Here is a 56742-nt window from a genome sequence, read left to right as displayed (position 1 = left end):
GGCTGGGCGGGGTCCATGGCGTTGTACGAGTTGGCAGTATTTGACCCAAGCGACCCAGTATTGAACCCCATGTGGCGTCAGGGGATGTTTGTGCTCCCCTTTATGGCCCGTCTGGGGGTGACCGCTTCCTGGGGAGGCTGGAGCGTAACCGGCGAAACAGGAGTTGAACCCGGCTTCTGGTCCTTTGAAGGAGTGGCCATAGCCCATATCGTCCTGTCCGGTTTGCTATTCTTGGCGGCAGTTTGGCACTGGGTATACTGGGATTTGGACCTCTTCTTCGACCCTCGCACCGGTGAACCGGCCCTAGACCTACCTAAAATCTTCGGTATTCACCTGTTCTTGGCGGGTTTACTCTGCTTCGGATTTGGCGCCTTCCACCTCACCGGTTTGTGGGGGCCTGGTATGTGGGTGTCCGATCCCTACGGTTTAACGGGACATGTGGAACCAGTAGCACCAGAATGGGGACCAGCAGGCTTTAACCCCTTTAACCCAGGTGGCGTGGTGGCCCACCACATAGCCGCTGGGATCGTGGGGATTATCGCCGGCCTGTTCCACCTGAGCGTACGTCCCCCTGAAAGACTCTACAAGGCCCTCAGAATGGGGAACATCGAAACAGTACTCTCCAGCAGTATCGCCGCCGTCTTCTTCGCCGCCTTCGTTGTAGCCGGGACTATGTGGTACGGCAGCGCTACAACCCCAATAGAGCTGTTTGGGCCAACCCGTTATCAGTGGGATCAGGGATACTTCCAACAAGAAATCCAACGGCGGGTGGAGGAAAAATTGGCTCAGGGAGCAAGTCTTTCCGAGGCCTGGTCTTCTATCCCCGAGAAACTAGCCTTCTATGACTATATCGGCAATAGCCCCGCCAAAGGAGGTCTCTTCCGCACCGGCCCCATGAATAAAGGGGATGGAATAGCCCAAGCCTGGCTAGGACACCCTGTGTTCAAAGATAAGGAAGGACGCGAATTGACAGTGCGTCGTATGCCCAACTTCTTTGAAACCTTCCCCGTGGTTCTAGTAGACAAAGACGGCATTGTCCGAGCCGACATCCCCTTCCGTCGTGCTGAATCCCAGTTGAGCATCGAGCAAACAGGGGTTACTGTTACCTTCTACGGCGGCGAGTTGGACGGTCAAACTTTCACCGATCCCCTGGATGTAAAACGTTTTGCCCGCAAAGCCCAGTTGGGTGAACCCTTCCGCTTCGACACCGAAACCCTCAACTCCGACGGGGTGTTCCGTACCAGTCCCCGTGGTTGGTTTGCTTTCGCCCATGCTACCTTCGCTCTCCTCTTCTTCTTTGGGCACATCTGGCACGGCGCTCGTACCCTCTTCCGCGACGTTTTTGCCGGTATCGATCCCGACCTAGATCCAGAACAGGTAGAGTGGGGTGTCTTCCAAAAAGTGGGCGACAAGACCACCCGCCGTGTAGAAGCCTAAATGACTGTCTTATGGGTTAGGATAGAATTAAACCCCCGTTTCTATCCTTCCCTTTTTTTCCCATTTACATGACAGAGGAGAGGTAACCATGGAAGTAGTGGCTTATATTTTGGTTTTTGCTATGACCATTGCGGTCCTGTTTTTCGCAGTAGTATTCCGAGAACCTCCCAGAATCGAGAAGAGATAACCCCTCCCCATGGGAGGAGCCACAACTGCAACAAGTCTCCCGTCGCCCCCCGGGGTGGGGGGCTTTTTGTTTTATTTCTTCCTCTTTATATAAAAAAATGTTAATATCACTTGCTAACATGGAGAAAATATGCTGCGCCCCGAACGGGGTGTTCCCCTCACAACACGAGGCAAATAGGATTATGGGATTGTACATGGGATTATGGAATGTCCTTCCTGTCATTATAGTCAAACAAGGGTAATTGAATCCAGAACCACGGATAAGGGGAAAAGTGTTAGACGGAGAAGGGAGTGTTTACGTTGTCACTACCGCTTTACCACCTACGAAAGAATCGAGTTTGTCCCCATCACGGTGATTAAAAAAGACGGGAGCACAGAATCCTTCGACCGTACTAAGATCCTAAGGGGACTAGTAAGGGCCTGTGAAAAAACAGGGGTTAAGCTAGAAACACTAGAAAGGGTAGTGGAAAAAATAGAGTCGGAAATAGAACAAAAACGACCCCGGGTGATCACCAGCAAGGAAATCGGCGACCTCGTCCTGGCTCATCTTAGTAATATTTCCCCGGTGGCCTATATCCGTTTCGCCTCCGTCTACAAGAATTTTACCAGCATCCAAGACTTTGTGACAATGCTTCAGGAATTGGAAAACAAAACTGTGGAGGAAGAAAATGAGAAAAATTCCCTAACGGTAGAGGTTTCCGTCCAAAACAACCAAAAAATACCAAAAAATCTCTAATGGTCTCCTCCCTCCCTTATGAGCTACAATGGGTCTTTTGTATAATAAAAGCAGAACCGGAGATTGTACTCCTTTTGAGGGATGGGGGCCAAGGGGTGGGGGTTTGGGTTTAAAGCTGCCCATCAGCTCGCCAGAGCTGCCCATCAGCCCGCCAGGGAATAATCCCCATTTAGTGGGTAAGGAAAGTTCCCCCTACAGGGTCGAGAAAGGGTAGAATAGTAGATCTTGTACTCTAACTCATCTAATCCCCTAAACTTGAATTGTTCTTCTTTTCAGTTATCCAGGAGGGATCAACATTATCGCAACTCACAGCCAAACAGTGGAAATGCCTATGGTCAATCAAACAGAAACCCGTAACGTGGACATCGGCTTTACCCGTGAAGAGTTCGCCGCTCTTTTAGAACAATACGACTACCGTTTTAGCCCAGGAGATATTGTAGTCGGCACAGTTTTTAACATCGAGCCGAAAGGAGCCTTGATTGATATAGGTGCCAAAACCGCCGCTTATATTCCCCTGCAAGAACTTTCTATCAACCGAGTGGAATCTCCCACCGACGTGTTGAAACCCAATGAAACCAGGGAATTCTTTATCCTAGCCGATGAAAACGAGGACGGGCAGTTAACCCTTTCCATCCGCCGCATTGAGTACATGCGCGCCTGGGAGAGAGTTCGTCAGTTGAAGGAAGAAGACGCCACAGTCTACGCCCATGTGTTTGCTACCAACCGCGGCGGCGCCCTGGTGAAAGTAGAAGGTTTGAGGGGCTTCATACCCGGTTCTCATATTAGTGTCAAAGACGCCAAAGAAGACCTAGTGGGCCAGGAGCTACCTTTGAAATTCTTGGAAGTAGACGAAGAGCGCAACCGTCTCGTCCTCAGTCACCGCCGGGCCCTAGTGGAGCGCAAGATGAACGGCCTAGAGGTAGGACAAGTGGTGGTGGGCACTGTTCGTGGTATCAAACCCTATGGGGCCTTCATTGACATCGGCGGCGTCAGCGGCTTATTGCATATATCCGAAATCTCCCATGAGCACATCGAAACCCCTCAGGCCGTATTCAATGTCAATGACGAGGTTAAGGTGATGATCATTGACCTGGACGCCGAAAGAGGTCGTATCTCCCTGTCTACTAAGCAATTAGAGCCCGAACCAGGGGATATGCTCAGAAATAGGCAACTAGTCTTTGAAAAGGCCGAGGAAATGGCCAAAAAATGGAAAGAAAAACAACTAGCCGCTGCAGAAGGGGAGGCTGCCACATTGCCAGAAGCCACAGCTGAAGGGGCAGAAGAAGCCGTCCTCCCAGCCACTGAAGCGGTAGAAGAGGTCTCAGGAACCACCGCCGAAGAGACTACCGAAGCATAAGAGATAGTCTTAGTACTCAGAAAAGCGCTCAAAACGTGATGCCTTCCGGTTTCTTTTTTGTGGCTTTTCTCCCCCCACCGGAGGCGCCACATTGGCCGGAGGCGCCACAATCTCTCTCAACACCCTCCCTTTTTCACCTCCATTGGCTCCCCGTGGGGCATCTATGACGTTGGGACTGTTGGTTGCTGGACTTGTACCATTATTTTCCATCACAGGAGCCCTGCTGGAATCAAAACTGAAGTACACATGTCCCAACACCTTCCCCTCATAGGTTCTTTTTGTAAAACGCCAACCGGGATTGAGAAAAATTTTCATAGGACTTCTGCTTATACCCCGAGTCGAGCCCACCACTATGGGCGACGCTGAGGTATTACGACGATTGTAGCCCATCAACACTACCTCCCCGTTCCTTTCCACCAGGGCAAGGATATAATCCAAGCCATAGTCCTGTCCATCATAGCGGATAGAATAACCATTGGCATCAGTGCTACGACGGCAATGGCCAGTAAAATCAAAATTGAGCAGTAACAAGTCTACGGAAACCGGGTTTTCTCCTTCCTCCCGCCAACATCTGTTTTTTTTGGGAATCTGCTCAATCACCAGCAAATTATATCTGTTTCCCCCAAGGGGTTGGGCTACCGCAATAAAATCCTCCTGTTTCACCTCGGTTTCCTGAAAGGTCACCGTAGTCCCTGCCTTCTCAGTGGGCACAAAACCACTCCCCGTGGCTAATAATAATACAGCTAAACCGCGAAGTATACTACTCTTCCACATATTCTTAACCCATTTTTCCATGACAATATCATCACAAAATAAACCCCACTTGCAGGGAAATATTGCCACAACGACAACATTTCCGCAATCCGTATTTGCCTATGGAAAGAGAATCAGATAAACTGGGTATATATCTTGGCCTGTCTTTATGGCTGATTCTCCCTTTTTCTATCACCGTTAGACTATTATCCCTGTCCCCAGGTTCCAATTTTTCTCTGGTGAGTTTCGTTACTGATAACAAAATACAACAACACCCCCCATAGAGGGGAGTACAAAACAAGAGAGAGAAAGAGATGCAAGTCCCACCGCCGGCAGAGGGCGGATGATTTTATCACAATAGTATTATAACTCTGCCGGGAACTTCGGTTTAGTACAATTCTTCCTCCTTGTGGGTTTCGATTTTGCAGTCAGAAGTGGGATAAGCTACACAAGTCAAAACATACCCGGCCCTGATTTGCTCATCATCTAGGAAAGACTGATCGGACTGATCTACGCTTCCTTCAATTAGCTTACCGGCACAGGTAGAACAAGCACCAGCGCGGCAGGAATAGGGTAAATCGATACCTTGCTCTTCTGCGGCGTCCAAAATGTACTGGTCATCGGCTACATCTATGGTGTGTTCCCCATCGGGAGTAATTAAAGTTACTTTGTAAGTTGCCATATTTTCCTTTCCCTTTGATATACAGTTTATAAACTACAGGCTAATACCCCTTACTATTCCAGTAAGTCTATTTAGAATACTAGAGCATAAATGCTCAACATTCTATACATATTAAAAATGAAATTGTTTCTCCTCGCTACTATAATCATTACTTATAATATAAACTCGCCCTAATTCGCCATAATCTCAGATTTAAAATATTTATAACCCTTTTAAAATAAGGATTCCAGAAGACGGGGGCAGGGGAAATAGAAAAAAATAAAGACTATGGAAGGTATTTAAAATACTTATCAATAGGAAAAAGTAACACCGTAAAAGGAAAATGACATCGTTACTACAAGCCCTAAAAAAGTACTTCGGCTATGACGGCTTTAGAGAAGGGCAAGAAAAAATCATCGCCGATGCCCTCACCAACCGAGACTTACTGGTGATAATGCCCACCGGCGGCGGCAAATCCCTCTGTTTTCAGTTACCCGCACTCCTAAGACAGGGTGTTACTATCGTCGTCTCCCCCCTCATTTCCCTAATGCAAGATCAGGTTTTCTCCCTTAAGGAAAAAGGAATAAACGCTACCTTCATCAATAGTACCCTATCAGGAGAAGAAATCAAAAACATACAAAAACTCCTTTTAGCAGGACAATGTAAACTCCTATACCTGGCCCCAGAAAGACTAGTCAGTGAGAATTTTCAAGACTTTCTCCACTTGTTGGCCAACACTGTTTCTATTGCCTCCTTCGTTATAGATGAAGCTCACTGTATTTCAGAATGGGGACATGACTTCCGCCAAGAGTACCGTCAACTAAAACAATTGCGTCATCGTTACCCCCACGTCCCCATTATGGCACTCACTGCCACCGCTACTCCCCGTGTACAACGGGATATTATCTCTCAGTTACAGCTACGGGAGCCCATAATACACCGTTTCAGTTTTAACCGCCCCAATTTGTATTATCAGGTTATTTCCAAAGAAATACCAGCCTACCCCCAGCTTTTCCGACTAATAAATTCTCTTCAAGGCGCCGGTATTATCTACTGTCTTACCAGGAAAACCACTGAAGATTTAGCCTATAGTCTACAGCGAGACGGCATCTCCGCTGTGCCATACCATGCCGGGTTGAGTTACGAGACACGCACACACCACCAGCATTCTTTTCTACGAGACGAGGTGAGGATTATGGTGGCTACCGTTGCCTTTGGCATGGGGATTAACAAACCAAATGTCCGTTTTGTCATTCACCACGATTTGCCCAGAAATCTAGAAAGCTACTATCAAGAATCCGGAAGGGCAGGTAGGGACGGTAATCCAGCCACTTGTATCCTCCTATACAGCCCTCAAGACGAACACAAAATCAGATATTTTATTAGACAAAAGAATACTTTGACAGAACAAAAATTGGCAATACAACAGTTCCTTAAAGTGAAAGAATATGCAGAAACCCCCTATTGTCGGCGCACCGTCCAACTAGAATATTTTGGCGAAAAATTTAAGGGCAATTGTGGGGCCTGTGATAACTGTTTGAATCCCAAAAATGTGGAAGATTGGACTGTAGAGGCCAAAAAGTTTTTGTCTTGTGTCGCCCGCACTGGCGAAAGATTTGGAGTCAGGCATATTATAGATGTTTTAAGAGGCAATAAAACCAAAAAAGTCTATAAATGCGGTCATCATTTACTCCCCACCTATGGGCTCGGCAGGGATATTAGTAGAGCCCAATGGGAACATCTGGCACGAGGACTAATATTTCAGGGATTTTTAACTGAAACTAATGACGGCCATGACATCCTAAAATTAAATTCAGAAAGTTGGCAAGTACTTAGGGGTAATAAAAGGGTTAAAATTGTCCCCACAAATTCTACCAGAAAAACAGAAACCTAATGCCCAGCCCCGGGGCTCTGCCACCTCCCCCACCTGCCCCTCCATCAGCAGGGCCTGGATATATAACAAATAGCCCGAAAAAGGAGAATAAAACCCTCCACTGTGGTTGAATATTTCTGTGAGTTGCTGAGACAGGCATCGGCTAGTAGTTATTAACAGAATTGTCAGGAAAGAAAAGTAGAAATTAATATGTGGTGCTCTGGAAAAATTGAGAAACAAATTCCTTCGTAAAATCAAGGAATTTTTGGGAGGAAATTATAGCTACGACGGGATAAAATTGCTCATGGCTTGGGGCGAGAAAATGGGGAAATGGCTAAAATAAATATTGGCTGTAGAAGAAGATAAGGCTCACGGCACATATGCAGTTCATAGATCAAGTAGAAATTGAAGTGCAAGGGGGAAAAGGAGGAGATGGAATTGTCGCCTTTCGCAGGGAAAAATATGTACCGGCGGGGGGCCCCTCTGGCGGCAATGGCGGCCGAGGGGGAAATGTAATACTAAAAGCAGTGAATCGACTACAAACCCTTTTGGACTTTAAATATGTCCGTCATTTTCGCGCTGAAAACGGCAAAAGGGGAGGTCCAAACAATTGTACTGGCGCCGACGGCAAGGACTTAATAATAGAAGTGCCCTGTGGTACAGTAGTATACGACGCAGATACAGGGGAATTACTGGTAGACCTAGTGGAAGAAGGACAGACTTTTGTGGCAGCCAAGGGAGGTAAGGGAGGACTGGGTAATCGACATTTTCTTAGCAACAGCAATCGCGCGCCTGAATACGCCCTACCGGGGAAAGAAGGAGAATACCGTCGTCTCCGTTTAGAATTAAAACTGATAGCAGAGGTGGGGATTATCGGGTTGCCCAATGCCGGCAAATCTACTCTCATTGCTTGCCTGTCTGCAGCACGTCCCAAAATTGCAGACTACCCCTTTACTACCCTTGTACCCAACTTGGGTGTGGTGCGCAAACCAACAGGAGATGGTACAGTATTTGCCGACATTCCCGGCTTGATTGAAGGTGCCTCCCGTGGTGTCGGTTTAGGGCATGACTTTCTCAGACACATCGAACGGACAAGGGTTTTAGTCCATCTGGTAGACATTAATAACCCCGAGCCCCTTCACGACTATCAGGTAGTCCGTCAGGAATTACGCGCCTATGGCAAGGGTTTAGACGAACGTCCAGAAATCATCGCCCTTAATAAAATCGACAGCGTGGAGGAGGAAAGACAACAAGAAGTCCTTGCCCAATTCCAGTCTTTCACCACTAATCCGGTTTTCCTTATCTCCGCCGCAACTGGCAAAGGATGTGATCGTCTTGTCCAGGCAGTCTGGGATTTACTAGACTCCCTTCAACCTAAACCCACAGAAACCAGTAACAGCCTCTATGCCACCCCCCTACCTCCGGTTATACCCTAATCCCAGTGGTGGCAACCCCCATCTCCCCTTATTTCAAAACCCCCACCTCCAGTCTGGACAAAGTCTCTAGGAAATCCTGCATCTCAACGTCACAGTCACAACTAGCACTGATGACCAGTAATACATCCTTCCTCGTGGGGTGTGCGCCGATGAAACCCGGAAGACTTAAACCTACCTTCGACTGGATAATATACCCCGACAAAACACCCCTTGAATAGCTATCAACCACCTCTTCGTCCGGAAAGTCCCTCTTTATTTGTTCTAGCAGGGTCAGGTTTCCTTTTCTAGGTATTAGGGTAATAATCTCCGAATAATAACCCCTGCCATATCCCCTTCCCTCGGCAACACACCGCAAAAGGGCATAGTCTGCGGGGTGTAGGACTTCTACCTCGCCGTTACTCCTTTTTATAACCCTGTAGTTGCTAGGCACAGATATTTCAATCCCCTCTTCTGGCAACCTTACCCTCCTAGTGGTGGGAGAAGGCTTTTGGCCAGAATACAACTCCTCCTCTGGACAAGAATTCCCACCCGTTGAAGAAGAGATGGTCATCAAAAAAAGGTAAACCGTAGATAGGCCTACGGCAATTGTCCTGAAAACCCCATTTGCTATTATTCCCCTCCTCAAGACCATCTCCTTATGTCTAGACACGGCCATCTATTCACCCCTACTTCCCCAAAAACCGTAAGGGGCGCCCCGTGAAAGAGCCCCCCCGTTATGGGTATAAATGAAATTAGTATATCAACCAGGCCTTATATTTAGGGTCTTTATTCGGCTGACCCCAATATTATCTTCGACTCCTATATTGCCACGTTTTTTTTTAAACCCCCATTTTCTTAATATTTTTTTTAGATTTTTAAGTTGTCTAGCAAAACTTGAAGGAATGCAAACAAATATTAATGTTTACTAAGAGAAACACCCAACAGCTGGGACAACCAAACCTCAAAATTGCGGATAGAAAACTGTTTGGACCCCATGGGCTCCACTAAAATGGTGAAGAGCCCTAAACGATTGCCGGCTAGAATATCCGTGAACAGACGATCGCCCACCATGGCAATTTGTTCTAAGGGCAGATTCATGGCCCGGACAGCTTGCAACAGTTTACGACGAGAGGGTTTGGCAGCACCGTGCAAAAAGGGCACTCCCAGGTAATTGGCAATTCTTTCAATACGTCTGTAGCTAAAATTATTACTGACAAGCCAAATGGCAACGTGGGGACGTATCTGTTCAATCCAAGTTAATAGTTGAGGGGAAATGTCGGTTTCATTCCAGGGCACTAGAGTCTCATCCACGTCCAAAATTAAACCCTTCAGATTGTATTTTTTAAGTAATTCAGGAGTTATGTGGATAACCACATCTCCCAACACCAAGTCCGGCTGTAGGATTCTAGCTTTTGACATGGGGTGTCAATTTTGAACATAAAAAGCGGCCATAACCGGAATTCGTCTCCAACAGGCCACGAGTACCAATTATACAATTTTCCAATGGGGGAAAGTGGAGGAATTGACTGACTTGACCCCCCGGCAAATTAAACCCACACCCGTTGGCAGTTTTAAGCTCAAAAACAAGGTGTGGGGCGGTGGTTATGGCATTGTGTACGATGGGCGGACTGCCTATCCTAGTTGTCAGTTGTCAATCAAAGAGAGATTGCCCCACTTGGGATCGGCATTGGCCTGCACTAGAATATAACCTGCTACCGCCTTAATGTCATCCTCAGTATAATTTCTGATCTCCGGCCACAGGTCAGGACGTTCTGTATTCATGTGTAGTAAAGACAAATCCTCCTCCCCATCGTAGCTGGTGGGATGTTTGATATAATCCATTAGACCCAACAAATTATCCCTGGCGGGGAGGGCATTGGCCAAAGCTTGTTTGCTAAGTGTCACGTTGGGGTTAGTCTTAGTTTTCCCCTGGATATGACACTGGGCACAGTTATTCTTGAAGAGGGCGGCCCCCTTGGCTACCTCCTTGTTGGAAAGAGTAATCATATCCCCCTCCTCATTCAGGGGAATTGTCCGCACCTTCTCGCTTAAATTCAACGCGCTTGCCTCCCCCACAAAGGATTGCCACGCCAAGAGAATCCCCATCAGAAAAATGAAAACTCTTTTTTTCAACATATCCCTCAAACTATTATATTTTCCTATTTTCCAGGTCTTAATCACACCCTAATTATTTTCTCTTAAAACTGCTTCCCATATGAGAAATTATTGTAAACTTTTGTTACATTCTTTTCAGGGTGGGGGATTGCAATGAAGCAGTACGGGATAGGGAGGGCAAATAGTACAATGAGGGGAAAAAATTGTGGTTGTGGGAGTGACTTGACTAATGAAAAAAACCTTATTCCTCAATCCCCCCTCCTTCGACGGTTTTGACGGAGGCGCCGGGGCGAGATACCAAGCTAAGCGGGAAATTACCTCCTTTTGGTACCCCACCTGGCTGGCACAACCAGCAGCTTTGGTTAAGGGTAGTCGTCTGGTAGATGCCCCACCCCACGGACAAACCCTAGAAGAGGTTTTAGCCATCGCCAAAGACTACGAATTGGTGATCATTCACACTAGCACCCCTACCCTCGCTAATGACGCTAAATGCGCCGCCGCCATCAAAGCCCAAAATCCAGACACCCAAGTGGGATTTGTAGGCGCTCATGTGGCGGTTTTGCCAGAAAAAACCCTACGAGACTATCCCGTTTTGGACTTCGTTTGTAGGAATGAATTCGACTTCACCTGTAAGGAATTAGCAGAAGGCAAAGACTTCTCTGAAATTAAGGGATTGAGTTATCGCGACAAAAACGGCAATATCATCCACAACCCCGAAAGGGAATTAATCCACGATTGGGACTCTCTCCCCAGCGTCTTCCCCGTCTATGCGGAAAATCTGGACATCAACAGATATTTTATCGGCTACCTTCTACACCCCTACATTTCCTTTTACACTGGCAGAGGCTGTCCAGCTAAATGCACCTTCTGTTTATGGCCACAAACCATTGGTGGACACGTGTACCGTGCTAAATCCCCAGACGCCGTTGGCAAAGAAATGGAAATAGCTAAAAGTCTCTTCGGCGACAAGGTTAAGGAATACATGTTTGACGACGACACCTTCACCATCAACAAACAAAGAGCTATCGCCATCAGTGAACACATGAAACGACTTAAACTTACCTGGAGTTGTAACGCCCGCGCCAACCTGGACTATGATACCCTTAAAAAACTTAAGGAAAACGGCTTAAGACTATTACTAGTGGGATTTGAGTCTGGCAATCAGAAAGTCCTTGACGGCATCAAAAAAGGCATAAAACTAGAAGTAGCCCGCAAATTCATGGAAAATTGTCGTAAATTGGGTATTAAGGTCCATGGGACTTTTATCATAGGACTGCCTAACGAAACCCAAGAAACCATCGAAGACACCATTAGATTCGCCTGTGAGATTAACCCCCACACTATTCAGGTGTCCATTGCCGCACCCTATCCCGGCACAGAATTATACCAACAGGCTTTGGAAAACAACTGGTTTACCGACACCCAGCTAGTGGCCGACTCTGGAATCCAACTGTCACCCCTCTCCTACCCCCATCTATCTGCCGCCGAAATTGAAGAGGCAGTTGCTAGAATGTATCGTCGTTTCTACTTCCGCCCACGGGCCATAATCCCTATTGTCGGTGAGATGTTGAGTGACACCCAAATGTTTAAGAGACGATTGCGGGAAGCCAAGGAATTTTTCGCCTACCTAAGAGAAAGAAAACAAAAAGCTCAAAGGATGGCCTCTTAGCCTGTTAAAATTAACAACACGTCGGCCACTCATCGCCCATTGGACAGGTTTGAAATTGTTATCCCAATCCAGCTATCGGTTACTCATCCCCCATATCCTCAAAGAAGCAAAAACTATTGCCATTGCCTTTGCCTGCACTATTGGTTTTACCACCTTCTGGCCCATTATGGCCTGGTTGGCAGGTAGAATGGCTGAGTATGTGGGTAAGGGGGATTTGGACTCTATTATCTCCCTGGCGGGATTGTCTGCTGTAGTCTTCCTTGTCAGGGGATTTACTCAATATGGGCAAGATACTTTCATGGCAAAAGCCGCCCTCCAAATTGCCTTCGATTTGCGGAAACTAGTCTATGCCCATTTACAAACCCTTAGTTTAAGCTATTTCCAAGTAGCTAAAACCGGCGACTTAGCCTACCGTTTGACTGAAGATGTGGACAGAATTGGCGAGGTAATCAACAAAATTTTCCACCAATTTATCCCTAGTATTCTACAGCTAATTGTCGTAATTGCCTACATGTTTTTTGTCAATTGGCAACTGACTATAGCTACTTTAACCATAGCCCCCCTGATGGCACTTTTAATCACCTGGTTTGGCAATAAACTGCTAGAATTGACCAGAAAAAGTCAAAATAGGGTTTCTAATCTATCATCCCTGCTTACCGAGGTTATTTCTGGTATCAGACTAGTACAAGCTTTTGCTGCAGAAGAATATGAAATACAACGCTTTTCCCTCGAGGCAGAAAATACTAGAAAAGCCAAACTGGCTGCAGAAAAAAATAGGGCCCTTCAGTACGTGGTGGTGGGCTTTCTAGAGGCAATGAGTATAATTTTCCTGTTTTTTTTGGGCGGCTGGCAAATCTCTCTAAACAACATGACTGGTGCCGATTTTATCAGTTATCTTACTGCAGTGGCTTTACTAATAGATCCCATCGCCATAACTACCAGCAATTATAATGAATTTAAACAGGGAGAGGCCTCAGTAGAAAGAGTATTTGAATTGCTGCAAGTAAAGCCGTTGATTGTGGAAAAACCGGGGGCAATTAAACTGGAGAATATAGAAGGCAACGTGGAATATCGCAACGTCTCTTTCAGCTACTCGCCGGGAAAAAAAGTATTAGAAAATATTAACATTACCGCAAAAAAAGGAGAGATAATTGCCTTAGTGGGGGCATCGGGGGCGGGGAAAAGCACATTGGTAAACCTTTTGCCTCGCTTTTATGACGTGGATGAAGGAGAAATATTAATTGATGGGATAAACATAAAAGATATCACAATAAAAAGTCTAAGGAAACAAATAGGAATAGTCCCCCAGGAAACTAATTTATTCTCCGGGACGATAGCAGAAAATATAGCTTTTGGGGCAACAAATTTTGACATGGAGGAGGTAGAAAAAGCAGCAATAATTGCCAACGCCCATGAATTCATTTGCCATCTACCCCAGGGCTATTATACATACGTGGGAGAAAGAGGTGTGAGTCTTTCAGGAGGACAAAGACAACGGATTGCCATTGCGCGCGCCATATTCTGGAAACCGAAAATCCTCATCCTAGATGAGGCTACCTCCGCCTTAGACTCAGAATCGGAGGTGTTGGTACAAGAAGCATTAGAAAGGATAATGAAAGACCGTACGGTATTTGTAATTGCCCATCGTCTGGCTACGGTGAGAAAAGCAACCCGGATTTTAGTGTTGGAAAAGGGTAGAATCATAGAATCGGGAACCCATGAAGAGTTACTAAAGCTAAATGGAAGATATGCAGCCTTCCACGCCCGACAATTCTACCACCAACCCCAGTAATATAAACCATTAGTTATCATGTAGATACGACAAAAACCCAAAACTAAGCCATGAGGCGTAAACCACAATCCCCCTATTCCAGATATTATACAGAAACCCCCACCAAGAGCAAAGGCACCCCTTTTTTCCCGGAAAAAATTAACTATACCCTGGTGGCCATCTGTGCCGGCATTTTCATCCTGGGGATAGGTGTGGGTATTGCTTTGAGTTCAGGACAAACTACAAGTAGTCCAAATGTAGCATCGAGAGAAGTAATAGATCGCAGTGCCCCCAACCCAGAAATATGTGTGCAGTTTGGCGCTAGTGCCATTGTTTCGGACCTAAGGGTGTTTATCACTCTTAACCCCTTTAATGTGTACGTATCACAGCCTGTAATGCGGCCAGGTTGCGTGTTAAAGAAAAACAACTGGTCCATTCTAGAACAAAGAAGGCTGATAACAGAAGAACAAGTCCGTCAGTGTAAAAACCGCATGAATACTTTTGGTTTCACAGGTAGTCTAGACGCCAACCCAAAAATAGACTGTATTTATCAAAACGACGCGGCAGGTAATTTATTCCTGAATCCAGAAGGCTCAGTAAATCCCAAACCCACAGAAGAATTTTAAGTAGAGGAAATTATTGGTTAATTTATGGCGAAAAGTCCATCTATAATCTAATAAACTACTGGAAATCCCTTTCAAAACCAAATATGTGTGGAATTGTAGGTTATATTGGCACGGGCAACGCCCTGGAGATTTTAATAGAAGGGTTGGAAAAACTAGAATACAGAGGGTATGATTCAGCAGGAGTAGCCACCGTTGTAGACGGGCAGATAAAAGTAATAAAAGCCAAGGGGAAATTATACAATTTGCGCAGCAAACTGGAGAAGGAAAAAAGTAATTCCACCATAGGGATTGGACATACCCGCTGGGCAACCCACGGCAAACCAGAAGAATACAATGCCCACCCCCATTGTGACGACAAAGGGAAAATAGCAGTAGTCCAAAATGGCATAATCGAAAACTTCCAGCAGTTAAAAGAGGAATTGACAGAAAAAGGACATCAATTCGTCTCCGACACAGATACAGAAGTAATCCCCCACCTCATCGCCGAATATTACTGTCCTGACAACAATGAGCCCTTTTTAGAAGCCGTAATCAAGGCAGTAAATAGACTACACGGAGCCTTTGCCATTGCCATTTTACATGCAGCTCACCCCGATGAGTTGATTGTGGCTCGTCAGAGTGCCCCCCTTATTATCGGTTTTGGACTGGGGGAATTTTTCTGTGCCTCCGACGTAACCGCCTTAGTAAAACACACTAATACTGTATTGTCCTTGGAAAACGGTGAAATTGCCCGTCTCACCCCCCTAGGAGTGGAGATATATGACTTTGCGGGGAAACGACTGCGCAAGAGGGTGCGCCTATTGGATTTCAGTCCCACCACTGTGGAAAAACAGGGTTTCCGCCACTACATGCTCAAAGAAATACACGAGCAGCCCACAGTAGTACGAAATTGTCTAGAAGCATACTTAGACGTCTCTTGGAAGGGGGAGGGCAACCCCATATCCCTCAATCTCAAACCGGAAATGTACGAAAATCTAGAACATATCCAAATAGTGGCCTGTGGGACATCTTGGCATGCGAGTCTAGTGGGGAAATATTTGTTAGAACAAATTGCCGGGATACCGACTTTTGTCCAGTATGCCTCGGAATTCCGCTACTCGCCAACCCCCCTGATGGCCAACACCCTAACCATAGGGGTAACCCAGTCAGGGGAAACGGCAGATACCCTAGCCGCTTTAGAAATGGAAAAACAGAGACGGGCCCACCTAAAACCCCCCTACCACTCTCGTCTTTTGGGCATTACCAACCGCCCGGAAAGTACTATTACCACCATAGTAGACCAGATTATTCACACCTATGCGGGGATAGAGATAGGGGTGGCGGCTACAAAAACCTTTACTGCCCAAGTGATTGCCTTTTACCTGTTGGCACTGGATCTAGCCTGGAGGAGAAAAACCATCACATCAGAGCGTCTGGGGGAGATTATCGAGGGTTTATGGCAATTACCTAGTCAAATTGAGCACATTCTCCACTCCCAAGAGGAGGCAATCCAACAACTCGCACACCAATTCACCGAGACAACAGACTTTATCTTCATTGGCAGGGGGATCAATTTCCCCATAGCCCTAGAGGGGGCATTAAAACTCAAGGAAATCAGTTATATCCATGCAGAGGGGTATCCGGCAGGGGAGATGAAACACGGCCCAATTGCCCTGTTAGATGCCCGGGTGCCCGTAGTCGCCATAGCCATGCCGGGGAGGGTGTATGAAAAAGTGATTTCCAATGCCCAAGAAGCCAGGGCAAGGGATGCCAGACTGATTGGAGTGTTGCCAGAAAACAGAAACGAGGAGATATTCCAGGACAAATTGTTTGTGCCAGAGGTGGAAGAGTTGTTGTCACCTCTGTTGGCAGTAGTGCCCTTACAACTGTTGTCCTACTATATTGCCTCCTTGAAGGGACTAGATGTAGATCAACCCCGCAACTTGGCTAAATCCGTAACAGTAGAGTAGGCGTTGGTCTGTAAACCTACATAATACACTAGTAGCGAATTTCAAAATCCCTAAAGGTTTCTGGGGGATGTATATCTTCTACAGCTACGTTAGTAACGACAGCAGAAGGGGAGCCCACATGACACCAGTCTACCAGTTGCTTTAACTTGGCCTCTTCTGCAGTGGCGACAATTTCCACATCCCCGTTGGGGAGATTACGCACATAACCCCGGACTCCCAACTCTCTTGCCTTCATCTGAGTATACATCCTAAAGTACACCCCTTGTACCTTTCCGGAAACAGTAATCCTAACAGTCTTTGTCATAAGGCGATACTCCTTGAACCAATGCCAACAGATACACAATATCAATTAAAACTGCTAGGGGGGTTTAAGACAAAAAAATATGGCTATGCTATAAAGCCAAAAGACATGAAGAACAAAACACCCCTCCCAGGAAGGCTCTTTGAAACACATTAAGCCGGGGGAATATGAAAAGGCCCTACCAGAACACCTGTCACAGGCATTACCTCCGGACTCTCAATTGAAATATGACCACTACATTAACAACAGTACACTCCGGCAATTGAGCCTATCTCCCACATTGCCCATAGCTTCTCCCACAGGGCAACTGTCTACCACCACTTAGGAAAAGTAAAACAAGACTGTAACAGAGCCATTGCCATAGTTCCCACGACCGCTGAGTTTTACTTCGTGCTGGGCAATAGAAGATTACAGTCAAGCCATCCAGATTAACCCCAACTGGGCTGAGGCTTACTATAACCGAGGTAATACCGCAATATGAAGAAGGTCATAGAAGACTACAAAAAAGCTATTGCCCTCGACGCCAACCCCTATTTGGTTGAAATAGTATGACAAGGCTATTAAACTCCTCAATGAGACCATAACAATCAATCCCAAAAACCTAGAGGGTTGTAGGCGAGGCCCTCGCCCCTAACTAAGCTGAAGTTGTTTACAATAGAGCTTTAGCTTACCACAAGTTGGGGAAATACAAGCAATAAAAGACTACAACAAAGCCCTTTCCCTACATGTTGGCGCCCTGAGCCCGGGCTTATTACAATCGGGGTACTGTGTATTATGACCTGCTGGACTACAAGAAAGCCATGAGAAACTACAACAAGGCCATCAGGATAACTCCCCTCACGTCGACCCAGGGGATATCCATCACGAGTTGGCAGCCTGTGGGCAAGCTATGAAGTATTACAGCAAAGCCACTGAAGTTACCCCCTCACTCCTTGGTGTCCACTACAGCCCGGCCACTGCCTATATTGAGCGGGGAGGAAATGCCTATTCTGGATTACAAGAAGACAACAAAAACAATCTCCCACTGCCCATACCTACTACAATCGCGTCAAGACCTGTTGTAGCCTGGAAGGGGAAAAGCTGTCTAAAGAAACAGAGGCATCTATTCGACGATGCAGTGCCATGGGCCACACCGTGGAGCAGTTGAGCAGTTAGGGAGCTAATGGGAGAACAAACAGTACTTGTGTATAAAAAAACTACAAGAGCCGGCAACTCTTGTAGCTTGTTTGTTTAGACATTTGTATACAATTTAAAATCTAGATTTGGGAGTGCGACGACGACGTCGGAGACTCTTCTTGGGGTGGGCGCTACTGGGAGCCTTGGGAGGGGGGGAATGTACTATAGAGGGGCGGGGAATCCTCTTTCTGCTGCCGTCATTATCTTCGTAAAGTTCTAAGTACAGAGTATCACCAGCTAACTGAGCCGCCGTTTGCAGTATGGTTTTAACTGCTTGTATGTTCCTTCCCCCTCGGCCGTAAATTCTCCCCTTATCCTCATCCTCGATAGCAAGACGAATCCAGACTTTCCTGGTGCTAGGCACTAATTCGCAGTCAAAACATAAAAGTTCTGGGGATTCCAATAGGGGCTCTATTAAAAAGCGGATCAAACCGTCATAATCTGGCCTATTGCCCTCGCCGGGGGGGGAGTTGACATGAGAACCGGAATTAGAATTCACTCCTAAGTTAAGCATTTACTTGTTCAAACACTTTTGCTTTGGCCAAAATACTACGAACAGTATCGGTAGGTTGAGCACCTTGTTTTAGTCTGTTTACGATGGCGGGAACATTTAGTCTGGTTTCCTTGGTTCTAGGGTTGTAGTATCCCAACTCTTCTAACACCTTACCGTCTCGACGAGCCCTGCTATCCATTGCCACAATCCGATAACTGGGTTCTCCCTTTTTCCCAAATCTTTTCAGACGTATTTTCACCATATCCTTTGAGTTTGCTTCCGATTTTACTCTTACTGCTCCGGTTACTATGATACTGAAAATTGAACCAAATTGGCACCCACCCCTGGGGGCGCCATGAGGGACAATTAAAACTAATTAAAACCAGGGCCCACTACTGACTAGTTTTAGGAGGCAAAAAGGCCAAGGGGTTAACGGGCCTTCTCCCTTGGGGATGGATTTCAAAGTGCAAGTGGGGGCCAGTGCTAAACCCAGTACTGCCCATTTTAGCTATTTGCTGTCCCTGGGTCACGTAATCTCCACGACGCACAAGAATCTTACTGTTGTGGGCATAGAGGGTGATTGTCCCATCAAAGTGTCTGATCCTAACCACATTGCCATATCCCCCCGCATTCCAACCGGCTGAGATCACAACCCCGTCGGCAGCCGCTACAATGGGGGTGCCCACAGGCCCCGCAATGTCTATTCCCTTGTGCATTCTTCCCCAACGCCGACCAAAGCCCGACGTCAACACTCCTCGCGCCGGCCAAATAAACCCTGGCATTGGCCTGTTTTCTGACTGCTCTGATGGGCTGGGGGTTACTAATTGCGGTTGAATTGGTATCTCTGTCTCCTCCTGGGAGGGGTCTATTTCTGGCTCGTAGGGCTCAATGTTTATATTGATAGCACTGACCAGCCCTCCCCTTTTCCCCTCTTCTCTGACGGGGCTTGTGGTATTAGAAAAACTCCCAGTAGCACGAGTAGATGGTGGCAGAATCTGCTCTTCTGTTTCCTCCTCTATGAAAACTGGTTCCCCCGTTTCTAAGGGCATGCCCCCGCCGCTGCTGGCATACTGTTGGGTTTTTGTTTCTGGGATAGGCTCCATTACCGGCACTGCCACAAAGCTGGTGTCTGTCCTGCTTTGTGGAGCCTCCACACTGACGGGTATTGCTATTTGTTTTGCCGTCTCCGTGGGGGAGGCATTTACAGTTTCCCGGGACGGGGCTTCTACCGGTATGTTGATACCTGTGCTCTGCGCCACTACATCTGTTTCGGGGGTTACTGGTATATTGATACTTGTACTTTGAGCTACCACATTCTTTTCAGGGGTCACTGCTGTGTCAGTAATTGTATTCTGAGCTGTCACTGCCAGGGAAATGTAAGATGTTTGTGTGGCAACAGTATCATCATTCCCTGTTTCGGTTGTATTAGAGGAGCTTTCTATGGCTGTCTTTTCCCCGCCCATATCCCCCTCACTGCTGACAAAATCTCTATTTTGGGAAGAGGACATGCCTTCATCCCCCATGGACCCGGAAGGGCTATTGACAGAAATGCTGTCTGGATTGGGGGATTCATTCTTGACCAAAAGAGAGACCTGTTCGGCACTTTTAACCAATAGGGTTGGACGGGAAACCTCCTCACTTTCCCCACCAATTGAGTCTAAAACAGTGGCCCTGGCTGAGTCAGGATTTAATATCAATCCCACTCCCAGTACTATCATTGTCTGAGACAATCCCTTTAATAGCTCCTTTGAGTTCATGAACACTACTCCCCTACTATTCATGTCATCTCATCACACGGCAAGTAAATGGCGGAGACTCATTTTCGTTTCCCTGGGGTACTAAGCCAAGGATAAATATAGCAGTTAATGTGCCTTTTTCAACAAATTAGTGATATAAATTTCTTATATCTTTTTCTAGATAGTTTCCCTTTTTTCTTTCTCCCTTTTCTTTCCGCTCTTGCCTGCCACTGGCCCCCTGGCTGTAGAGCTTTTTAGTGTTTTTATGGTATTTCTTTTTACAAAATCCCCCCTCTGATTTATTTGTTCCACTTATTTTTTTCTCCCCCCTTCAACCCTCTTTCCCAACTTTGTCTTTGTTTAATCCCAGATAAAACCTTGGGAAAATATCTAGGTGTTTTCCGAGGGTTAAAAAAAGACGAAGAATAGGGGGAAAAAGTTATTGCCAAACAAAATTCTCCGTATTTTTAGCTAAAATAAAACCCGTGGAATTCAATTGGGGATTGTTTTCCAAGAAAAAATAGAGATTAAAGTAAAAAACTAGACGTATAAGTTTTTTTAATTGTTTGTGTCGTTTAAACCTAAGGAAGGGAGGAGCGCCTATGTCTTACTGTTTTGACATTGTGGGAATAAGTCCAATACTAGACTTCTTCTACTACCAACAACAAGTGGAACAAAATCCCCATCGCAGCAGGGCTTACCTGGGAAGCTATGAGTGTACTCTGGACAGTTTCATACAATCTACAGAAATGATAATCCAAAAACCGGACTGGGACTGGGATGAGGTAATAGAAAGCATAGTCCAATTCTGGCTACAGCGACAAGAAGAAGTAGAACATTGGCGTCGGGCCTTTAGTCAGTGTAAGGAGGGCAATCTGCTTGTGGGACGAATTGCCAATATGGACTTTCTCAGAAAAGAACTCGTTTCCCTATTGTGACTATTATATTGCTGCAATTGCCCCCCGGGGAGGCAAAACAGAAACAGTAAAGGACTGCCATTGCTTCCCCCAGGACAACCATTAAAGTTCCATGACAAACCCCCTAAAATCAGGGGAGAATTTGCCCAAAATCTAAAAGGTTTGTTAATCTAGTGGTCAAGGACAATTCCTATTTCCACTGGTAGAGAGAGTTTATGCCCCCCAACACAATAGAAGGCTATCGTCATTTGATGCGATTTTCTGTGAAATTCATTACAATATCTGAAGATTTTCCTGCTCAGACTTGTTAAAAACCTTCAGGGGGGTTGTCTGTCCAGACGACTCCTTCTGGGGAAAAGTAAAGTAAAGATAACAAGGACAAGGGCTTATGGGAAAAGGGAAGAAACAGCCAACCTGTTTGCCCCTCTTTCCACTAGATTGTTTTCCCATACTGCTGGGCCCTAGGGGGTTTCTCTTGTCCATCTTTACTTAACCTTCCATAACAAAAGTCTGAAGATATCTTTACCGTAACAGACAAGTCTATAATATATCTCCTCTGCCGAGCAATACACTTGATGGTGACAGGGAATACGCTGCCGGGTCAACTACTACTTCTTCGTCATATGTGCGGGTGGAGTTTCAACTCTCCCCCCTTTACCCTCCGGCTACCCTTGAGCCTAACTAGACTCGAGGAGTGGTCAAAAATATACCAGACTGTGGTATTTGATGAAGAAGCACAAAAAATACACAGTCGGCTGAGTACCCCAGGACGTTTGAAATGCTAATGATTTTATGGACCACAATGAGTGGCTCCCCAGGGGTGGGGGATACGCTTAGGGTTTCCCTGTCTGTTAGTTTTTCCCCCTGTCGGCAACAGACGGGAAACTGTAAAAGAAGGTTGCACCCTTTTTGAGGGTTTATCTTTCTGGTCATCTTGTCTATCTGCTAAACTCTTGACAATTTGAGGAAAACGCCATGACGCAGGTTCAACAAATGTTCGCTACCGTCTCTCCCGATGATTTGGACGATATGTTTGATTCTTCCTTCGCCGACTACCAAGATAACGACCAGTTGCCGGAGGATTTAACCGAAGGACTGCCCCCAGACTCCCTAGAGGCGGCAGAAATTGCTAAAAAGCCCCGAAAGGCTCCAGCAGGCAGACAAAGGGGTCAGTCCAGAAAAAGGCCCGTTACAGAGGATTCTATCCGCGTATATCTACAGGAAATCGGTCGTATTCGACTTCTGCGGGCAGAAGAGGAAATCGAATTGGCCCGACAGATTTCAGACTTGCTGGAGATGGAGTATATACGTAATAAACTTAAGGAACATTTGGGACGTAAACCCACGGATGAAGAGTGGGCTCAAGCCTGTAACATGCCCTCCCTGCGTCAGTTCTATCGTCGCCTCCATCTGGGACGACGGGCAAAAGATAAGATGGTACAATCGAATTTGCGTCTGGTGGTGTCCATTGCTAAAAAATACATGAATCGGGGTTTGTCGTTCCAGGACTTGATTCAAGAAGGTTCATTGGGCCTGATTCGGGCAGCAGAGAAATTTGACCACGAAAAGGGTTATAAATTCTCCACTTACGCTACATGGTGGATTCGTCAGGCAATCACTCGGGCCATAGCAGATCAATCCCGCACCATTCGTCTCCCCGTACACCTGTATGAAACTATATCTCGCATCAAGAAAACTACAAAGATGCTCTCCCAGAAAATGGGGCGTAAACCCACTGAGGAGGAGATTGCCGAAGACATGGAGATGACCATCGAGAAACTCCGATTTATTGCCAAGTCTGCCCAACTCCCCATTTCCCTGGAAACACCCATAGGCAAGGAAGAAGACTCCCGTCTGGGCGATTTCATTGAAGCGGATGGCGAAAACCCCGAAGATGAAGTGGCTAAAAACCTGTTGAGGGAGGACTTGGAAAACGTCCTGGACTCTCTCAGTCCCCGAGAACGGGATGTACTACGCCTGCGTTATGGCTTGGATGACGGTCGCATGAAAACTCTTGAAGAAATAGGACAAATCTTTAACGTCACCCGGGAAAGAATCAGACAGATAGAGGCTAAAGCCCTCAGAAAACTCCGCCACCCCAATCGCAATAGCATTCTCAAAGAGTATATACGGTAATCAAATACACTGCAAAATGCTTACTAGTCGCCAAAACCCCGTTGTAAAGGGGGTAAAGAAGCTACACCACAGCAAAAACAGACATAAAGAAAATTTATACCTGCTGGAGGGGACTAATCCAGTATCTGTGGCAGTGGCCCTTAAGTACCCCCTGAAGGTGGTTTTGGCCACTATACCCTGGCAAGAAAAACACCCCCATTTGTGGTCACAATTACAATCCCTAGCAGAAAAGGCGGAAACGGTGTCCGAAGAGATAATGGCCTGGTTGGCAACCACCGTCAATCCCGATGGCGTAGTAGCCGCCGCCCCCCGTTTCCCTGACCACCATCCCCCCCCTAGCCTTCAATTGGGACTGGTTTTAGAGCGGATTCAAGATCCCGGTAATATGGGTACTATCATCCGCACCAGTGTGGCCATGGGGGTGGACTTCCTCTGGTTGAGCAGGGATTGTGTTGATTTGGATCATCCTAAAGTGATAAGAGCCTCTGCCGGGGAATGGTTTAAAATTAAATGGTCCGTGGTGGACAATCTTTTGGAGCTCATTTCCCAATATCGTCTTCAAGGCTATCAAATTGTGGCCACGGAACCTAGGGGGAGTATATCCCTTTGGCAAATGGATTTCTATCCCCCCACCCTGGTATTAGTAGGCAATGAGTCTCAGGGATTATCTCCCACCCTCAAGGCAATGGCCACCCACAAGGTGAAAATTCCCCTCCTCAATCAGGTGGAATCCTTAAACGTGGCCGTTGCTACTTCCTTAGTACTGGCAGAATACCAGAGACAAAGACAATTACAGAAAACACAGGATAATACTCATGGAACACCACACCATAGACTGGAATCAAGCGGGGGTAACCCCTAACGATTACTGTGTTTTTGGCTTGGCCACCTGCTTTTTGAAACAAGATGATCAGTTGCAGGAGGTGAAAATTATTGAGCCAATCCCCTCCGCCTTCCTGGAAACCCTTTTTAAGGGTATCCCCACCTCTTACCAGTTGGCAGTGGCCACCACAGTAGGGGAGGTGATTAGGGAAAACGGCTACCAGAAACCTTCCTCTTTCCCCCCAGACAGTCAATTTGGCCAAGACTTCCTGCAACGCACCCTTGCCGCCACTCGCACCTATAAGGCTAACCCCGATGCCAAAAAGTTAATTCCCCTGGGAGAAACGAAAACTGATTTTAACTACTCTCTGGAAAGGAAAAGGGTCCTCAATAGTATTAACATTGTTTCCGACAAAGACAATATCAAACAACACCCCTATACCCACAAAAGATTATAACTAGTCCCGTAGAATAAGTACTCCAAAAGTCCCCGGGGGGGTGTTTTTTTTGTCACGGGGGACAGATATGGGTAATAATAAACTAGCGAAAAATTGTCGACTACTCTGGAAAGAAAAAACCATGCTCAAGTTGTACGGAGGTAGTAGAAGTAGGGCATCTATAGTCCAGTGGTATTTGGAGGAAATTGGAGTAGAATATCAATTTGTACTCTTAGACATGGCCAACGGTGAACATCTTAAACCAGACTACCTAAAAATCAATCCCATGGGGAAAGTGCCCGCCATTGTGGATGGGGATTTTATATTGTGGGAATCAGGGGCAATTTTACTATATTTGGCGGAAAAGTACGGAAAAGAAGTTAACGGTTTAGAACAAAGAAGTATCCTAAACCAGTGGATTTTATTTGCTAATTCTACTCTCGCCACGGGACTTTTTTTAGAGGCTAATCGCGAAAGAGAAATCCCTAGATTGCTCCCTCCCTTGGAAAAAATATTTGCCGAAAAACCATTTTTGTTAGGAGATAAACTCACCGTTGCAGACATTGCTGTGGGTTCGATGTTGGCCTATTCCCGGATTCTGGCTAAAATGGACTTTTCATCCTACCCTGCCGTCGAAGAATATGTTAACCGTCTGTCCCAAAGGCCTGCTTTTCAAAAAACTATAGGCAATCGTTGATAGTAAGAAAATTCTAAAATGACTACTCCGCGTGGCAGACTGTGGAAACAAAAGAATATTGCCCCTGTCATTGGAACAAAAAGCAACAGCTGACGGCAAGGGGGCGAACAAAAGTAGAGAGAAAAAAAGGGAGTAATCCTATGAAAAAACTATGTGCTTTTGTTTTTAGTTTAACAACCTTCCTGTTGGTGGCTGCCCCAGCCTATGCGGGGAGATTGCTATCCTGGCGTTTTGACGCGAATCAGAATCGCCTTATTTTCGTAACGGAAGAAAGTGTTAAACCGGTAGCCCAATTAATCCCTAATCCTACACGTCTAGTAATTGACCTACCCGGTACAATCCTAGGAAGGCCTAAAATTGAACAAAGTCTGGGCAGCGTAATTACAACCCTCAGGATAGGTCAATTTGATCCCAATACTACCAGACTGGTGATCGAACTGGCACCCGGTTATATTCTAGACCCACGTCAGATCAAAATCAGAGGAATATCACCCACCCAGTGGCTAGTAGAATTACCCCAGCCACAACCAGGAGAATTCCCTATTCCCTCCCCCTCCCCCAATCCCCAGCCCCCAAATCCCACTCCCCAACCGCCAACTGGTAACCCCTACTTTCCAAACCCCAATCCCTCTTCCTCACCATCTAGTTCCAGTATCCCTGGTAGCAGCCGCAGTGCCTCCCCGGCAAGCCGCAACAACACCAGTCCCATTCGGGTTACTAGCAGTGGGTTGTTGATAGCCTTAGGGGGAAGTCAGCGTAATAGGATCACAGTACAAAGAAGTGACCGGCGGCGGCTCTATTTTGAGGTTGAGGGTTTAAAGGTGGCTCCCAATTTACTGCAATCCTGGCCTGTCAACAAATACGGAGTGGGGGAGTTGGAAATCAGTGAGAAAAACAATACCACCGTTATAACTCTTCATATCCACCCAGATAGTCCCGACTGGCAAGCTAGTTTCACCACCAGGGGGGAATTGTTAATCTGGCCACAGGGAGGCATGACACAAGTAATGGATCTACCTGTCGCCCCCTTTTCCCCTTCTAGTCAGTCCCCCTCCACAGGGAGAGGGACTTTAATAGAGTCTATTGAGGTTACCAATAACCAATTGTCTATAAGGGCAAATCTTCCTATCAGAGCACGTGGTAGTTGGATAAATGAAAACCGCATCTATGAAATCCGTCTAGAAAATGCCTCGCTGGCACCCAATTTTCAAGAGCCTATCCTGATGGCGGGAAGTCCCATCTCTCGGCTCAGAATTTTGCAACCAAAAAGCAATTCTCTAATAATACAAGTAGAGCCGGCTCAGGGGGTGAGGATTGGAGAGATTAACCAACTGAGTGAGGAGTTTATATCTCTACCCCTTACCGTCATTAGTCCTTTTAATCCCTTGATTCCACCCGCAAACGCCCTAAATAACCCCTACTTTTCCCCCATCACAACCCTCCCCTCTTCTGTTAACCCATACGACTATACGCCAAGTGATAGTTCCAGTCCCAGTAATAACAATCGTCCTTTGAATCCTAACAACCCTCCACGCAGTCAGCCAAACAACCGTAATCCAAGTCGGGGAAGAATACTAGTGGTAATCGATCCAGGACATGGTGGTAAGGACGTGGGGGCGGTGGGGGTTGGGGGTATTTTCGAGAAGGACATAGTCCTCAGTATCTCCCTACAGGTGGCCCGTTTGTTAGAACAGCAGGGAGTACAAGTGCGCCTTACCAGGGGTGGGGACTATTTTATCAGTCTTCAGGAACGCTCGGAAATGGCCAACCGCCTCAATGCCGACATTTTCGTGAGTATTCATGCCAATTCCGCCGGCGCCAACAAACCCAATGTTAACGGCTACGAGACCTACTATTATACCCCCCAAAGTCGTGCCCTAGCAGAGAGTATTCATCGTAACATTATCAGGAGGGTGAATGTGGTGGACAGGGGGGTACGCACTGCTAGGTTTTATGTAATACGCACTGCCCGGATGCCCTCGGTGTTGTTGGAAACGGGCTTTGTGACTGGGATGGAAGATGCCGCTAAACTGACCAACCCCACCTTTCAACGACAAATGGCAGAGGCTATCGCCGCCGGAATCATCGAGTACATCAAGACACGACAATAATTATCAAGAATTGACTTGGCCGGGCGGTATCTTTACCATCCTAAGTAGTTTTGCTTAAATTAAAATATTCTTCATCCCAATAGTCAACAACTATATGAAACAGTCTTGGAGAAACCGAATTGGTGTCTTTGACAGTGGTGTGGGAGGTTTAACGGTTCTCAGAAAACTATATCGCTATTTGCCCAAAGAATCCATACTATATTTTGCAGACACTCTCCGTCTCCCCTATGGCAAGAGGAGTAGAGAAGAAATCATCCTCTTCGTAAGACAAATCCTAGACTGGATGAAGTCGGAAGGGGTGAAAATGGTCATCATGGCCTGTAATACCAGTTCCGCTTTGGCTTTGGAGGTAGTACAGTCAGAGTATGATTTCCCTATATTAGGACTGATCCACCCGGCAGCAAGAGGCGCAGTGAAAAAAGGGAAGAGGATTGGGATAATTGCCACGGTGGCTACTGTCAAAAGTAATGCCTACCTCAACGCCATCAAGGAGATTAATCCGCGGATACCAGTGTGGCAGGTGGGATGCCCCGAATTTGTACCTCTCATTGAAGAGAATCGCATTTATGACCCCTACACTAAAAGGGTAGCCAGGGAATACCTACAACCCCTCATAGAAAACAGAATTGATACTCTGGTGTACGGTTGCACTCACTACCCTCACTTGAAGGGCATTTTAACAGAGATTATTCCTTTTCCAGTGCATTTTGTAGACCCTGCAGAATACGTTTGTATTGCGGCTGCCAGAGAGTTGGAATTGCTTAATCTGAAAAATCACTCTCACCCCCTGCCAACCCGTTTTTGTGTCAGTGGGGATAGTCAGGAATTTGCTGCCAAGTGCAAAAGGTGGTTGGGTTTTACCCCCCAGGTGGAAACTGTTACTCTTCCTGTGGTTACCAGAATTAGTAGTAGTACAGTAAAAAATGATAAGACAGTTTTCCAGTCTCTGCCCAGTGAGATTTTAACATTTTAGGTTGGGTTTAGCCCAACAAGAAGAGGGAGGACTGATTCTCCTTGTCTCTTTTCACTCCAATCCTCCCTGTACTACAATAGCCCCCACCGAGTGCCGGTTGTCAGTCGTAGAAGACAGTCTATATAATCCCTTTTCTTCCGGATGATTTTTACCCGTCTACAGGGGATTTTATAGTTGGGTAAAGGGGGGACACTGACGGAGCCACCACTGTTTTGTATCTTATGCTACCGTTTCAAAGGCCACTCCTTCATTGACAAAGCCTAAATTACTGGCAAGAATGCTTTGTTTTTCCCCCTCATGCACTAACATATAGGCCCCGGGCCGGGTTTGGATACGGTAGATTTTATCCGCAATCCCACTGTCAGCACCATACACATAAAAGGCTATCCCTTCTTCCACAAAAACGTCTCTGTGGTTGCGCAAAATGGATTGACGTTCCTCTTCTCCTACATATATATAACCACCCCTCAGATTCCGGTTGCGGAAACGATATATGGGCTCCATGTTGGCGCCAGGACGTTTAGAGGCCTTGAAGGCTTCCCCTTCAAAGACAAAACCAAAGGGGTTGTTGTTCATAATGGCTTGTTTTTCCGCCTCGTCCACATACAGGTAGGTGCCATTGCCAGTGCGGAAACGGTATATGGGGTCAGTTAACTTGTCATAGTAGGGCTTGACAGAGTCGGGGGAGACACCAAAGAGGGTTTCGTACATTATCTTGTATATATCAGTATTATCCAGGGTAGAGGGCAACTTGTCAGCATTCAAACCATATGTTTTGGCCACAAGGCCGCCCGGGAAGTCAGGGGTGCCAGCCCAAACTATTCCAAAATTGCCCATTGGCCCATCTAAACTGTCTTTGGCCTTAAAGGGAATCCAAGGGGTGACCTGACTACCATTCTGGCCGTCTAAAAATACCCTGTTTCTGTTCTCAGTTGTTCTGTTAACGTTGATAAATGGTACAGCACTTTCTTGGTCTGCTAGTTCTGGCCTTGTGGTGGCATTCCCAGAGGGGCGCTCATAGGGTACAAATTGGAACACCTGCAACCCACCAGCATCACTGTCGGCGGCGGTAATGACTAGGGTGTTGGGGTCTTTATTTTTAACATATTTCATGGCTACCCCAATAGCCGCATCGGCACGACGCATGGCCTCAATGGTGCCCACCGCATTATTTACGTTGCCAAAATTGTCTGTGCCTTCTTCTTCCACCACCGCAAAAAAGCCATCAGGATCCCTGCTAAGTATTTTCAGGGCCGCGTCCAGCATTTCGGCCACGGTGGGTGCTGTTGGCACATACAGGGGAGTGGGGTTGCTTGTACCTAGGCGCAGTTGTTCTTCCGTTCTGTCATTGAAGGTGTGGGTGGCAGCAAATACACCTAATAGTTTTTCCGGGGGATTGGGGCTGTTTACTACCTGCAACATTTGCTCCTTGGTGTAAACCACAGTGTACCCCAAGGACTTGGCTAATTCAATGAGGTTGATTCTGGGACGACGTTCAGGGCGGGTTTCTGAGGCATCTATTTCTGGGGTGACATGGAACCCCGTAGTGCCTCTTGGCAACATGTACAACTCGCCTCCGCCCATGATTACATTTGTGCCAGAACGAATTACCTGCTCAATGATTTCCGCATATTTCTCCCTGGCCCGCAGCTCATTGCCATCCCTGTTAGTGGTTTTAGCGGCAAAGGCGGCAGTACCGGGCTCGGCCAAGTGTCCAGACTGGATTAGGGCAGTGGCCTTACCGGCACGGATGGCTTCCTCTAAAATAGTCCTCCCCACCTTACCGGAAGCCGGCATTATAGGCCTGTTGTTTTCATCGAGGCCAAAGGATTCTGCAAAGACTTTTACCCCTGTAGCATGAGTAACCGCACCCGCATTGGACGTGCCCGTCAGCTGGTCAGCCATATGTCCCAGATAGACGCCGGCATGTGTCATCATGTCCCAATTCAGTCTTCCATCAGGACCGTAGTCTATGTTTCTGAGGGCCATATAATGGGAAGGACTAGTGCCATCCGGGTGTATGAATATGACGTTGCCTGTACTTCTGGTGGGAGGAGGCGCCGGCACAGGATCTGGATTGCGAGATCTTAGTTCCCTGTTAAAGAGGGTTTCATACATCAGCTCGTATATCTTTGTGTTATCTAGGGTGGAGGGGAGTTTATCGGCGTTCAACCCCTCGGCCCTGGCGACGATGCTGCCAGAGAAGTCGGGAAGTCCCGCCCAGGCAATGCCAAAATTATAACGATTCCCCTGGGCATCGGGTGCTGAAACGAAGGGTCTAGTGTTGACCCCATTTTGACCATCCAGGGGTATATTCCGGGCCTCTGTAGTGGGGTTGTTGTTGATGTTGCCCACATTTTGTCCAGCCGGCAAGGGATCTCTTACCTGTAAACCGCCAGCATCACTGTCGGCCGCCGTGAGGACTAGGGTGTTGGGGTGTCTTTGAAGGAAGTTGAGGGCTACCCCAATGGCATCATCTGCCCGACGCAGGGCCTCTAACGTCCCCGCCGCATTATTGGCATTGCCGAAGTTGTCTGTGCCCTCTTCTTCTACCACGAACAGCGAGCCATTGTTGAAGTTGGGGTGTTTTTTGGCCAACTCCAGGGTTATTTCCAGCATCTCGGCTATGGTGGGGGCGGTGGGCACGTACAGAGGCAGATTTCTTTGGGCTAATACCTCTTCCGGCTGATCATTGAAAGTGTGAACTGGTGCAAATACACCCAAAACCTTGGTAGGGGGGGTAGGAAGGGTCAACAAGGACCTGAGTTGGTCTTCCGTATATACGACCGTATACCCCCTGTTTATTGCCAATTGAATAAGGTTTTCCCGGGGGCGGTCAAGGGGACTAGTGCTGATGGCATCCAACTGTTCAGTTGTGGCGTAGGCTCTTGCCCCCTCAGGTACGGGGGAGCCTACGGGTAAGAGATTCAACAGTCCCCCCGCCATTATGAAGTCCACTCCGGAGAGGATTACCTGTCTTGCGATTTCTGCATTTTGTCGTCGGGGGACAATTCTTCTCCCATCCACTTCTATTTCTCTCGTTTTTGCCACAAAGGCCGCCGTGCCGGGTTCAAATATTGCCCCCGACTGTAACAGGGCAGTAACTTTTCTTTCCCTTACAGCGTCCTCCATTATGGTGGTGGTGGTGCCTGCCAAGGAGATTACTGGAGAACCATCCTTTTCGTAGCCAAAGGATTCCGCATACACCTTGGCACCGGTGGCATGGGTTACCGCGCCGGCGTTGGAAGTGCCTCCCAACTGATCCTCCATGTGGCCCAGGTAGACACCGGCATAGTCCAGGGTGTCCCAATTCACTCTGCCATCGGGCCCTTTGTCCACAAATCTCAAAAATCCGAAGTGAGAAGGACTAGTGCCGTCTGGGTGGATGAAAATAACGTGATTACCACTCATAACTCTTTCATGCAGTCAAATTCTCACTCTGACTCTATACACTGATCTTGCACCACACAATACCCGGAGAAATTTAAGATTAGGTTATTTTTGGATTAAATTTTGGCTAAAAAAGGGGGCATGGCCCTTTTACCTAAGACAAGCCCCATTAAACCCTTATTTTTTCATCTTTCCTATTGTTATTTGGTTAATTGGTCAGTTAAAACAGAGCCTCAAAAACAACCCCCTCATTGACAAAGCCAAAATTGCCGGCGAGGATGCTTTGTTTTTCCGCCTCGTTGACCAAAATATAGGCCCCGGGTATAGTTTGAAAACGGTAGATGTCTTGTCCTTTTTGGGACGAGCCATCATACACGTAGAAGGCCAATCCCTCCTCCACGAATAAGTTTCTGTGTCTTTGCCGGATTTGTTCAACTTCTTCCCCCCCGGCGTAAAGATATGCACCAGGGCGGAGGAGACTACGGAAGCGGTAAATGGGCTGTAGGTTTTCGCCCCCCCGTTTCGAAGCCTTGAAGGCCACACCCTCTTCTACAAAACCATAGTTGCCCTGGAGAATACTTTGTCTCTCCGCCTCATCCACATAAATATAAGTGCCATTGCCGGTGCGAAAACGATAAATTAGTGTGTCAAATAGGAAGCGATCTCTGTCTATGCCGGCCAGAACCGTATCCTGACGGAAACTAAGATTCTGGATACGGGTGTCTTGGGATATAGGGGTGTCAGGTTGATTGAAAGGTCGGCTGGAATTGGGGTAAAACTCTGCCAGGTATTCTGCTAAGGCATCTTGTTCACCACCTTTCAGCAAACCAGGGGCTTTGTCGGGGATAGAAGGAGGGTTAAGGTTTTCTAGGGGGGTGACATTTTGGAAATAGAACCTGGGGTAGCCGTCACCGCCATTGGCCAGAAAGTCCAGAATTACCATCTTGTAAGTTCGCTCGGGGGGCACCACCAATCTTCCATCCACCACTATTGCTTCCTTGCTGCCATCATCACGGATAAGCACCAAATTGCGGATTCTCTCGCCAGGGGTTTCTACTGCTATGGCATTACCGTTGGCATCGCGGCGGAAACGGATTGGGGTTTTAGTGGGATCGTAACTAAAGCTGAAGCCACCTATTTGGCCAAATTGCCCCGGGGTAGCAGTGGCAGTCCAAGCCGCCACCATGTGTTCAGCCAAGTCTTTAATTCCCTGGGCGGAGATGTCCGCCACCACCAGTTTGTTGTTAAAGCGAAGGGAGTTGATTATGTCCAGTTCAGAAATATCTCCTGTTCTCTTGCCAGTAGCGGGGTTGGCCGGAGGTGGCAATTGAACCAACTGGTTAGTACCACCATCGATGTAAGACAGTCCTATGGCATCACGGATCCCCCCCCCGTTTTTCACAGAAATGTCTACTGTCACGCCAAACCTTCTGGCATACCAGAGATTAGCATCAGCAGTGAGGTTGCCCAGATTCGTTTCCTCCCGACGCACACTCTCCCTTAAACCATTTAAAAATACTGCTGTATTTCCGTATACTTTAGCGTCGAGAGAATTGATAAAATTACCCACATTGTCCACGATTTGAACCAGTTGGGGGTCTGCTTTTGCCTTGACCTGTTCAAAAGTGGTAATATTTTCCGGATACAACCGATTTACACCAGCAAGATCTGTGGGGTATGGCCCACTTTCATCCCTCACATTGACCACATTGCCCCGGGCGTCAAAGTCCACCACCAGTTGTCCCACGTAGCGGTAGTTGGCACCGGTGTTGACCAAATAAATATCCTTGCCATCGGCATCCTTCAACTTTTGAGGATAGGGCTGTAGTAACTGGGGGGGCGTTGTGTTTCATCTTGGCGCAGTGCGTCATCGGGGTTGGCCATGACCCGGTGTGAGCCCCCGCCGATAACAATATCTACATTTCGCAGTTTTCTTGCTAAAGCCTGTTCCACCTCAAACTGCTGGAGGTGGGTCATGAGGATGATTTTATTTATTCCCTGGGATACCAACTGATCCACAAAGGGCTGGACACTATTAGCAATCAACCGGGCATTTTCTTCCACATCGCGACTATTGGGGTTAGTAAGCATGGTAATGCCCCCAATGTTGGTAATTTGTGGGAGATAGGGCACCACCGCTCCCACTACCCCTATTCTTTCACCACCGATTTCCAATACCACACTCTGGGTTAAACTGGCCTGTTTAGGAGCTCCTCCCGCCGGTACCACCAGCTCTTTCAGTCTCGAGCTGTCTGTGGAATAGTCCAAATTGGTGGCCAAGTAAGGAAAGGCCGCCCCCGGGTATCCCCTGTTGGCATCTATGCCCACACCCCGGATATTTCTGTTGGGGGCTAGCAACGTGTAGAAGGCAGACGTTCCAGCATCAAACTCATGGTTGCCCAATACCGCCACATCCCAACCTAGACGGTTATGGACGAGGACGTCGGCAATACCCGGTTGTCCATATAAGTCCCGACTAGCATTGAAAAATGGCCCCGGTATGAACAAATCCCCACTGGCCAGTTTTATGGTATTGGGGTATCTGGAAGCCAGGGCATTTAACACTGCGGAGAAGCCAATAATGTCCTGAAGGGCTGGTATTCCCGCTTCATGGTCAGATGCATGCAGTATTTGAAGTGTATAGTTAGGTAATTCAACTTCCCAAATACTGGTGGTACCACTTATTTCATTAGAGACTACAAGGAGAGGAGTACCAGTGGGACTGTCCTGGGCGCTGATGAAGGCCAATCCCTCTGGGCCTAAATCCCCCACTGCGGGGTTGGAACGGCCATCGGGAAGTCTTACTGGCAGTATGTTGCCCTGAGCATCCACAAAATTGCGATTGTTGACGTATTGAACAAAAGTGGGGTGGTGAGGGTCAGTGATATCATAAACCATGACGCCCCCAATTCTTTCTAGTCCTATGAAGGCATAGGTTCTGTCCCTGATGGTGCCAAGGACAACCCCCTCCGGTTCAGGCCCCTTGTTGTCGGAACGGGTATCAAAGGAGTTATTATCGTCATTGTTGGCGTTAAAGGCAATGGAGGGCAATTGACCCTGGGCTATGAGGCGGGCTATAATCTCCTCGAACTGACTACCGCTATCAAATACCAAATTGCCATTGCTATCCCAGATCGAGAAAGAACGAGTGCCGAAGAGGTAAAGCTTATCAAAATCGCCATCCCTGTCGGTGTCTCCTAGGGTTGTAGTAACAGTCAAACGGCCCAGTTGGTCATTCCGTTGTAACTGACTGGCATTGGGGAAGGCGTTACCGTCCAGTCTTAAACTGGCCACCCTAACTTCTTCTCCAAATCCAGGCCACTCTCTGGCATCCCCCTCATTGGCCGTCACCAGATATATCTTACCGTCACCAGCCCGATATGTGGCTATGGCATCCGGCTGGAACATTCCCAAAACCGGCCAGTTGGCAATGTTAATTCTGTTATCCCTGTCACTCACATCCAGGGCGGTGGGTTGTACTTGAATAATACCCAACAAAACGGGCTCGGGATTGGGATCTGGAGTAAATGTTCCATCGCCTTTGAGAGTTATGTTAGCAACGCCAAAGTCATTATCGTTGATTACAGCAATCTTGCCATCTCCCAGATAGGCCAACCCTTCCACCTTCTCCACAGCATTGTAGCCCACGGCGGCCAAGTCTACATAGAGGGTTTTTTTGACTAGATTAATCCCCCGGGCAGCCAACTCGCTGGGAGTCATCTCATCAACGGTTTTGAATACCCCCCCGCCCACATCAATGGGTTGTGTAAAGGGGGTAATGTCTGTGGCGCCGGCTAGGCTGAAGCGATATACCTTCTTCTCTATGTTACTTAAGGGGTCACTGTCAATGGCATCATCGTCTCTTTCCACCACTAGAAACTCGCCATTGCCTATATAAACGGCATCGCCAATCTTGTCTGCCCTGGTATTGCCGGGAGTGCCCAAATTGGGGTTATCCAACCTGTAGAGATACTGGGCAGTGGTAGTCTTAGTAGTCAGGTCGAATTCAACAATGCGGATGTTATTAAGATTGTTTAAGTTGGTGTTACTTAGGGTGACAGGATTGCGGATAGGACTTTGGACAAAGGCGTAGAGTTTATTTCTGTCACTGTCTATAGCCACAGCCTCAAAACCCCGATTCTGGCGACGTTGAGCCAAAACTGCTGGCAGTGCCTCAATCCCATACTCGCTACTTCCTGGGGGATTTGTCCCCACTGGCACAAAACGCTCTATCAGGGTTCCATTGGCGTCGAAATGGTAAATAGCAGGGCGATACTCGTCCACCATCCAAAAAGTGCCATCCCTCGCCACCGCAATCCCCTCTAAGTCTGCCCCAAGGGGATCAAGGGGGTAAATGGGATTATTTCTCAAGTCTACTGGGATTTCATCATTGTAGGGGGTGTTGGTGTTGCCCCCGGGAATATAAATATTAGGCAAGCCAGTCAGGGGTGTGCCATCTGGTCGTTTTAGTGAGATTCTCTGTGTGATAGTAATCTCGCCGCTGTTGGGATTCAACTGGAAACGTACTATTTCGGGGGCGAAACTGGGCAGTAGGAAAGGACGTAGACTGCCCTGGGCCTCGGCGTTGGGTCCCCTGTCAGTGTGTGTTATAAACTTCAATGTGCCATCCTTGCCACGCCCCTCAAACCATAAACCAGAAAACCCTCCTAGTAGAATCTGTTGTCCTCCTATGGTGGTGCCAAGGGGGGGCAAATTTTGAAACCGATATGTAGTAAGTTTAGTTCTGGTGGTGCTGTGGTCAACAAATCCGAGGGGTATTATGTCTCTTACCGTTGCCCTATCAATGTCTACTACGGCAATAGCATTATTTTCTTGTAGAGTTACATAGGCCGTCTTGGAATCGGGGGAAACAGCAATGTATTCTGGTTCTAAGTCCTGAGAAACAGTGGCATTAGGTCCAAATATACGCACTCCCCTGGCAATTAGTTCATCTTTCCGACTGTCAAAGGCATTAAAATTAACCGTAGTAACAGTGGCATTGACAACCCCATTGCTGATGTCTATGATGCTAATAGACCCCTCTGGGTCAACAGAGTCTGGCTGATTGTAGCTGTTTGGTTCCCCCTCATTGGCAGTCAATACCTTTTTCCCGTCGGGGGTAAACGTCACCATGTCCGGTTGTGCCCCCACCGTCACCACCTTTAGTGGTGTTACGTTGCCACTACTGAAGTCACTATTGGTCTGGAAAAAGGCCACACTCCCAGGATTTGTTTTGACACTAGCTTCTAGGGCCACTGCTAGTATGCCATTGTTGACCGCAACACTGTTGGCCACACCCCCCTGTCTGGAGGCATTAATCTCACCTATTTTAATTGGGTTGGCGGGGTTAGAGATGTCCAACACATCTACCGTCACCGCCTGAGCATTTACCACAAACAGACGTCTGGTAGAGGGGTCATAAGCTGGTATCTCTGCGGCTCCCTGTCCAAATACTCCTGTATTATGAATCCCTATTAACCTCAGGCTGATTGTCATTCCAATTGAATCCCCACTGAAACTCTTGTCAGCCTAATAGGTTAACTGGAAAAGATTAATCTTCGGTTAATTTCAGATTAATTTAGAATTAACAGGGGTTAGGGTTTGCTAGTTAGGGGGGTGGGGCACATTTCCCATGGCCTCTGTCTTCTCTATTTTTATATCGTTGATATCTAATTTCAATAAGCTCTGCTGCTATCCCTCTAAAACCCTTTCTTTCCCACTATTCCATCCTTTAAAACTTCAATTTATATTCCGCTTTTATTGATTTTTAATCCCATTTAAATAATGCCCAGGATCGACCCTGGCAGTCTCTCTTTACCTGCCGTCCCCCCTACCATCCTATCAGGAGTTCGGCCTTTTTGTAAAGTTCATTAAGAAATATAAAGGGGTAATGTAAAGGGGATGTAAAAAAGGAGCGTAGAATTAAAGGAGTGTAGGGGTGTCTGTTGCGCCCAGGGGGATTTACTTTGTCTATACCAACAAGAGGTTGGGGCTAGGTGGATAAAAGGGCTTCTACAAATTCGTAACTAGAGAAAGGACGTAGGTCTTCTATTCCCTCCCCTACGCCAACGAAGCGAATGGGTAATCCTAGATTCTTGGCAACGGCAAAGGCTACCCCGCCCTTGGCAGTCCCATCCAACTTGGTTATAATTACTCCTGTAAGTTGGGCAACTTGTGAAAATACCTGAGCCTGTCTCAAGCCGTTTTGTCCAAGGGTGGCATCCAGTACCAGGAGGGATTCCACATGGGCGTCTGGGGCTTTTTTGTCAATGACTCGACGAATTTTGGCTAACTCCTCCATCAAATTCTTCTTGTTTTGCAGTCTGCCGGCAGTGTCTATCAAGAGAATGTCTACCTGTCTGGCTATGGCTGCATTGATGGCATCAAACACTACCGCCGCTGGATCGGTATTTTTAGCAGTATTAGCAATTACAGTTGTATTGGTTCTTTCCCCCCAAATCTTCACCTGTTCAACGGCAGCCGCCCGAAAGGTGTCTGCTGCGGCAATGAGGCATTTATAACCAGATTTTTGAGCTAAATGGGCCAATTTACCAATGGTAGTAGTCTTGCCTACCCCGTTGACCCCCGTCAACAACCAGATGTTTAATTTTCCCTCCTGTGGGGCGAATTCCCCCTTTATGGGGGCGTCTAGGATTTGTCTTAATATCTCTTTAAGACAACCCATTGCCTCTGTTGTTGGCAGCGCCTCCTGTTTTACTTTCGCCTCCAACGCCCTGATTATCTCTTCCGTAGCCTCATATCCTACATCCGCACTATAGAGCATCTCTTCTATCTGGCTGATGGCATTTTGGTCTAAAGGGCCTTGTCCTATTACAGATTTCAGTTGATTTACAATTTGTCGTCTAGTTTTGTCCAACCCCCGACGTAGTTTAGCTAGCCAGGTTATTTCCTCCTCGTCTACCTCTTCTAGTTTTTTTCCTTCCCCCGCTAATACTTGTTTTGACCAAGCAATTTCCTCTTCTGATTCTGCCTTCTTTTCCAATTCTTCTGATTCTCCTTCTGGGGTTATTTTTGCTTGTTCGACTTTTTGTTCCCCCTCTTTTTTCCGACGAAACCAGTTAAACATAATTATTCCTTTCTCCCCTTTTGCTACTGTTTTACCGCCCTTTGTATATTCTACTATTTAATTTAATTTATATTCTCAGCCCTTGGCCATTATTTTCTATTGGTTTAACTCCCGCCAGATCCAATATTCTAGGGATTAATTCCTCTTTTTTGACGGCCATTATATGCACTCCCTGACATATCTGCCGAGCCATTTTTATCTGTTCCGCCGCTATCTTCATGCCCTCTTCTAACTGGTTTTCCGCCTTCTGTAGCCGCTTTATTATCGTTTCTGGTATCTCTACCCCAGGTACATTTTTGTTAATAAAAATAGCATTTTTGGCGCTTTTTAAGAGAAAAATACCAGCCAAAATAGGCCGGCCACAACCCGAGGCTATCTCATTCATGAAGCGTTCCAATTTATCAAAGTCTGTAATCAATTGACTCTGGAAAAACTTGGCGCCAGCATTAATTTTCCTTTCAAAACGTCTTTGTAGACCCGACCAGCTTTTGGACTGTGGGTCGACAGCCGCCCCTGTAAACAAGTCCAATTTGCCGTCGGGAAGGGGATTATTATTAATATCAAAACCCTTGTTTAAATGCTCGTTGATTAGTTTCAATATTCGCACAGATTCTAGCTCAAATACCGCCCTGGAATTGGGATGGTCTCCTACCTTTATGGGATCCCCAGTTAGGGCTAAAATATTTCTAATGCCCAGACTGTAGGCGCCCATTAAATCTGCTTGTATGGCAATAGCATTACGGTCTCGGCCGGTAATCTGACAAATGGGCTCAATCCCCCGTTGTAATAATAACACACAGGCGGCTATGGAGGACATTCTAAGAACGGCACGACTGCCATCAGTAATATTGACGCCATGTACTCTATTTTTCAACAATTCGGCCACCTCGAGCATTCTCTGGGGATTGCCTCCCTTTGGCGGGGTTATTTCCGCGGTGATGAGAAAGTCTTTCCTGGCGATGGCTTGTTGAAATCTACTACTCATCTACTAACACCCCTTCATGGCGGAGGCAAAAAACCAAAGGCAGACTTAACTCTGTTTAAGGTGGCATTGGCCACTGCTTCTGCTTTTTCCCTCCCCTCTTGCAGTAACTTGTGTAGATACCCCCTATCCTTCATTATTTCCTTATATCTTTTTTGAATGGGCTCTAGGGAGGCTATAATGGCATCGGCTAACAGGGGTTTAAATTGTCCCCATCCCATATTAGCACATTCTGCCGCCACCTCCTCCCTGCTTTTGCCACTGAATATGGCATATAAACTTAACAAATTGTTACATTCTGGCCTGTCCTCCGCAAAACTCAACCCCATAATGGAATCAGTCTTACAACGTTTGATTTTCCGTCTAATCTCGTCAGGGCTGTCCAACAAGTTAATACGACTGTAGTCAGAGGGATCGGATTTGGACATTTTTTTGGTGCCATCGGTAAGACTCATTACTCTGGCTCCTTCCTTTCTGATGAGAGGTTCTGGTACTTTAAATATAGGATTGTCTTTACTGCCAAACAGGTTATTGACGCGGATGGCAATATCCCGTGTTAGTTCCAAGTGTTGTTTTTGATCTTCCCCTACTGGCACCTCATCGGCATCGTATAATAGAATGTCTGCCGCCATCAACACGGGGTAGTCTAACAATCCCACACTCACGTTTTCCCCTTGTTTGATAGCCTTCTCCTTAAACTGAATCATCCCCTCTAGCCAGTTGATAGGAGTGATGCAGTTGAGTATCCAAGTTAACTCCGTGTGGGCCTTCACATGGGACTGCACAAAAATGGTAGAATAATTTGGGTCTATACCACAGGCCAGATATAAGCCAGCAATGGTATAGGTGTTTTCCGCCAACGTGTCTCGATTATAGGGTACTGTGATGGCATGTAGGTCTACTACACAGAAATAGTTCTCGTAGTTTTTCTGTATCTCCACCCAGTTACGAATTGCCCCTAGATAATTGCCTATGTGGAGATTCCCTGTTGGTTGTACCCCCGACAAGACACGTTTTTTTGTCATCATGTTTAATGAGGCTTGTCTTTGTTGCCGTGCCTAAAACAACAGGGGTCAATTATAACATTACTATCCTCGGCTAGGCAACAGGATAGCTGCTAGTCTTCCTTATTATCATTATGACCTAGGCTAGGTGAGGGGATAACTATAACTAACAGTCTTCTTTTCCACCACTATGGCATTGGCTGGGCAATAGGATAGCTAGCTAATAGTCCCTCCTTGTGAGGGATAATAGCATATAAGTGACTATCGGTGATAATCTATGAGCAAAAAACCTCCTTTTCTGAGTGGTAAAGAGATTAGAGAGAAGTTCTTGGGCTTTTTTGCAGAAAAAGGACACAAAATCCTACCTAGTGCTTCATTAGTGCCGGAGGATCCCACTGTTTTGCTCACAATAGCGGGAATGCTACCCTTTAAGCCCATTTTCTTGGGACAACAACAGCCGGAATATCCCCGTGTTACAACAGCCCAAAAATGTGTTCGTACCAACGATATAGAAAATGTAGGGCGCACTGCCAGACACCATACCTTCTTCGAGATGTTGGGTAATTTCAGCTTTGGGGATTATTTTAAGGAAGAGGCCATTGTTTGGGCATGGGAATTGACCACACAGGTGTATCAACTGCCACCGGAAAGGATTGTCGTCAGCGTATTTAGGGAAGACGATGAGGCTTTTGCCATTTGGCGGGATAGGGTTGGCCTTCCTGAGAAGAAGATAATCCCCATGGGGGAGGAAGACAATTTTTGGACAGCCGGTGTTACTGGCCCTTGTGGCCCCTGTTCCGAGTTATACTATGACTTTAAGCCAGAACTTGGGCTAGATAATATCGATTTGGGAGACTCCAGCCGCTTCATCGAATTCTACAACCTGGTGTTCATGGAATACAACCGGGATGCGGAGGGGAATCTTTCCCCCCTACAAAACAAGAATATCGACACTGGCATGGGGTTAGAAAGGATGGCGCAAATATTACAGGGTGTTGCCAACAACTACGAAACGGACTTGATTTTCCCCATTGTCAAGACTGCCGCCTCTCTTGCCAACATTGACTACCAAGATGCCGATGAGAAGACGAAAGTCTCCCTTAAGGTTATCGGTGATCATTGTCGGGCTGTGGTACACATGATTGCAGACGGCATCTCGGCATCTAATATTGGTAGGGGATATGTGTTGAGAAGGCTAATTAGGAGGATGGTGCGTCATGGGCGTCTGATAGGCATAGAAGGCAATTTTCTCACCCCCCTGGCGGAGGTAGCTATTAGTCTGGCAGAAGACACCTACCCCAACACCAGGGAGAGGGAAAAGATAATCAAAAGCGAGTTAGAAAGGGAAGAGTCTGCCTTCCTGGTTACCCTAGAAAGAGGCGAAAGACTGTTAGAAGAGATTATCGAGAAGTTGGAAGGGAGGGGAGAAACAGTCATTTCCGGCGAGGATGCCTTTGTCTTGTATGACACCTACGGCTTCCCCTTGGAGTTGACACAGGAAATTGCCGCAGAAAGGGGATTAACTGTGGATGTAACTGGTTTTGAAAGGGAAATGGAGGCTCAAAGACAAAGGGCAAAAGCCGCCCATGAAACCATTGATTTGACTGTACAGGGCAGTATTGACAAACTGGCTGAACATATCCATCCTACCGAGTTTTTGGGCTATCAACAATATCAGGCAGACGGTAAAATTGAGGCCCTATTAGTAGACGGGAAGATTGTACAAGAAGCCACAGCTGGCACCTCCATTCAGATAATCTTAGATAAGACTCCCTTTTATGCCGAATCCGGTGGACAAATTGCTGACAAGGGTTATATAGCTGGGGATAACCTGTTAATCTCTATCCATGATGTCCAAAAGGAATCCGGATTTTTTGTCCACTATGGCGTTGTGGAAAGGGGCAAAGTCTCCGTAGGGCAAACAGTTACCGCTACTATTGATAAATCTTATCGTAATCGTCTGAGGGCACACCATACTGCCACCCACCTGTTACAGGCAGCCTTGAAGAGGGTGGTAGACGAGTCTATCTCCCAGGCTGGCTCATTAGTATCCCATGACAGGTTACGTTTTGACTTTAACTGTAATCAACCTCTTACTCCCTCTCAACTGCAACAGATAGAAGATTTAATCAACACCTGGATAGCAGAGGCTCATAAAACCCATGTAGAGATTATGCCCTTGGCGGAGGCAAGACGAAAAGGGGCAATTGCCATGTTTGGTGAAAAGTATGGGGAGATAGTCAGGGTGATAGACATTCCTGGTGTTTCCATGGAATTATGTGGTGGTACTCATGTAAACAATACTGCTGAAATCGGCTTGTTTAAAATCATCTCCTCCACTGGAATTGCCGCTGGTATTAGGAGGATTGAGGCGGTAGCTGGTGCTGCCGTTTTGGATTATTTACGCCTTCGGGATGACATTGTCAAGGAATTATGTGAGCATTTTAAGGCTAAACCCGAGGAGATTACTGGGCGCATTTACCAGTTACAAGAAGAGTTAAAAACCACCCAAAAAGAGTTAGAAAGAGTAAAAACCGAACTAGCCCTACTCAAGTCGGAAAACTTAATCAACCAGGCGGAATCGGTGGGAGAATTTAAGATTTTAGTGGCAAATATGGGTCAACTGGAGGCTAAGGCTCTCCAAAATGCCGCCCAAAGGTTATTAGAAAAAGTGGGAGAAGGTGCGATTATTTTAGCTTCTACCCCAGAGGAGAATAAGGTCAATTTCGTAGCAGCATTTAGTCCAAAAATTTACAAAGAAAGAAAAATGCAAGCGGGCAAATTCATTGGGGAGATTGCCAAAATTTGTGGTGGCGGTGGGGGAGGCAAACCCAATTTAGCACAGGCCGGTGGCAGGGATACTACCAAAGTGGAAGAGGCTTTAAACACCGCCAGAAATAAACTCATAGCCGCCTTGAGTTAAAGGCGCAACGGAAGAGGAGGAGAGAGATTCTATCAAGGCATCCAACAAAGACAATCCCTCCTCTAAAGAATTGACACGAGATAGTCTATCCCGCCATTGACTCGCACCAGGAAATCCCTCACAATACCAGGCTAAGTGTTTACGAGCCTGAAGTATCCCCCTTTGCCCCTTGTATTCCCATAATCCCCTTAGATGGTCCTTAGCACATTGTAATCTTTCCTTAACAGTGGGGGATGGTAACAATTTGCCGGTGCGGAAGAAATAGTCAATCTCCCCCACTAAAAAAGGATAACCCAATGTGCCCCGCGAACACATAACCCCGTCGGCATTAGTTACTTGCAGACAAGAGATGGCCGCCTCGACAGAGAAAATATCCCCATTGGCGATAACAGGAATAGACAATTTCTCCTTAACCTGGGCAATAATATCCCACCTTGCTTTGCCACTGTAACCCTGTTGTCTAGTACGTCCATGAATAGTAATCATATCCGCACCGGCATCCTCCATCCTTCTGGCAAAGTCGAGAATATTAATCTCCTCATCACTCCAACCAATACGAGTCTTCACCGTAACCGGCACATCTACTGCCTTTTTTACCGCCTTGACAATGGCTTCTGCCACTTCCGGCTGCCTTAACAGTTGACAACCCCCTCCTTTTTTAGTAATCTTGTTCACTGGGCAACCCATGTTTATGTCAATAGTTTGAGCGCCCTCTTTTGCCGCCTTTACGGCTGCCGCAGCCATAAAATCCGGGCGACTGTCAAACAGCTGGATGCTAATAGGTTGCTCATCTGGTGCTATTTCCATTATTCTAGGAATCTCTGCCAGATGGTGGACTTCCTTGGCACTTACCATCTCCGTATAAATCATAGAATGGGGCGCGTATCGTCTTACCAGCCGACGGAAAACCAAATCTGTAACTCCTGACAGGGGAGACTGAAACACACGACTATTAATTGTCAGATTCCCTATTTTCAGCGGCTTGGCCAATTTTTCCTTCAATTGAGGGTCTAATGCCAACATGCCGATGACTAGATTTTCTCAACTCAAGTGGAATACAATCAAAAACAGGCACTGATGCCCTTGTGAATTCCATTACATTAATTTATCAAACTCCCAGCTGAGGGGAGTTAATATTAGGATAAGGGCTAAAATACGACATACATTAAATGGACAACCATCCATTCAATTCCCAACCCTTTAGTCGCACTCAAATACTCATCCTGATGGCAATAACCGCCTTGATTCTCCTGCTGGTAGCCGAAATATGGCAGAGACTAGGGGAAGTGGAGAGGATACCATTGAAACCAACATTATCTGCTCTGGGGGCGGGGATAATTTTAGGGTTTATAATACTAACAGCCAGTGTCATCCTGGCGTATGTGTGGGAAGGGTATCGTCTTTGTGCCAAGAAGTATCTGGAATTGATTATCACCCCCTTGACATTCCCAGACTTGTTTTGGCTGGGGATACTACCGGGAGTGAGTGAGGAGTTGTTATTTAGGGGCATAATGATTCCCGGGTTGGGTTATGACTGGCTAGCTTTGGTAATATCTAGCGTATTTTTTGGTATTCTCCACTGGAGTGAGGCAGCCAATTGGCATTATGTAGTGTGGGCGACCCTCGTTGGCTTTCTTTTGGGTTATAGTGTTTATCTTACCGATAATCTCCTTGTGCCTATTATTGCCCATAGTTTAACCAATTTTGTGTCCGGGGCCTTCTGGAAGTGGAAAAAGAGCACAAAGCTTTAGTATAATTACCCTGGCTTGCTTGTTTTGACCAATATGCGGGTTTTAATCAATCCCAGTAAACTTGCCTTCAGTTACAAAGTAGCCCAACCCCTAAGAGTAATTGCCATTGGTGACAGTCTGGTATACGGTTACGGGGATTGTGAGGGGGGAGGATGGGTAGAAAGACTGCGTCGTGATTGGATGGGGGAAGAAGGTGGCCATGTATTATACAATCTGGGAGTGAGGGGGGATACCGTAGCTAGAGTAAAACAACGTCTACCTCAGGAATTCGCCTGCCGGGGGGAAGTAAGAAACAGACTGCCCGACTTGATTCTCCTCTGTGTAGGGGTAAACGACACCCCCCGCCTTGGGCATAAACAGGGCAGAAACCAAACCAGCCATCAACAGTTTACCACAGACATCAACGAACTGCTAGAAGTAGCAGTGGAACTAGCACCGGTTATGTTTGTGGGGATGGTGCCAGTGGATGAGTCTAAGATGCCATTGTTTGACTGTCTCTATTTTAACCTGACAGACCAGTACCGGTATAAAGAGATCTGCAAACGAGCTTGTGAACAAAGAAACATCCCCTACCTAGACATATTCGACCTCTGGATGAGTAAGGGGGATTATTGGCGTCAATCCCAGATGTCTGCCGACGGTTTACACCCCAACAGCAGAGGGTATGAAACTCTTTACCGACAGATTAAAGACTGGTTGGAGACTATTATTCCCGCCTGCCACCACAAAAACTCTAGGATTAAAAATTAGAATGGAATAATTAGGGTATAGAGATTATAACAGGGAATAGGCCATGACTCAATCTGGAGACCAACCCAAGAAAAAACCTCTCCCCTTCCCAGCAAAAGTGCCTCCGCCACCACCCCCATTGGGGAAAGAAGAAACTAGAGTAAGTGGCAAAGGGGGGGATAACAGTACCAATCCCTCCCCCCTTGAATTCGACACCTCCGACCTAGACGACTATTTTGACAGCGAACAAACCCAAATAACATCACCAGAATTGATGCCTCCTAGCAAAAAAACCCCACCTCCGCCGCCTCCACCCACTCGGGGAGGACAAGCCCCCCCTCACATCCCTTCACGGCCCACACCCCCTCCACCACCCCCACCTGTTGCCCCTCGTCCGTCTGCTCGTTCTGGTAGTACAGACGTATTAGAGGAGGCCACCATAGCCAAGGGGACTCTGAGAGGAGGGGCGGGTGTAGTCGGGGTGGCGGGAGTACGTGTTACATCCCCCCCACCAGGACGGGCTCCAGGACAACCCCCCCTGAGGGATTTAGTAAAACTGGCCTTCGACAAGGGCTATTCTGATATCCACCTAGGGGTAGGGGAATTGCCTAGAATGCGCGATCGTGGCGAAATTATCACCCTGGACCAGTATCCTGAAATTGACCATAATACATTCATGAGCTGGTTGCGGGAAATAATGCGGGAGGAGGATATCCAAAAATTCAAGAAAGAGTTAGAATTCGATGGGGCCACCCAGTACGACTTTGCTAGGGTGCGTATTAATGTCTTTGACAGCCTCAGGGGCCCGGCCATGGTATTACGATTGATACCTTTGCGCATTCTAACCCTGGAAGAACTACGTCTGCCGCCAGTGTTTAAAGACGTGTGTGATGCGCACAAGGGGTTGATTCTAGTAACGGGGCCTACGGGAAGCGGAAAATCCACCACCCTGGCAGCCATGATTGATTATATCAACAGTGAGCATGCTAAACATATTATCACCATTGAAGACCCCATCGAGTTCGTCCACCAGAGCCGCAAATCCCTCATAAAACAAAGAGAAGTGGGCATGCATACCCTCAAGTTTGAAAATGCCCTTAAGGCCGCCCTACGGGAAGACCCTGATATAATCCTGGTGGGGGAAATGCGGGACAAGGAAACCATGAATACCGCCCTCAAAGCCGCACAAACTGGCCACTTGGTAATGGGCACACTCCACACCAATAGTGCTGTTAAGACTCTTGAGCGTATTTTTACCCTCTACAGCGCCGAAGAGCAACCTGCCATCCGCTCGGCCATTGCCGAATCCCTAGTATGTATTATATCCCAGGGACTGTGTCGTACTACCGATGGGAAACGGGCTGCATATCATGACATCCTCATCAACACTGAAACCGTTAAAGACTACATCCTCAACGGCAAATATGAGGAGATTACCCGCTTGATGGAAGAAGGGGAGTTTGATGGTATGATCACCATGAATAAGTCCCTGTTTAACCTATATCAGGAAGGGCGTATTACCGAAGAAACTGCCCTACAACACTCCCCCGCCCGCAACGAGATGGCCATGATGTTGAGGGGTAGAGTCTAAGCCACCGTCATGAAAATTCTCCACCTCAGCGACATCCATCTAGGTAGTAGTTTCAACCACGGGAAAATCAATCCAGAAACTGGCAGAAACACCAGACTGGAGGATTTTCTCCGTTGTTTGAGTATCTGTATTGACGAGGCCATTCGGGAAGGGGTAGACTTAGTCTTGTTTGCTGGCGATGCCTTCCCCAACAGCACCCCTCCCCCCTACATCCAATCCGCCTTTGCCTCCCAGTTTCGTCGTCTGGCAGAAGCTCACATTCCCACTATCTTTTTGGTGGGCAATCACGATCAACACTCCCATGACGGCCTAGGTGGCGCCAGTCTTACCATCTACAACACCCTGGGGGTGCCCAATTTCATTGTGGCAGAGAAAATTGCCACTTACACCATCCGCACCAAGTCAGGCCCGGTTCAAGTTGTCACCCTTCCCTGGCTAACCCCTAAACTCCTTCTCACTAAAGAGGAAACAGGGAAGGCAACCATGGCCGAAATCGAAAGGCTATTCCTCCAGAAAGTCCAAGTTATTCTGGAAGCAGAAATACGTAAGCTACAGCCCCAGCTTCCCACCATCCTCTTGGCACATCTGATGGCGGAGAGGGCTAGTCTGGGTGCGGAAAGATTTTTGTCAGTGGGCAAGGGCTTTTATATGCCCCTTTCCCTCCTCATCCGTCCCGAATTTGACTATGTGGCCTTAGGTCATGTCCACAAACACCAAAACCTCAATCCCCAAAACAACCCCCCAGTGGTTTACTCGGGCAGCATCGAAAGGGTGGATTTCTCCGAGGAGAATGAAGAAAAAGGCTTTGTCCTTGTCCACATCCAGGGTAAAAACCAAGTCCATTGGGAGTTTCGCCCCCTACCGGCCCGCCCCTTTGTTACCATTGAACTAGACTTAACCACTAGCAATAGTCCCCAACAGACTCTTCTTTCTGCCATCGCCAAGAAGAATATTCGCGATGCGGTGGTGCGGGTGATTTACCGTATTCGCCCCGAACAAATGGATTCCATTGATACAAAGGCCCTTCATCTTGCTCTATCGGCCGCCCATTGTTATACCATCAAGGCCGAATCCGTCTCCCTGTTGGACAGGACAAGACTGCCAGAATTGGGCACAGGTAATACCCTTACCCCTCTAGAGGCCCTTTCCCTTTACCTGGAAAACCGCAAGGACCTACAGGATTTCAAAGAGGACATCCTCGCCGCCGCCAAACAACTGTTGGAAAAGTAAGGTTATTGTTTTGCACGCCACAAGGGCCCCATTCTACTCTATACTACCGCGAATAATTGATTTTTAGATGCCCCCCGGGGGGATTTTTAAGGGGGGAAACTGTAAATTTTTATTACATTTAACTTTTACAAAAATTATCATTGGGGAGGCTAAAATTAGTTAGGATTATAAACGGGGGTTTTAAAAACTTTTGCAACACAGTTAAAAAAAACTACAAAATGACTCCATTGCCCATTGGAAAATTATTATCATCCATGAGGATTTTAGTTAAGATTGTGGCCAGTGGAGTAACATTTATTATTAGGAGAAGATAGCCAAGAGGAAAAATAAATGGTTGTTGGTGGAAAACAGAGAATATTAATTGTCGACGATCAGCCGGAAAATATACATTTGCTAATGGAAGTTTTGGGAGAAAATTATCAGATTGTTGCCGCAACTACCGGAAAAAAGGCTATAGATTTGGCAAAAAAAGACCCTGCCCCGGACTTGATTATCCTAGACATCCTCCTACCTGACATTGATGGCTATGAGGTTTGCCGGCAATTGAAAAGCGACAGGGCCACAAGGGATATTCCTATTATTTTTTTGACGGCATTGGCGGAAAGTGATGAAGAAATGAAGGGCCTAGAAATTGGAGCCGTAGATTATCTTACTAAACCCATAAATCCTCATATTGTTAGGGCTAGGGTTAAAAACCATTTAACCATTTGTAGTCTTTATCGTCAGTTACAACAGGTTAATTCCATTTTAGAGGAAAAAGTTAGACAAAGCACTGCCGAGTTGGAAAAAATGATTTTCTCAGACAGTTTAACTGGGTTACCTAGTCGTGTCGCCTTGGGAAGGAAAATTAAAAAATGTCTTGACAATGAGGAAGAGTTTGCTCTAATTCAGTTCAATTTCAGCGGTTTTAGTCTTATTAATAACTCCTTTGGCTATGAAATTGGAGATAAACTTTTACAAAAAATAGGCCAACATCTTTCCCACTTGGTGGGGGAGAAAGGAATGGTAGCAAGGATGGCGGCTGATAATTTTTATATCCTCCTAGAAGAAATACCCGAGCCATCTAGAGTCATCCGTTTTGTCCAATGTATTCTTTCTAGTTTTCGCCATCCCATCAAGGTAGATGAATATGACATTTTTGTTAACTGCAATCTGGGGATTGTATTGGCTAATAGTCACTATTTTCATCAGGCGGAATTAGAGGTTTTTAGAGATGCTGATACGGCTTTACATAAGGCAAAACAGAAAGGGGAAAACCAGTATTATATTTTTGAACAATCTCTTAGAGAAGCCACCCGAAAAAGGTTGCAGTGGGAAATGGATTTAAGGAGGGCCATTGAGGAAAAACAATTCACCCTCTACTATCAGCCGATTGTTGATTTAACAGACTATCACATTGACAGTTTTGAGGTGTTAATTCGTTGGCAACATCCCACTAAGGGATTGATTCCACCCCTGCAATTCATACCCTGCTTAGAAGAGTCTGGATTAATTACACAAGTGGGTTTATGGATTCTCGAACAAGCCTGCCAACAACAAGTAATTTGGCAAAGGGAATATGGTTTTCCCGTTGGTGTTAGCGTCAATTTATCTGCCTGCCAACTTTCTCATCCCGCCCTTATAGAAGACATAGAATCTGTTATCACAAAAACCGGAATTAATCCCGAAAAAATAAAACTAGAAATTACCGAAACCGCCCTAATCCAGAATTTATCTCTAACTCTCCACATCATTCAAAATCTGAGGAGTAAGAAAATACAAATAAGTCTTGATGATTTTGGCACCGGTTATTCCTCTTTAGGTTATTTGCATCAGCTTCCCGTAGATTATCTTAAAATAGATAGAAGTTTTATTATCCAAAGTGACAGCCAACAGAAAAAGGCAGACTTAGTGGAAATTATTATCCTACTAGCCCATAAATTAGGGATAAAGGTAGTGGCAGAGGGGTGTGAAAATGGGGGAAGTCTCCTAAGACTAAAACAACTCCAATGCGAATACGCACAGGGATATTTATTCTCCCCCCCCATCCCCCGTCAACAGGCAACGGAATTGCTATTACACCCAGAAAAATTAACAACCAAAATAGGGGTAGGGGCAAAAAGGAGTGATGAAAATAAAAAAACTACCTGACAATGTAATTAAACTAATTGCCGCCGGTGAGGTGATTGACTCTCTCACTGCAGTTGTCAGGGAATTAGTGGAAAATAGCCTAGATGCAAAGGCTAATAGGATAGTAGTCTCCCTTTATCCACAATCATGGAGTGTACAAGTGGCAGACAATGGTGAGGGAATAGCAGAAGAAGACTTGCCATTAACCATCCAACCTCACACCACCAGTAAAATTTTTCAAGCCGCCGATTTAAGTAATATTCATACCCTGGGATTTAGGGGTGAGGCTTTACACAGTATAGCCCAATTTTCCACCATTACCATCGCCAGTAGAATCAAAGACAGCAACGGCTGGGCAATCAAAGCGGAAAAGGGTAAAATCGTACAATCCCACCCCCATCCCATGGCTCTGGGCACTATTGTAACAGTTAGTGATTTGTTTGCCAATACCCCCGTTAGAAGACAGGTTAGTCCTCCCTTCAAAAAACAGTTGAAAAAAATCCAAATCCTGTTGGGAGAATTCGCCTTGTGTCATCCCCATGTCACCTGGCAATTGTTAGTAGATGGGCGTCTAGTTTTAGCTGTTAGTAGTAGTGATTCCCCAAAAAAAATATTCCCACAACTAGTCTCCTCCTTTAGAGATTCCGACTTGCAATTTTTAGAAAAAATCATCCATTTGCCGGATGGAAAGTGCTTTTCCCAATTAAAACTAGTTGCCGGCTTGCCAGACAGACTGTCTCGTCCACGGCCAGATTGGATTAAAATTGGCATTAACGGCAGAGTGGTAAGATGTCCAGAATTGGAGACAGCAATTTACAACAGCTATCACCATACCCTAGAAAGGGATAGATTTCCAGTAGCTTTTGTGGATTTAAGAATTCCCCCTCAGCAAATTGATTGGAATCGTCACCCAGCTAAAGCGGAAATTTATCTAGATAACATATCCTTTTGGCAACAGATAATCCAAGATTCCCTAGCCGAAGTTTTTAGACTTTCACCAAACAACATTTCCCAGAGGTATTTTAACAAAAAACTGGAGGACAGCATATTAAAACTTGCCGAGAATAAAGTCAGTTATAATCTTGGAGGAGGGGAATCCAAAGAGGAAGAAAAAAAAACAGACAAGGAGACAAAAGGGCTGATAAAATTGAAGGCAGTTGCCCAGGTAAGAAACACCTATATAGTAGCAGAATATGAAGAAGGAATTTGGCTGATTGAACAACATATTGCCCATGAAAGAGTATTGTACGAACAATTAAAAGATAACTGGGAGATAGTGCCATTAGAAACTCCAATTATTTTGGGCAATTTACAAGAGAAACAGGTGGAACAGTTAGAAAATATAGGCTTAGAAGTAGAAAATTTTGGCCCCAATTTATGGGCAGTAAGAAGCATACCAAAAGCCCTATTAAACAGACAAGACTGGGAGGAAGCATTATTGGAATTGAGTCAGGGGGGAGATTTGGATTATGCCATTAGGGCAGTAGCATGTCGCACAGCAATTCGCAACGGGCAAAAACTGTCTTTAAAACAAATGCAACAAATAGTAGACGACTGGATTAAAACTAAAAACCCCCACACTTGTCCCCATGGTAGACCCATTTATTTGCCATTGGAAGAATCGTCATTATTTCGTTATTTTCGTCGCCACTGGGTTTTGGGAATCAGTCATGGCATTACAGAAAGCCCCCCAAAAGAAGGTAACAACAAAAAACATAAAACCCCCCCACAAAATGAAAAAATGGCGAAGAAACTTGAAAGTTTAAGTAGGAGAAAAAAAGCAGATAAAACCCCCTAAGAATCCTAACTGGAATCACCCCAAATAACGGAGAATCTCTATAGCCGCTTGCTCACACACATCCCCTTTGTCATTTTTCAAGGCATCCCTTACTACATGATAGCCCTGCATCACCTGGGTGCGACGAGTAGAGTCAAACAGCAATTCCCTAGCTTGCCATAAAATGTTGTCCACTGTAGCCCTTTCTTGTAAAAACTCCGGCACCACTTCCCTTTCAGCTACAAGATTTACTGGCGACATGAAGGGTATTTTAAAACTGAGGAGATTTCGGGCAATCCACATAGTCAGCGGATTAACTCTGTAAATGACAACCTGGGGTATTTTCAGCAAAGCCAATTCCAGATTTACCGTACCAGACTTAGTTATAGCTAAATCCGCCGCCGCCAATACCTCCAGACTGTCTCCCTCCCATAAAGTCACATCCAACTGATACCTTCTCACCATCGCTTCAATGGTAGCCTTGTATTCGGGAAGGGATATAGGTAGATAAAAACGACTTTTTGGTATTTCCTTCTGTATTATTTTAGAAGCACTCAATATCACAGGCAAAAGATAGTGCAACTCCTGTCTACGAGAGGCAGGCAAAAGAACAATAGTCTTCTCCTCATCAGTAATTCCCAACCTAGCCCTGGCATCTTCCCGGCTGGGGGGGTTGGAAAGATAGTCTACTAACGGGTGTCCCACATAAGTCACATCCAACCCCAAACCCCTATAAAACCGGGCCTCCGCTGGGAAAATAGCCAGGAGTTTATCTGTCACCCTAACCAGCTGTTGCACATCTCTTCCCAAAGGGGCCCACACCCAAAACTGAGGGGCAATGTACCAGATAATGGGAATGTGGGGGTATCTCTTTTTCAGGTAAGTGGCAATGGTCAGATTAGGGCCAAGATAATCTATTAGGATTATAGCAGAGGGGGGATTAGCTTGTAAATACCTTATTGCTTTTTGTTGTACCCGCCAAGTGGGCAAGACAAAGGGAATAGACTCCCATAGCCCCACTGAGCCAATGGCAGTGGTATCATGGAGTACGTTGGCCCCAGCTTCCCTCATTTTCCTTCCTCCCAGTCCCTCTACTTGTAAAGAAATGTTAAAGAGCTCCGCCACCCGGTAGAGAGATTTCACCAACAATCCCCCCTGTAAATCCCCGGAAACTTCCCCCGTGCTGACAAACAGACGCATATCTTCTCTGGTGTTTCCCTTCAAAAAACAAAATCGATTCTACCCCAAATCTCTTCCCTCCCCCTGTTGACAAATTAAAACCACATGTTATAATTGGACTGGTGGGAAGGAACGTCGTGAGGAAGTAGCTCTTCAGTCCCGGGGTTTTCACTCAGGTGGATTGCATTTGGGCTCGTCGGATGTCTTCTCTCCACAGTAACAAGTTCAATTAAGCAGAAGAGTTCGGATAGGTTATGTCTATTTATGTAGGAAACCTCCCCTACGAGGTAACAAGTGAAGACTTGATAGAAGTATTCTCCGAGTATGGGAAGGTAAATCGCGTTTACATCCCCACCGACAGGGAAACTGGACGTATGAGAGGCTTTGCCTTCGTGGAAATGGAAAATGATGCCCAGGAAGCTAAAGCCATTGACGCCCTGGATGGTGCACAGTGGATGAAAAGGGAATTAAGGGTGAATAAGGCCAAACCTCGGGAGGGGAAAGACTCGTACAATCGTAGTCGCAGGGAGCGTTTCTCACAGCGTTACTAATCGCCTACTTATGGGGGTTGTTGTTTAGTGGAAGAGCCTCGGTAGTGCCCGTTTTGTTTGAGCTAGTTTTGTTTGAGCAAACAGTATGCCGTCGGTACAGATAGCAGACTGGCCGACACTTTTTTATTAATAGGTGGAATCATGGCTAAACGTCGTAACCAGAAAAAGGAAAAGGCGGAAAGGAATAAAGCCTACGCCCGTCAGTTTCGCAAAAAATCCAACCACCCCTCCTCCCGTTTCCGCAGTCGCCGTCGTCGTCAAGATTCTACTAGAACTTTGGCTATATAGAACAGGATGGGATAAGATGGGGAAAGCACATTTTTGATTCCCCACCTGTGGCGGCGGTTTAGCAGATGAGATTAGCAGAATCCCCCTCCCGTTACTCAGCCAAAGCAAAAGCAGAGAATAGCAACCTAGGTCAGTGGCTACAGGTACTGGTAGACTGTGTCTATGCTGAGGGTTTGTACACCTATAGGGGGAAGGCTGATACAGAAGTAAAACCCGGGGATATTGTAACTGTGCCTTTTGGAGAGTCTATAGTTGGGGGTGTGGTGGTAAAGGTTGCCTCTCAACCCCCCGCAGACTTGGATTTGGACAAAATTAAGCCAATAGATGAAGTCATCACTACTGGCTTTTTTCCCCCCCATTATTGGCAACTGTTGGAACGTACCGCCCAATACTATCTGGCAGACTTGATGGACGTGGTAAGAGTCGCTCTGCCTCCCAAGTTGTTGGGTCGTGCCCAGAGAAGGGTAAAATTATTATGGGATAATCTGCCTAAAGACAATGTAGAGGATTTTTGCTCCGTCAAGGAATGGGAAGTAGTCAAGCTGTTACAAAAAAGTAAACAAGGGGATTATAGCTACCGTTTCGTCTGTCAGAAAGTGGCCAATGCCCGCAAGGCCATTCAACAACTGGTGAAAAAAAAATGGCTAGAAGTCTACCTCCAACCCCCCGCTAGGGCCACTCCCAAGTATATCAAAATTGTCACCTTTTTGGGGGAACAAGAAGGAGTTTCCCTAAGCTGGCAACAAAAAGAAGTCCTAAGGGTGTTGAAGAATCACCATGGGGAATTACCCTTGGCCCAATTGAAACGTCTATGTAATCTCCCCAGCGACTCGGCCATTAAAAGCCTCTGTGACAAGGGATGTGTTTTAATAGAAGAAAGGGAAACACTGCGTCTGTTAAAGGATTCTAACCCCACCCCCGACTCCCCTAAACAACTTACACCGGCACAACAACGGGCTTTACACCACATTTCCCAACTGGATTCCTTCGCTACCGTATTATTACATGGAGTTACTGGATCGGGCAAAACAGAAATTTACCTCCAAGCCATCGCCCCTATCCTGGCGGCCGAAAAATCCGCTTTAGTATTGGTGCCCGAAATCGGTTTAACCCCCCAACTAACAGACAGATTTAGAGCAAGATTCGGTGACAGGGTGTGTGTCTATCATAGCGCCCTCAGTGATGGAGAAAGATATGACACCTGGCGACAAATGCTGACTGGGCAACCCATGGTGGTAGTTGGCACTAGAAGTGCAGTGTTTGCCCCCCTCCCCCACCTGGGTATAATTATCATAGACGAGGAACATGATTCCAGCTTTAAACAACAACAACCTTCCCCCCACTACCATGCCGTCACAGTAGCCAAATGGCGCGCCGAGTTAGAAAATTGCCCCCTCATTCTAGGCAGTGCTACCCCCTCCCTAGAAACCTGGCATCTGGCTACTAAGCCTAACCCCTCCTATCACTACCTCCCCCTCCCGGAGAGAATCCATAAACGCCCTCTCCCCCCCGTGGAAATCATCGATATGCGGACGGAATTAAAACAAGGCAACCGCACCATTTTCAGCCGCCGTCTTCGTCAATTGCTTTCCCTCCTCAAACCCCAAGGCAAACAGGCTATTCTGTTTATCCCCCGTAGAGGTCATAGCACTTTTGTCTCTTGTCGTAGTTGTGGATATGTGATGGAATGTCCCCACTGTGATGTCTCCCTTTCCTACCACTACACCCAGTCAGGTACAAGGGAGTTATTACGCTGCCACTACTGCAACCATACAGAAATTCACCCCCAACAGTGCCCCCAGTG

48 protein-coding genes and 1 pseudogene are annotated in these 56742 nt (G+C 46.6%); 31 read left to right on the top strand and 18 right to left on the bottom strand.

Annotated features, from left to right (window positions below):
- The 4 genes from psbB to IGQ44_08400 all read left to right on the top strand — a co-directional run.
- Positions 1-1437 (top strand): photosystem II chlorophyll-binding protein CP47 (gene psbB, locus IGQ44_08415; protein HIK37998.1); only part of this gene is annotated, 1437 nt, incomplete at its 5' end.
- An 88-nt stretch (positions 1438-1525) separates the two neighbouring features.
- Entirely contained in the window at positions 1526-1624 is a 99-nt protein-coding gene (locus IGQ44_08410; GenBank protein HIK37997.1) for a photosystem II reaction center protein T, read from the top strand.
- Positions 1625-1825: 201 nt separating this feature from the next.
- Positions 1826-2359 carry a transcriptional repressor NrdR gene (gene nrdR / locus IGQ44_08405; protein HIK37996.1) on the top strand — a complete coding sequence of 178 codons (534 nt, stop codon included), beginning with the start codon at positions 1826-1828 and terminating at the stop codon, positions 2357-2359.
- Positions 2360-2690: 331 nt separating this feature from the next.
- Entirely contained in the window at positions 2691-3716 is a 1026-nt protein-coding gene (locus IGQ44_08400) for a 30S ribosomal protein S1 (protein HIK37995.1), read from the top strand.
- 9 nt (positions 3717-3725) lie between these two features.
- Here the strand turns inward: IGQ44_08400 and IGQ44_08395 are convergent, their stop codons facing one another.
- The 3 genes from IGQ44_08395 to IGQ44_08385 all read right to left on the bottom strand — a co-directional run bounded on the left by IGQ44_08395 (position 3726) and on the right by IGQ44_08385 (position 5151).
- Entirely contained in the window at positions 3726-4490 is a 765-nt protein-coding gene (locus IGQ44_08395; GenBank protein HIK37994.1) for a DUF3747 domain-containing protein, read from the bottom strand.
- A gap of 31 nt (positions 4491-4521) precedes the next feature.
- A complete protein-coding gene (locus tag IGQ44_08390) occupies positions 4522-4731 on the bottom strand; it encodes a hypothetical protein (protein HIK37993.1) in 210 nt (69 codons plus the stop codon).
- A gap of 126 nt (positions 4732-4857) precedes the next feature.
- A complete protein-coding gene (locus IGQ44_08385; GenBank protein HIK37992.1) occupies positions 4858-5151 on the bottom strand; it encodes a 2Fe-2S iron-sulfur cluster binding domain-containing protein in 294 nt (97 codons plus the stop codon).
- Positions 5152-5473: 322 nt separating this feature from the next.
- On the opposite strand from IGQ44_08385, the pseudogene recQ reads away from it, so the two are divergent.
- Positions 5474-7346, top strand: a pseudogene (recQ, locus tag IGQ44_08380) (DNA helicase RecQ).
- Positions 7347-7383: 37 nt separating this feature from the next.
- Positions 7384-8439, top strand: coding sequence for a GTPase ObgE (gene obgE, locus IGQ44_08375; protein ID HIK37991.1), 1056 nt, complete (start codon positions 7384-7386; stop codon positions 8437-8439).
- Positions 8440-8467: 28 nt separating this feature from the next.
- On the opposite strand, the gene IGQ44_08370 is transcribed toward obgE, so the two are convergent.
- From IGQ44_08370 to psbV, 3 genes are all read right to left on the bottom strand, one after another.
- Positions 8468-9094, bottom strand: a complete 627-nt coding sequence (locus tag IGQ44_08370) for a hypothetical protein (protein HIK37990.1) — start codon at positions 9092-9094, stop codon at positions 8468-8470.
- Between the two features lie 239 nt (positions 9095-9333).
- Complete coding sequence (locus IGQ44_08365) at positions 9334-9837, bottom strand: YqeG family HAD IIIA-type phosphatase (protein ID HIK37989.1); 504 nt, start codon at positions 9835-9837, stop codon at positions 9334-9336.
- Positions 9838-10062: 225 nt separating this feature from the next.
- Positions 10063-10554: a cytochrome c-550 gene (gene psbV, locus IGQ44_08360; protein HIK37988.1), complete on the bottom strand. Its 492-nt coding sequence runs from the start codon at positions 10552-10554 to the stop codon at positions 10063-10065.
- A 208-nt stretch (positions 10555-10762) separates the two neighbouring features.
- Between psbV and hpnJ the strand changes: the two genes are divergently transcribed.
- The 4 genes from hpnJ (at position 10763) to glmS (ending at position 16548) form a co-directional block, all read left to right on the top strand.
- The gene (gene hpnJ, locus IGQ44_08355; GenBank protein HIK37987.1) at positions 10763-12202 is read left to right on the top strand and encodes a hopanoid biosynthesis associated radical SAM protein HpnJ; all 1440 of its coding nucleotides are present in this window, start codon (positions 10763-10765) and stop codon (positions 12200-12202) included.
- A gap of 55 nt (positions 12203-12257) precedes the next feature.
- Complete coding sequence (locus IGQ44_08350) at positions 12258-13994, top strand: ABC transporter ATP-binding protein (GenBank protein ID HIK37986.1); 1737 nt, start codon at positions 12258-12260, stop codon at positions 13992-13994.
- Positions 13995-14044: 50 nt separating this feature from the next.
- A complete protein-coding gene (locus IGQ44_08345; protein HIK37985.1) occupies positions 14045-14599 on the top strand; it encodes a DUF3172 domain-containing protein in 555 nt (184 codons plus the stop codon).
- An 83-nt stretch (positions 14600-14682) separates the two neighbouring features.
- The gene (glmS, locus tag IGQ44_08340; protein HIK37984.1) at positions 14683-16548 is read left to right on the top strand and encodes a glutamine--fructose-6-phosphate transaminase (isomerizing); all 1866 of its coding nucleotides are present in this window, start codon (positions 14683-14685) and stop codon (positions 16546-16548) included.
- Positions 16549-16576: 28 nt separating this feature from the next.
- On the opposite strand, the gene IGQ44_08335 is transcribed toward glmS, so the two are convergent.
- Positions 16577-16852, bottom strand: coding sequence for an acylphosphatase (locus IGQ44_08335; protein HIK37983.1), 276 nt, complete (start codon positions 16850-16852; stop codon positions 16577-16579).
- Positions 16853-16991: 139 nt separating this feature from the next.
- Here IGQ44_08335 and IGQ44_08330 point away from each other — a divergent pair, with 139 nt between their 5' ends.
- The 4 genes from IGQ44_08330 (at position 16992) to IGQ44_08315 (ending at position 17996) form a co-directional block, all read left to right on the top strand.
- Complete coding sequence (locus IGQ44_08330; protein HIK37982.1) at positions 16992-17174, top strand: hypothetical protein; 183 nt, start codon at positions 16992-16994, stop codon at positions 17172-17174.
- Between the two features lie 51 nt (positions 17175-17225).
- Positions 17226-17330, top strand: a complete 105-nt coding sequence (locus IGQ44_08325; GenBank protein HIK37981.1) for a tetratricopeptide repeat protein — start codon at positions 17226-17228, stop codon at positions 17328-17330.
- A gap of 286 nt (positions 17331-17616) precedes the next feature.
- On the top strand, positions 17617-17742 hold the full coding sequence (locus tag IGQ44_08320; GenBank protein ID HIK37980.1) for a hypothetical protein: 126 nt from the start codon (positions 17617-17619) through the stop codon (positions 17740-17742).
- A complete protein-coding gene (locus tag IGQ44_08315) occupies positions 17739-17996 on the top strand; it encodes a hypothetical protein (protein ID HIK37979.1) in 258 nt (85 codons plus the stop codon). The genes IGQ44_08320 and IGQ44_08315 overlap by 4 nt, the downstream gene beginning before the upstream one ends.
- Positions 17997-18098: 102 nt before the next feature.
- On the opposite strand, the gene IGQ44_08310 is transcribed toward IGQ44_08315, so the two are convergent.
- The 3 genes from IGQ44_08310 to IGQ44_08300 form a co-directional block, all read right to left on the bottom strand.
- Positions 18099-18539, bottom strand: coding sequence for a KH domain-containing protein (locus tag IGQ44_08310; GenBank protein HIK37978.1), 441 nt, complete (start codon positions 18537-18539; stop codon positions 18099-18101).
- Positions 18532-18780, bottom strand: a complete 249-nt coding sequence (rpsP, locus tag IGQ44_08305) for a 30S ribosomal protein S16 (protein ID HIK37977.1) — start codon at positions 18778-18780, stop codon at positions 18532-18534. The genes IGQ44_08310 and rpsP overlap by 8 nt, the downstream gene beginning before the upstream one ends.
- A 130-nt stretch (positions 18781-18910) precedes the next feature.
- On the bottom strand, positions 18911-20299 hold the full coding sequence (locus IGQ44_08300) for a peptidoglycan DD-metalloendopeptidase family protein (protein ID HIK37976.1): 1389 nt from the start codon (positions 20297-20299) through the stop codon (positions 18911-18913).
- Positions 20300-20856: 557 nt separating this feature from the next.
- Here IGQ44_08300 and IGQ44_08295 point away from each other — a divergent pair.
- From IGQ44_08295 to IGQ44_08265, 7 genes are all read left to right on the top strand, one after another.
- Positions 20857-21192, top strand: coding sequence for a hypothetical protein (locus tag IGQ44_08295; protein HIK37975.1), 336 nt, complete (start codon positions 20857-20859; stop codon positions 21190-21192).
- Between the two features lie 954 nt (positions 21193-22146).
- Complete coding sequence (gene rpoD / locus IGQ44_08290; GenBank protein HIK37974.1) at positions 22147-23307, top strand: RNA polymerase sigma factor RpoD; 1161 nt, start codon at positions 22147-22149, stop codon at positions 23305-23307.
- Positions 23308-23323: 16 nt separating this feature from the next.
- A complete protein-coding gene (locus tag IGQ44_08285) occupies positions 23324-24169 on the top strand; it encodes an RNA methyltransferase (protein HIK37973.1) in 846 nt (281 codons plus the stop codon).
- Positions 24123-24587, top strand: a complete 465-nt coding sequence (locus tag IGQ44_08280; protein ID HIK37972.1) for a hypothetical protein — start codon at positions 24123-24125, stop codon at positions 24585-24587. The genes IGQ44_08285 and IGQ44_08280 overlap by 47 nt, the downstream gene beginning before the upstream one ends.
- Before the next feature lie 121 nt (positions 24588-24708).
- Positions 24709-25263: a glutathione S-transferase family protein gene (locus IGQ44_08275; protein HIK37971.1), complete on the top strand. Its 555-nt coding sequence runs from the start codon at positions 24709-24711 to the stop codon at positions 25261-25263.
- A 140-nt stretch (positions 25264-25403) separates the two neighbouring features.
- On the top strand, positions 25404-27374 hold the full coding sequence (locus IGQ44_08270; protein ID HIK37970.1) for an N-acetylmuramoyl-L-alanine amidase: 1971 nt from the start codon (positions 25404-25406) through the stop codon (positions 27372-27374).
- Between the two features lie 94 nt (positions 27375-27468).
- A complete protein-coding gene (locus tag IGQ44_08265; protein ID HIK37969.1) occupies positions 27469-28347 on the top strand; it encodes a glutamate racemase in 879 nt (292 codons plus the stop codon).
- Positions 28348-28566: 219 nt separating this feature from the next.
- Here the strand turns inward: IGQ44_08265 and IGQ44_08260 are convergent, their stop codons facing one another.
- The 6 genes from IGQ44_08260 to trpS all read right to left on the bottom strand — a co-directional run bounded on the left by IGQ44_08260 (position 28567) and on the right by trpS (position 40831).
- A complete protein-coding gene (locus IGQ44_08260; GenBank protein ID HIK37968.1) occupies positions 28567-31758 on the bottom strand; it encodes an alkaline phosphatase in 3192 nt (1063 codons plus the stop codon).
- A gap of 199 nt (positions 31759-31957) precedes the next feature.
- Entirely contained in the window at positions 31958-33544 is a 1587-nt protein-coding gene (locus IGQ44_08255) for a bifunctional metallophosphatase/5'-nucleotidase (protein HIK37967.1), read from the bottom strand.
- A complete protein-coding gene (locus IGQ44_08250) occupies positions 33541-35394 on the bottom strand; it encodes a choice-of-anchor I family protein (protein HIK37966.1) in 1854 nt (617 codons plus the stop codon). Before IGQ44_08250 ends, IGQ44_08255 begins: the two co-directional genes overlap by 4 nt.
- 2335 nt (positions 35395-37729) lie before the next feature.
- Positions 37730-38824 carry a signal recognition particle-docking protein FtsY gene (gene ftsY, locus IGQ44_08245; GenBank protein HIK37965.1) on the bottom strand — a complete coding sequence of 365 codons (1095 nt, stop codon included), beginning with the start codon at positions 38822-38824 and terminating at the stop codon, positions 37730-37732.
- 67 nt (positions 38825-38891) lie between these two features.
- Complete coding sequence (locus IGQ44_08240) at positions 38892-39809, bottom strand: methylenetetrahydrofolate reductase (GenBank protein HIK37964.1); 918 nt, start codon at positions 39807-39809, stop codon at positions 38892-38894.
- 14 nt (positions 39810-39823) lie between these two features.
- Positions 39824-40831, bottom strand: a complete 1008-nt coding sequence (gene trpS / locus IGQ44_08235) for a tryptophan--tRNA ligase (protein ID HIK37963.1) — start codon at positions 40829-40831, stop codon at positions 39824-39826.
- A gap of 256 nt (positions 40832-41087) precedes the next feature.
- On the opposite strand from trpS, the gene alaS reads away from it, so the two are divergent.
- Positions 41088-43733 carry an alanine--tRNA ligase gene (gene alaS, locus IGQ44_08230; protein ID HIK37962.1) on the top strand — a complete coding sequence of 882 codons (2646 nt, stop codon included), beginning with the start codon at positions 41088-41090 and terminating at the stop codon, positions 43731-43733.
- Here alaS and dusB read toward each other — a convergent pair.
- The gene (dusB, locus tag IGQ44_08225) at positions 43692-44756 is read right to left on the bottom strand and encodes a tRNA dihydrouridine synthase DusB (protein ID HIK37961.1); all 1065 of its coding nucleotides are present in this window, start codon (positions 44754-44756) and stop codon (positions 43692-43694) included. The genes alaS and dusB overlap by 42 nt on opposite strands.
- Positions 44757-44902: 146 nt before the next feature.
- Here dusB and IGQ44_08220 point away from each other — a divergent pair, with 146 nt between their 5' ends.
- The 6 genes from IGQ44_08220 (at position 44903) to mutL (ending at position 52941) form a co-directional block, all read left to right on the top strand.
- Positions 44903-45484 carry a CPBP family intramembrane metalloprotease gene (locus IGQ44_08220; GenBank protein HIK37960.1) on the top strand — a complete coding sequence of 194 codons (582 nt, stop codon included), beginning with the start codon at positions 44903-44905 and terminating at the stop codon, positions 45482-45484.
- Between the two features lie 33 nt (positions 45485-45517).
- Positions 45518-46234 (top strand): G-D-S-L family lipolytic protein, encoded by a 717-nt coding sequence (locus IGQ44_08215; protein ID HIK37959.1) that lies wholly within the window; start codon positions 45518-45520, stop codon positions 46232-46234.
- A gap of 43 nt (positions 46235-46277) precedes the next feature.
- Positions 46278-47804 (top strand): type IV pilus twitching motility protein PilT, encoded by a 1527-nt coding sequence (locus IGQ44_08210; protein ID HIK37958.1) that lies wholly within the window; start codon positions 46278-46280, stop codon positions 47802-47804.
- 9 nt (positions 47805-47813) lie between these two features.
- Positions 47814-49034: an exonuclease SbcCD subunit D gene (locus tag IGQ44_08205; GenBank protein HIK37957.1), complete on the top strand. Its 1221-nt coding sequence runs from the start codon at positions 47814-47816 to the stop codon at positions 49032-49034.
- 330 nt (positions 49035-49364) lie between these two features.
- Positions 49365-51164, top strand: a complete 1800-nt coding sequence (locus tag IGQ44_08200; GenBank protein HIK37956.1) for an EAL domain-containing protein — start codon at positions 49365-49367, stop codon at positions 51162-51164.
- Entirely contained in the window at positions 51142-52941 is a 1800-nt protein-coding gene (gene mutL / locus IGQ44_08195) for a DNA mismatch repair endonuclease MutL (protein ID HIK37955.1), read from the top strand. Before IGQ44_08200 ends, mutL begins: the two co-directional genes overlap by 23 nt.
- A gap of 15 nt (positions 52942-52956) precedes the next feature.
- On the opposite strand, the gene lpxB is transcribed toward mutL, so the two are convergent.
- A complete protein-coding gene (gene lpxB / locus IGQ44_08190) occupies positions 52957-54120 on the bottom strand; it encodes a lipid-A-disaccharide synthase (protein ID HIK37954.1) in 1164 nt (387 codons plus the stop codon).
- 233 nt (positions 54121-54353) lie between these two features.
- Here lpxB and IGQ44_08185 point away from each other — a divergent pair, with 233 nt between their 5' ends.
- The 3 genes from IGQ44_08185 to priA all read left to right on the top strand — a co-directional run.
- Positions 54354-54650 (top strand): RNA-binding protein, encoded by a 297-nt coding sequence (locus tag IGQ44_08185; GenBank protein HIK37953.1) that lies wholly within the window; start codon positions 54354-54356, stop codon positions 54648-54650.
- A gap of 72 nt (positions 54651-54722) precedes the next feature.
- Positions 54723-54938 carry a hypothetical protein gene (locus tag IGQ44_08180; protein ID HIK37952.1) on the top strand — a complete coding sequence of 72 codons (216 nt, stop codon included), beginning with the start codon at positions 54723-54725 and terminating at the stop codon, positions 54936-54938.
- 65 nt (positions 54939-55003) lie between these two features.
- The coding region (priA, locus tag IGQ44_08175; GenBank protein ID HIK37951.1) for a primosomal protein N' at positions 55004-56742 on the top strand (1739 nt) is incomplete at its 3' end.

It is taken from the genome of Geminocystis sp. M7585_C2015_104 (assembly GCA_015295805.1).
Classification (GTDB): domain Bacteria; phylum Cyanobacteriota; class Cyanobacteriia; order Cyanobacteriales; family Cyanobacteriaceae; genus DVEF01.
This window is presented reverse-complemented; position numbering and strand designations above follow the sequence as displayed.

Coding starts and splice junctions, on each gene's coding strand:
- IGQ44_08215 (HIK37959.1), top strand. CDS start 45,518: ATGCGGGTTTTAATCAATCCCAGTAAACTTGCCTTCAGTTACAAAGTA.
- alaS (HIK37962.1), top strand. CDS start 41,088: ATGAGCAAAAAACCTCCTTTTCTGAGTGGTAAAGAGATTAGAGAGAAG.
- IGQ44_08275 (HIK37971.1), top strand. CDS start 24,709: ATGCTCAAGTTGTACGGAGGTAGTAGAAGTAGGGCATCTATAGTCCAG.
- IGQ44_08260 (HIK37968.1), bottom strand. CDS start 31,758: ATGAGTGGTAATCACGTTATTTTCATCCACCCAGACGGCACTAGTCCT.
- lpxB (HIK37954.1), bottom strand. CDS start 54,120: ATGCGTCTGTTTGTCAGCACGGGGGAAGTTTCCGGGGATTTACAGGGG.
- mutL (HIK37955.1), top strand. CDS start 51,142: ATGAAAATAAAAAAACTACCTGACAATGTAATTAAACTAATTGCCGCC.
- IGQ44_08345 (HIK37985.1), top strand. CDS start 14,045: ATGAGGCGTAAACCACAATCCCCCTATTCCAGATATTATACAGAAACC.
- trpS (HIK37963.1), bottom strand. CDS start 40,831: ATGACAAAAAAACGTGTCTTGTCGGGGGTACAACCAACAGGGAATCTC.
- IGQ44_08395 (HIK37994.1), bottom strand. CDS start 4,490: ATGTGGAAGAGTAGTATACTTCGCGGTTTAGCTGTATTATTATTAGCC.
- IGQ44_08200 (HIK37956.1), top strand. CDS start 49,365: ATGGTTGTTGGTGGAAAACAGAGAATATTAATTGTCGACGATCAGCCG.
- IGQ44_08365 (HIK37989.1), bottom strand. CDS start 9,837: ATGTCAAAAGCTAGAATCCTACAGCCGGACTTGGTGTTGGGAGATGTG.
- IGQ44_08285 (HIK37973.1), top strand. CDS start 23,324: ATGCTTACTAGTCGCCAAAACCCCGTTGTAAAGGGGGTAAAGAAGCTA.
- IGQ44_08385 (HIK37992.1), bottom strand. CDS start 5,151: ATGGCAACTTACAAAGTAACTTTAATTACTCCCGATGGGGAACACACC.
- rpsP (HIK37977.1), bottom strand. CDS start 18,780: ATGGTGAAAATACGTCTGAAAAGATTTGGGAAAAAGGGAGAACCCAGT.
- IGQ44_08210 (HIK37958.1), top strand. CDS start 46,278: ATGACTCAATCTGGAGACCAACCCAAGAAAAAACCTCTCCCCTTCCCA.
- IGQ44_08300 (HIK37976.1), bottom strand. CDS start 20,299: ATGAATAGTAGGGGAGTAGTGTTCATGAACTCAAAGGAGCTATTAAAG.
- IGQ44_08370 (HIK37990.1), bottom strand. CDS start 9,094: ATGGCCGTGTCTAGACATAAGGAGATGGTCTTGAGGAGGGGAATAATA.
- IGQ44_08400 (HIK37995.1), top strand. CDS start 2,691: ATGGTCAATCAAACAGAAACCCGTAACGTGGACATCGGCTTTACCCGT.
- hpnJ (HIK37987.1), top strand. CDS start 10,763: ATGAAAAAAACCTTATTCCTCAATCCCCCCTCCTTCGACGGTTTTGAC.
- IGQ44_08315 (HIK37979.1), top strand. CDS start 17,739: ATGAAGTATTACAGCAAAGCCACTGAAGTTACCCCCTCACTCCTTGGT.
- psbV (HIK37988.1), bottom strand. CDS start 10,554: ATGTTGAAAAAAAGAGTTTTCATTTTTCTGATGGGGATTCTCTTGGCG.
- IGQ44_08335 (HIK37983.1), bottom strand. CDS start 16,852: ATGACAAAGACTGTTAGGATTACTGTTTCCGGAAAGGTACAAGGGGTG.
- IGQ44_08410 (HIK37997.1), top strand. CDS start 1,526: ATGGAAGTAGTGGCTTATATTTTGGTTTTTGCTATGACCATTGCGGTC.
- IGQ44_08310 (HIK37978.1), bottom strand. CDS start 18,539: ATGCTTAACTTAGGAGTGAATTCTAATTCCGGTTCTCATGTCAACTCC.
- rpoD (HIK37974.1), top strand. CDS start 22,147: ATGACGCAGGTTCAACAAATGTTCGCTACCGTCTCTCCCGATGATTTG.
- IGQ44_08205 (HIK37957.1), top strand. CDS start 47,814: ATGAAAATTCTCCACCTCAGCGACATCCATCTAGGTAGTAGTTTCAAC.
- IGQ44_08240 (HIK37964.1), bottom strand. CDS start 39,809: ATGAGTAGTAGATTTCAACAAGCCATCGCCAGGAAAGACTTTCTCATC.
- nrdR (HIK37996.1), top strand. CDS start 1,826: ATGGAATGTCCTTCCTGTCATTATAGTCAAACAAGGGTAATTGAATCC.
- ftsY (HIK37965.1), bottom strand. CDS start 38,824: ATGTTTAACTGGTTTCGTCGGAAAAAAGAGGGGGAACAAAAAGTCGAA.
- IGQ44_08280 (HIK37972.1), top strand. CDS start 24,123: ATGGAACACCACACCATAGACTGGAATCAAGCGGGGGTAACCCCTAAC.
- glmS (HIK37984.1), top strand. CDS start 14,683: ATGTGTGGAATTGTAGGTTATATTGGCACGGGCAACGCCCTGGAGATT.
- IGQ44_08220 (HIK37960.1), top strand. CDS start 44,903: ATGGACAACCATCCATTCAATTCCCAACCCTTTAGTCGCACTCAAATA.
- IGQ44_08270 (HIK37970.1), top strand. CDS start 25,404: ATGAAAAAACTATGTGCTTTTGTTTTTAGTTTAACAACCTTCCTGTTG.
- obgE (HIK37991.1), top strand. CDS start 7,384: ATGCAGTTCATAGATCAAGTAGAAATTGAAGTGCAAGGGGGAAAAGGA.
- dusB (HIK37961.1), bottom strand. CDS start 44,756: ATGTTGGCATTAGACCCTCAATTGAAGGAAAAATTGGCCAAGCCGCTG.
- IGQ44_08185 (HIK37953.1), top strand. CDS start 54,354: ATGTCTATTTATGTAGGAAACCTCCCCTACGAGGTAACAAGTGAAGAC.
- IGQ44_08265 (HIK37969.1), top strand. CDS start 27,469: ATGAAACAGTCTTGGAGAAACCGAATTGGTGTCTTTGACAGTGGTGTG.
- IGQ44_08295 (HIK37975.1), top strand. CDS start 20,857: ATGTCTTACTGTTTTGACATTGTGGGAATAAGTCCAATACTAGACTTC.